Source organism: Mesorhizobium sp. DxT (genome assembly GCF_058448885.1).
Genome location: NZ_JBZFLJ010000015.1, coordinates 1 through 55,953 on the forward strand (window position 1 = coordinate 1; position 55,953 = coordinate 55,953).

Genomic DNA, 55,953 nt, shown 5'->3' on the forward strand with positions numbered 1-55,953 from the left:
TCTGGCTCTGGCTCTGGCTCTGGCTCTGGCTCTGGCTCTGGCTCTGGCTCTGGCTCTGGCTCTGGCTCTGGCTCTGGCTCTGGCTCTGGCTCTGGAATTGTCGGTGCCGGTTCCGGCACTTCAAGCGGAATTTCGGGTATGGGGCGGGATTCCGGGGCGGGCACCACATCCGGCTCAAGCGGAACCGGCGGCACCTCGGCGGGAACCGGCTCGGGCTCGCCGGGTTCGGCAGTTTCAGGTGCGGGCTCGGCGGTCGGCGCGGTCTCCTCGACCGGCCGGCGCAGAAATTCGGGAACCGGGCCTTCCACCGGGGCCTGGTCGGGCGTCGCGGCGGGCGGTGTCGGCGCCGCCTCGGCAGCTTGTGGCGGCGTCAGCGCAGCAGGCGCATCGTCCGCCGGACGCTCCTCGACTTCCTTGTTGCCGAAGGAGAAGATTTTCTTGATGAAACCGAATGCCATGTCTTCCGCGTACCCCTTACGCAGCCCGCGCCGCGAGGGGACGCGCGATCAGCCGCTCCCCATCATGCCCTGAAATAGCGGCCTCGATGACGTCGCCGGGCTTGTCCCCATCGAGCACGGCCAGCGTGAAGCCCTCCGCGCGGCCGATACCTTCGCGCTCGACAAGAATACGCTGCCGCGTTCCGACCAGTGCATCGAGGTGCCGGCGATAGGCCGCGTCACCGGCAGCACGAAGCCGCGCCGCACGGTCCTTCACCACGGTGCGGTCGACCTGCGGCATGCGTGCCGCGGGCGTGCCCTCACGCGGGCTGAAGGGGAAGACGTGCAGATGCGTGAGGCCACATTCGTCGACGATCTTCAGCGAGTTCTCGAACATCGCTTCGGTTTCCGTGGGGAAACCCGCGATCAGGTCGGCGCCGAAGACGATGTCGGGCCTGAGCCGCCGGACATCCTCGCAAAAGCGGATCGAATCGTCGCGAAGGTGGCGGCGCTTCATACGCTTCAGCACCATGTCGTCGCCGGCCTGCAACGAAAGGTGCAGATGCGGCATCAGCCGTGGCTCGGTGGCAATCGCCTCCATCAGCTCGTCATCCGCCTCGATCGAATCGATCGACGACAGCCTTAGCCGCGCGAGGTCCGGCACCTGCTTCAGGATCGCCTTGACCAGCCGGCCGAGCCTGGGGCTGCCCGGCAGATCGGCGCCGTAGCCGGTCATGTCGACGCCGGTCAGAACCACTTCGGCATAACCGTTGCCGGCGAGGCGCTTGACCTGCTCGACCGCGGCGCCCATCGGCACCGAGCGTGAGTTTCCGCGCCCGTAAGGAATGATGCAGAAGGTGCAGCGGTGGTTACAGCCATTTTGCACCTGCACGAAGGCGCGCGCGCGGCCCTCGATGGCGTCGACCATATGCGAGGCCGTCTCGGTGACCGACATGATGTCGTTCACGCGCGCCTTCTCGAAATCGTTGACCCCGAAATCGGGAAGCGCGCGATAATTGTGCGCCTTGAGCTTCTCCTCGTTGCCGAGAACGAGATCGACCTCGTCCATTGCGACGAAGCTGTCGGGATCGGTCTGGGCAGCGCAGCCTGTGACGATGATGCGTGCGCCGGGGTTGTCGCGGCGCGCCTTGCGGATCGCCTGCCTGGCCTGCCGCACCGCCTCGCCGGTGACGGCACAGGTGTTGAAGATCACGGCACCGCCATCGAGCTCGCCGAGCCCGGCGGCATTCGCTTCGCGCCGCATCACCTCGGATTCGTAGGTGTTGAGCCGGCAGCCGAAGGTGACGACGTCGATGCCCCTGGGGGTATCCTTGCCCCCGCTCATGCCGCGCCCTCGACCTCGCGTTCCCACGAACCGGTGGCCGGGTCGAGCAGACCCGAGAACTCCCACTCCGCCGGCCCGGTCATGATGACATGATCGTCGTCGCGCCATTCGATCAGGAGCTTGCCGCCGCTGGGGGCGGTGACTGTCACGGCGCGCCTGGTGCGCCCGGTGCGGGCAGCCGACACGGCCGCAGCACATGCGGCAGACCCGCATGCCTTCGTCAGGCCCGCGCCGCGCTCCCAGGTGCGGATGTTCATCGCATCCGATGCAGTCACCTGAGCAATGGTGATATTGGCGCGCTCGGGAAAGATCGGGTGATTTTCGAGCAGCGGCCCGAACCGGTCGAGGTCATAGGACCAGACGTCCTCGTCCACCCAGAAGATCGCATGCGGATTGCCCATTGAGGCCACCGAGGGCGAATGCAGCACCGGGGCGTCGATCGGGCCGATCTGCAGCTCGATCATGCGCGTATCGCGAAACTCCTCCGCCAGCGGAATATCCTGCCAGCCGAAGCGCGGCATGCCCAGATCGACCGAGATCGTGCCGTCTTCATGCTCGCGCGCGTTCAGGAGGCCGGCAACGGTTTCGAGGGTAAAGACGGACCGGCCGGTTTCAGCTGACAGCGCCTGGACGACGCAGCGCGTGCCGTTGCCGCAGGCCTGCGCCGGCGAGCCGTCCGAATTGAGGATTTCAACGAAGGCATCGGTGCCGGGCGTGCGGGGGTCGTGCACCGCCATGATCTGGTCGAAGCGCGTCGACGGGTCGGCATTGAGCGCAATGGCGGCCGCGGCCGCAACCCGGTCGGCACGGCCACGCATATCGACAACGATGATCTCGTTGCCGATGCCGTTCATCTTCGCAAAGGGTGCACGTTCGCTCATGCGCCGGTATATGGCGGAAAAGGGCGCTGATTACCAGTGCGCGGCCCCTGGCGATCACGCGATGGCGACAATCCCGAGCACGGCGAGCAGGAAGAGAACCAGCACGATACCGATGAGGATCTTCGCACCCGTCATGGCTGCGCCGGAGATCGTGTTGAGACCCAGCAGGCCGGCAACGGCCGCGACGATCAGGAGAATGAGAATCCATTTGAGCATTGCGGAACCTCCATTGAAGCGCGAATTCTGGATGCCCCAGGAACGCCGCGTCCTAATCGAAGTTCCGCTCAGCCGATTACTGGCGGCACGTCCCAGACCTCACCGGGCTGCATTGGGCGGAAACGGTCGCGTGAAATCGCCTTGTGGTCGAGCGCGGCATGCAGCAGGTCACGCGGCTCCTCGATCGGCTCGTTGGTGAGTTGGAACGTGCCCCAGTGGTGACCCGCAGCGAATGCGGCGCCGGCCAGCACCATACCTTCGACCGCCTCCGCGGGGTTCTGGTGCTGGGCTTCCATGAACCAGCGTGGCTCATAGGCGCCGATCGGCAGGATCGCCAGCCGGAAGCCGCCATGCTTTCGCGCGGCTTCGCTGTAGTTGATGCCGCCGTGGAAGCCCGTGTCGCCAACGATGTAGATACCGCCGCCTGGCGCATCGACGACAAAACCGGCCCACAGGGCCATGCGGCGGTCGCCCGTTCCGCGTGCCGACCAGTGGTGCACCGGTTCGATGTGAACCGGCATGGAACCGCAAATCGCCATGTCGCCCCAGTCGTGCGCCGCGATCCGCATATCCGGCACACTCTGACGAACGATCGTGTCGTTGCCCAGCGGTGTGATGACCAGCGGGTCGTGAGACTGCTTCAGCCGCGCGAGGGTCGCAACGTCCATGTGGTCGTAGTGATTGTGGCTGAGCAGCACGAGATCGATAGGAGGCAGGTCCTCGAAGGCGACGCCCGGCGCGTTTATACGGCGCGGCCCCGCGAACGATAGCGGCGAAACGCGGTCGGACCATACGGGGTCGGTGAGGATGTTCACGCCCCCGGTCTGGATCAGCAGCGTGGCATGACCGACCATCGTGACCACCAGCCGCTGTCCTGCCACGCGCGGCTCCGGCTTCGCTTGGGGAAACGGGCTCGGCCACTCGTCCGGCCAGCGGGCGCGTCCGCCGCCGAATTGCCAGCGCAAAAGGTCGGTGAAGCCCGCAGGCGGTTTGCCCTCGGGGTTGAAAAAGACGGTGCCGTCGAAATGATCGCTTTTCGGCCCCGCGTAATACCGACTGCCAGATCCACTCTTCGCCATCGCCGCTCCGCCTCCGGCAGCCGCGACGCCGCCGAGCCCGATCCACTTCATCAATCCGCGCCTGTTCATGACGCTCAGGATAACGCCTGCCGGCATTCCGGCAAGCGCTCGGACCTCGCGTCAGCTAGCCTGGGGTTGCCGGGAACCCTAATTTAACCATATGCGTTGGATTATACTTGGGATTGCCACTATTCTGGCGATTGAAGGGATTCAAAATGGACGTACGGAACGGGTTACCGTTTCGACGGAGGGAATCGATGGGTTTCAGAACTACCGGCGTATTGGCCACGACATTTATCGCGCTCGCATTGGCCGGTTGCCAGAGCGAACGCTTCTCGCGGCTGGATTCGAGCGGTCCTGCGCCGGCGCCATTGTCGCCCGCACCGGCCGGTACGGTGACGTCCGGCCAGCTTCCGCCACCCGGTCAGCCGGGCGTGACGGATCCCAGCCAGTTCCCCGCAGCCCCGGGCGCGCAACCGGGACAGCTTCCCTCTGACGGGACCCAGGTCGCAGCCGTCGATCCAGGTGCCAATGCGCCTGAGATCACCACGGGTAGCGTCGCAGGCGTATGGAATGCCAGCGTCTCCGGACAGAGCTGCCGCATCGCGACACCGCAAACGCGCTTCGGCCAGGGCTATCGCGCCGGACCGCTGCGGTGCCCGGCTCCACTCGACGGCGTCAAGTCGTGGAACGTATCGGGCAGCCAGCTCGCGCTCTACAACGACAACGGCGAAGTGCTTGCACGCCTCTATTCCTCGGGTGGTGAGCGTTTCGACGGCCAGACGAGCACGGGCGTACCCGTTTCGCTGTCGCGCTGAGGCGCACGAAATAGCGCATCAGCATACGGGCCCAGCCGATGTCTTCGCTCGACGACCTGCCGACATTCCGTACGTTGCGGCAGCACTACGAGCATCTTGAGCAGGCCGGCACCATCACCTCTGACCCGGCGCAGCTACGGATCGTGGATGCGCTGGACCGTTTGATCGCCGAGGTCTCGAGCCAGCGTCTGGCATCCAAATCCAGCGCACTGGGCTGGCTTTTCGCCAAACGAAAGCAGCCGCGCGAGACCGTGAAGGGTCTGTACGTCTATGGGGGCGTCGGGCGCGGCAAGACGATGCTTATGGATCTGTTCTTCGAACGGGTTCCGGTGAAGCGCAAGCGGCGCGCCCACTTCAACGATTTCATGGCCGACGTCCACGATCGCATACAGAGCCATCGCGAGGCGCTGAAACGCGGCGAGACGAAGGAGACGGATCCCATCCCGCCGGTTGCCAAGGCACTGGCCGAAGAAGCGTGGATTCTATGCTTCGACGAATTCGCGGTGACGGACATCGCCGACGCTATGGTCCTCTCACGGCTGTTTTCCAGCCTGTTTGCGGAAGGCGTCGTGCTCGTCGCGACGTCGAACGTGGCGCCGCGCGATCTTTACCGCGATGGCTTGAACCGGGCGCTCTTCGAACCGTTCATCGGTATCCTGGAAAACCACGCGGAAGTGATCGCGCTCGACGGACCGACCGACTACAGGCGCGAAAAACTCGACCGGATGCAGGTCTATATGACGCCTTGCGACGCCGAGACCGCCAGCCAGATGGACGAAGCATGGCATGCGGCGACCGCCGGCCACACGACGCAGGAGACGCGACTCGCGGTGAAAGGCCGGGAACTGGTTGTTCCACGCGCCAACGGCACGGCGGCGCGCTTTACCTTCGGCGAACTTTGCGAAAAGCCGCTGGGCGCGCGGGACTATCTGGCAATCGCCTCTCGTTTCGACACGCTGTTCATCGATTGCATTCCGGTGATGGGTCAGGAAAAGCGCAACGAGGCCAAGCGCTTCATCTTGCTGATCGACACGCTTTACGACAACCGCATGCGGCTTGTCGCAAGTGCCGAAGCGCCGCCGGAACAGCTCTATGCCGGCACCAGCGGCACGGAAGCCTTTGAGTTCGCCCGCACGGCGTCCCGCCTGACGGAAATGCAGACCCGCGACTGGCTGGAGACGGTGCGGCAGCGTGAAACGCCACGCTAGCCGTTCTTTGCCTGCTTCCAGTCTCCCGTGGTGTTCCACCATCGGTTGGGATTGCTGTTGTCGTCGAGGCCCTTGGAGCGGCTGCCGAGTATGGTCTGAATACGAATGACCGGTTCCTGGTAGCTGTGGACCTGAAAGATCGCCTCGATCACCCGGTCGATAATCGACCGGTCGGCAGGAAGCTCGAAGGACACCTCGACCACCCCGGGGCGGGCCCGAACCTCACTCTCCGGTCCGGCCGCGGCGCCGTCCAGAGGGCGATATCGCTCAATGCCGGTCCCGCTCTGATAGGCGTTGCTGTCGTAGTTGCCCATGGCAAGCGGGGTTATCGCCACCACCGCCTTCATGATGCGATCGACATCCTCGGTGGGCGCCTGAAAACTCAGGAGCACCAACTGCTCCATCCGCACAGATGTCGTTTCAAACGATCGCTCAAACATCCACTGCCTCCCTTCGATATGGCAAAGCGGCAGTTTAAACGCGGACGTGCTGACATCGCGGAGTCAGCAGATTGGCGACAATACCATTGCTTCGTGGTTTGCAGCTACTGTTCCATTTCGGTTCAAACTGGCGATCGACGCAAATCCAGTCATGCCGATTCTTACGTTTACGTAAGATAATAATGATCTAAACGATTGAAAATGTTCGCGTGGTAAGAATCGGTTGAGTTTTTTGGGCGATGCGTCTATGCCCGAGCCCGAATTCGGACGGCCTCCCGTGTCCGGATAACAATACTCGGCAACGCAGTTTCAGGCCGGCGCGGCAGCAGACCGGCGCACAAAAGGGAAACCAATCACCATGGCTCGCAACAAGATTGCCCTCATCGGCTCCGGCATGATCGGCGGCACGCTCGCCCATCTGGTCGGCCTCAAGGAACTCGGCGACGTCGTCATGTTCGACATCGCGGAAGGCATCCCGCAGGGCAAGGGCCTGGACATCGCAGAATCCTCGCCGGTCGACGGTTTCGACACGCGCTACGTAGGCGCGAACGAATATGCGGCCATCGAAGGCGCTGACGTCTGCATCGTGACGGCCGGCGTGCCGCGCAAGCCCGGCATGAGCCGCGACGATCTCCTCGGCATCAATCTCAAGGTGATGGAGCAGGTCGGCGCCGGCATCAAGAAGTACGCGCCGAACGCCTTCGTCATCTGCATAACCAACCCGCTCGACGCGATGGTCTGGGCGCTTCAGAAGTTCTCCGGCCTGCCCAAGAGCCACGTCGTCGGCATGGCCGGCGTGCTCGACTCGTCCCGCTTCCGCTACTTCCTCGCCGAAGAGTTCAACGTTTCCGTCGAGGACGTAAGCGCGATGACGCTCGGCGGCCACGGCGACGACATGGTACCGATGGTCCGTTATTCGACCGTTGCCGGCATCCCCCTGCCCGACCTCGTCAAGATGGGCTGGACCAGCAAGGAGAAGCTGGACGCCATCGTCGAGCGCACCCGCAAGGGCGGCGGCGAGATCGTCAGCCTGCTCAAGTCCGGCTCCGCCTACTACGCGCCAGCCGCATCGGCGATCGCCATGGCCGAGAGCTATCTCAAGGACAAGAAGCGCGTGCTGCCCTGCGCGGCGCACCTGTCCGGCCAGTACGGCTTGAAGGACATGTATGTCGGCGTGCCGGTGGTGATCGGCGCTGGCGGCATCGAGCGCATCATCGAGATCGACTTCAACAAGTCCGAGCAGAAGATGTTCGACAAGTCGGTCGCAGCAGTGCAGGGTCTCTGCGAGGCCTGCATCGGCATCGCACCGGCCTTGGGCAAGTAAGGGGGACGGCGGATGAACATCCACGAATACCAGGCCAAGCAGCTTCTCAAGGGTTTCGGCGCACCTGTCGCCGGCGGTGTCGCGATCCTCAAGGCAGGCGAAGCCGAAGCTGCCGCCAAATCGCTGCCGGGCCCGCTTTATGTGGTCAAGAGCCAGATCCATGCCGGCGGACGCGGCAAGGGCAAGTTCAAGGAACTCGGGCCTGACGCCAAGGGCGGCGTCCGCCTGGCGAAGTCCGTCGAGGACGTGGTCGCCAACGTCAACGAGATGCTCGGCAACACGCTGGTGACCAAGCAGACCGGCGAGGCCGGCAAGCAGGTCAACCGTCTCTACATCGAAGACGGCGCCGATATCGCCCGTGAGCTCTATTTGTCGATCCTGGTCGACCGCACCGTCGGCCGCGTCGCCTTCGTGGTTTCGACTGAGGGCGGCATGGACATCGAGGCCGTCGCCGAAGAGACGCCGGAGAAGATCGTCACCGTCGCGATCGACCCTGAAACGGGCGTGACCGATGCGGACGTTGCAAAGCTCAACGAAGCGCTCAAGCTCGAAGGAGGCGCGGCGAACGACGGCAAGACGCTGTTCCCGATCCTCTACAAGGCCTTCACCGAGAAGGACATGAGCCTGCTCGAGGTGAACCCGCTGATCGTCATGGAAAACGGCCGGCTGCGCGTCCTCGACGCCAAGGTCTCGTTCGACAACAATGCGCTGTTCCGACATCCGGATGTGGTCGAGCTGCGCGACGTGACCGAGGAAGACGACAAGGAAATCGAGGCCTCGAAATACGACCTCGCCTATGTCGCGCTCGACGGCAACATCGGCTGCATGGTCAACGGCGCCGGCCTCGCCATGGCGACGATGGACATCATCAAGCTCTACGGCGCCGAGCCCGCGAACTTCCTCGACGTCGGCGGCGGCGCTTCCAAGGAGAAGGTCACGGCCGCGTTCAAGATCATCACTGCCGATCCGAACGTGAAGGGCATTCTCGTCAACATCTTCGGCGGCATCATGAAGTGCGACGTCATCGCCGAGGGTGTGATCGCAGCCGTCAAGGAAGTCGGCCTCAAGGTTCCGCTCGTGGTGCGCCTGGAAGGCACCAATGTCGAACTGGGCAAGAAGATCATCAACGAGAGCGGTCTGAATGTGATTTCCGCCGACGATCTCGACGATGCCGCCCAGAAGATCGTGAATGCCGTGAAGGGGGCCTGAGCCTAGATGTCCATTCTTATCGACAAGAACACCAAGGTTCTCGTTCAGGGCCTCACCGGCAAGACCGGAACGTTCCACACCGAGCAGGCGCTCGCCTATCACGGCACGCAGATGGTCGGCGGCATCCACCCGAAGAAGGGCGGAGAAACCTGGACCGGCGCCAGTGGTGAAAACCTGCCGATCTTCGCCTCAGTCGCCGAGGGCCGCGACAAGACCGGCGCAACCGCCTCGGTGGTCTACGTGCCACCGGCAGGTGCTGCTGATGCGATCATCGAGGCAATCGAGGCCGAGATGCCGCTGATCGTCTGCATCACCGAGGGCATCCCGGTCATGGATATGGTCAAGGTCAAGGCGAAGCTCGACAAGTCGAAATCGCGCCTGATCGGCCCGAACTGCCCCGGCATCGTCACCCCCGACGAATGCAAGATCGGCATCATGCCGGGCAACATCTTCCGCAAGGGTTCAGTGGGCGTTGTTTCCCGCTCCGGAACGCTTACCTATGAGGCAGTGTTTCAGACGACGAACGAAGGCCTTGGCCAGACGACGGCCGTCGGCATCGGCGGCGATCCGGTGAAGGGCACCGAATTCATCGACGTGCTGGAGATGTTCCTGGCCGACGACGCGACGCAGTCGATCATCATGATCGGCGAGATCGGCGGCTCGGCCGAGGAAGAAGCAGCGCAGTTCCTGAAGGATGAAGCCAAGAAAGGCCGCCGCAAGCCGATGGCCGGCTTCATCGCGGGCCGCACCGCACCGCCCGGACGCACCATGGGCCATGCCGGCGCCGTGATTTCCGGCGGCAAGGGCGGCGCTGAAGACAAGATCGCGGCGATGGAAGAGGCGGGCATCCGTGTTTCGCCTTCGCCGGCCCGACTCGGCAAGACGCTGGTCGAAGCGATCAAGGGTTAAGGGAGAAAGGGAATAGGGCAGTAGGCGCACCAAACATGTTTGCCTTACTGCCCTACTTACCTACTCCTCTCACACAGGAGACGGAGCACGGGGCTCCGAAGGATCAAGATGGCGCGGCAGGATCAGGCCAACGACCAGTTTTCACTCACCTCGTTTCTGTATGGCGGCAATGCCGACTATATCGAAACCCTTCACGCGGCCTGGCAGGACGATCCGTCTTCGGTTGATCCGGAGTGGCGCGACTTCTTCGCCGCCCTGAAGGACGATGCCGGGGATGTGCGCAAGAGCGCGCAGGGTGCCTCCTGGACAAAGTCCAACTGGCCGATCACGGCGAATGGCGAACTCGTCTCGGCGCTGGATGGTGACTGGGGCGCTGCCGAAAAGCACTTCGAGAAGAAGGTTCGCGAAAAGGCCAGCGAGAAGGGTGCCGCACTTTCCGATGCTGACATCCTGACCGCCACGCGCGATTCCGTTCGCGCCATCATGATGATCCGCGCATACCGCATGCGCGGCCATCTTCATGCGGATCTCGATCCGCTCGGTCTCGCCGAGGCCAAGGAGGACTACAACGAGCTGTCGCCGGAGGCCTACGGTTTCACCGAGGCCGATTACGACCGCCCGATCTTCATCGACCATGTGCTGGGACTGGAATACGCCACCGTCCGGCAGATGCTGGACATCCTGAAGCGCACCTATTGCTCGACCCTTGGCGTCGAGTTCATGCACATTTCCAATCCGGCCGAGAAGGCATGGATCCAGGAGCGCATCGAGGGTCCCGACAAGGGCATCGAATTCACCTCCGAAGGCAAGAAGGCGATCCTGTCGAAGCTGATCGAGGCCGAAGGCTTCGAACAGTTCATCGACGTCAAGTACAAGGGCACCAAGCGCTTCGGCCTCGACGGCGGCGAATCGCTGATTCCGGCGCTCGAGCAGATCATCAAGCGCGGCGGCGCCATGGGGCTTAAGGAAGCCGTGCTCGGCATGGCCCATCGCGGCCGCCTCAACGTGCTGACCAACGTCATGGCCAAGCCGCATCGCGCGGTGTTCCACGAATTCAAGGGCGGTTCCTACACGCCGGATGACGTCGAGGGTTCGGGCGACGTGAAGTACCATCTCGGCGCCTCCTCCGACCGCGAGTTCGACGGCAACAAGGTGCATCTGTCGCTGACGGCCAACCCTTCGCATCTGGAGATCGTCAACCCGGTCGTCATGGGCAAGGCCCGCGCCAAGCAGGACCAGGTTTTCGGCCGCACCCGCGAAGAGGCTGTGCCGATCGAAGAGCGCGTGAAGGTGCTGCCGCTGCTGCTGCATGGCGATGCGGCTTTCGCAGGTCAGGGCGTCGTTGCCGAGTGCCTGGGCCTGTCGGGCCTGCGCGGCCACCGCGTTGCCGGCACGATCCATTTCATCATCAACAACCAGATCGGGTTCACGACCAACCCGCGCTTCTCGCGCTCGTCGCCTTATCCGTCCGACGTTGCCAAGATGATCGAGGCGCCGATCTTCCACGTCAATGGCGACGACCCGGAAGCGGTCGTCTATGCGGCCAAGGTGGCGACCGAATACCGGATGACCTTCCACAAGCCGGTGGTCATCGACATGTTCTGCTATCGCCGCTTCGGCCATAATGAGGGCGACGAGCCGGCATTCACCCAGCCGGTCATGTACAAGGCGATCCGCTCGCACCGCACGACGGTCCAGCTCTACAGCGACAAGCTCATTGCCGAGGGCCTGATCACGCAGGACGAGGTCGAGAAGATGCGCGCCGACTGGCGGGCCAACCTCGAAGCGGAATTCGAGGCCGGCCAGGCCTACAAGCCCAACAAGGCCGACTGGCTCGACGGCGCGTGGTCGGGACTGCGCACGGCCGACAATCAGGACGAGCAGCGCCGCGGCAAGACCTCCGTTCCGCTCAAGACGCTGAAGGAGATCGGCAAGAAGCTGACCGATATGCCGATGGACTTCGAGGTCCATCGCACCATCGGGCGCTTCCTCGACAGCCGGCGCAAGGCGATCGAATCGGGCGAAGGACTGGACTGGGCGACCGGCGAAGCGCTGGCTTTTGGCTCGATCCTCATGGACGGTAACCCGATCCGTCTGTCGGGGCAAGATTCCGAGCGCGGTACCTTCTCGCAGCGCCACTCGGTGCTCTACGATCAGAAGTCCGAGGACCGATACATCCCGCTCAACAATCTCGGACCGGCCCAGGCCAATTACGAGGTCATCAACTCGATGCTCTCTGAAGAAGCCGTGCTTGGCTTCGAATATGGCTACAGCCTTGCCGAACCCCGCGCTCTGACGCTGTGGGAAGCCCAGTTCGGCGACTTCGCCAACGGTGCGCAGGTCGTCTTCGACCAGTTCATCTCGTCGGGCGAGCGCAAATGGCTTCGCATGTCGGGCCTCGTCTGCCTGCTGCCGCATGGCTATGAAGGGCAGGGACCGGAGCATTCCTCCGCCCGTCTCGAGCGCTTCCTGCAGATGTGCGCGGAAGACAACATGCAGGTGGCCAACGTTACGACGCCGGCTAACTACTTCCACATCCTTCGCCGCCAGCTCAAGCGCGACTTCCGCAAACCGCTGGTGCTGATGACGCCGAAGTCGCTCCTGCGCCACAAGCGTGCAGTCTCCACACTGTCGGAAATGTCGGGCGAAAGCTCGTTCCACCGCCTGCTCTGGGACGACGCGCAGATGCTGCCGGACCAGAAGATCAAGCTGGTCAAGGACTCCAAGATCCGCCGTGTCGTTCTGTGCTCGGGCAAGGTCTATTACGACCTCTACGAGGAGCGCGAGAAGCGCGGTGTCGACGACGTCTACCTGCTGCGCGTCGAACAGCTCTACCCGTTCCCGGCCAAGGCACTGATCAACGAACTGTCGCGTTTCCGCAATGCGGAGATGGTCTGGTGCCAGGAAGAGCCCAAGAACATGGGCGCGTGGTCGTTCATCGATCCGTATCTGGAGTGGGTGCTCGCCCACATCGACGCCAAGCACCAGCGCGTGCGCTACACCGGCCGGCCGGCCGCCGCATCCCCGGCGACGGGCCTCATGTCCAAGCACCTGGCGCAGCTCGAGGCTTTCCTCGAGGATGCGCTGGGTGAATGAACCAGCACCACTGACCTAAGCGAAGCGAAATCAGGCAACGGAAAAGAACAATGGCTACCGAAATTCGCGTTCCCACCCTCGGAGAATCCGTCACCGAGGCCACAATCGGAAAGTGGTTCAAGAAGGCCGGCGAGGCCATCGCCGCCGACGAGCCGGTTGTCGAGCTGGAAACCGACAAGGTGACCATCGAGGTGCCCGCCCCCGCCGCCGGCACGCTTGCCGAAATCACGGTGAATGAAGGCGACACGGTCGAGCCCGGCGCGCTGCTCGGCATGATCGACGCCGGAGCGGGCGCTGCATCCGCCAAGAAGGAAGAGCCGAAGAAAGCCGAGGCGCCGAAAGAGGAAGCGGCCAAGCCCGAGCCCGCAGCCGACAAGGCCCCGGCAGGCAAAACCGACATGCCCGCTTCTCCGGCAGCGTCCAAGGCGCTCGCCGAGGCCGGCATTTCCGCAGACCAGGTGTCCGGCAGCGGCAAGCGCGGTCAAGTCCTCAAGGGAGATGCGCTCGACGCCATCGCCAAGGGTGTTTCGGCCCCGGCAACCGCCGCTCCTGCTGCAGCCCGCGCACCTTCCTCGGAAGACGATGGCGCCCGTGAGGAACGCGTACGCATGACCAAGCTGCGCCAGACCATCGCGCGCCGCCTGAAGGATGCCCAAAACACGGCCGCCATGCTGACCACCTTCAACGAGGTGGATATGAAGCCGGTGATGGACATGCGCGCCAAGTACAAGGAGCTGTTCGAGAAGAAGCATGGCGTGAAGCTTGGCTTCATGGGCTTCTTCACCAAGGCGGTGACGCATGCACTGAAGGAGATTCCGGCTGTGAACGCCGAGATCGACGGCACCGACATCATCTACAAGAACTACGCGCACATCGGCGTGGCGGTCGGCACTGAAAAGGGTCTGGTCGTCCCCGTCGTGCGCGACGCCGACGCGATGACCATCGCCGAGATCGAGAAGGAGATCGGCCGGCTGGGTGTTGCCGCGCGGGACGGAAAGCTGTCGGTCGCCGACATGCAGGGCGGCACCTTCACCATCTCCAACGGCGGCGTCTATGGTTCCCTGATGTCGACGCCGATCCTGAATGCGCCGCAGTCGGGCATCCTCGGCATGCACAAGATCCAGGAACGGCCGATGGTCGTCGGCGGCCAGATCGTCATCCGTCCGATGATGTATCTCGCGCTCTCCTATGACCATCGGATCGTCGACGGCAAGGAAGCCGTGACCTTCCTCGTTCGCGTCAAGGAAACGCTTGAGGATCCCGAGCGTCTGGTTCTGGACCTTTAGGCTTCGACGCTCACCATCCGCATATGGAGGAACGATGTCGGCGAAAACGATGCTCGTGACAGGCGGCTCGCGCGGCATTGGCGCTGCGATCGCCAGGCTCGGTGCGGCCGCCGGCTGGCGTGTCGCCGTCAACTACGCGTCCAATGAAGAAGCTGCCGCTCGCGTGGTGGACGACATCGTCTCCGCCGGCGGCGAAGCCTTCGCCATCCGTGGCGATGTCGGCGAAGAAGCGGACGTAATCGCCATGTTCGAGGCGGTCGATGCGCGCTTCGGGCGGCTCGACGGGCTCGTCAACAATGCCGGTGTTGTGGATCGCAAGGCGCGGCTCGACGAAATGAGCGTTGAACGCCTGACCCGGATGATGCGGATCAACGTGATCGGCACCGCACTTTGCGCGCGCGAAGCCGTGAGGCGCATGTCGACCAGCCATGGCGGCGCAGGCGGAGCGATCGTCAACATTTCGTCGATCGCCGCCGTACTGGGCGCGCCGGGTGAATACATCGACTACGCGGCCTCAAAGGGCGCGGTCGACACCCTGACCGTCGGGCTTGCCCGCGAGGTCGCGGCCAAGGGCATTCGCGTCAATGCGGTCAGGCCAGGCATCATCGACACAGAAATTCATGCGTCCGGCGGCCAGCCGGATCGGGTTGCCGCCATGCGTGGCCTCGTGCCGATGAAGCGCGAAGGCACGGCCGAGGAAGTCGCGCGCGCGGCACTGTGGCTACTGTCTGACGAGGCGTCGTATTCGACGGGCGCGATTTTGACTACCAGCGGCGGGCGCTGACCCGCCATTGCGGCAAGGAAGGAATAAGCCATGAGCTATGACGTCGTCGTTATCGGAGCCGGCCCCGGCGGCTATGTCTGCGCCATCAAGGCTGCGCAACTGGGGCTGAAGACGGCTCTGGTGGAGAAGCGCGATACCTATGGCGGCACCTGCGTCAATATCGGCTGCATTCCCTCCAAGGCCCTGCTGCATGCGACCGAAATGCTGCTCGAGGCGGAACATTCCTTCGACGCGCTCGGCATCGAGATCAGCAAGCCAAAGGTCAATCTCAAGAAGATGATCGAGCACAAGACCCAGACGGTGGACCAGAACACCAAGGGCCTCGTCTTCCTGATGAAGAAGAACAAGATCGACACGTTCCAGGGCACCGGGCAAGTGCTCGGACAGGGCAAGCTCTCCGTGACCGGCGAAGACGGCAAGTCTGAGGAGATCGAAACCAAGAACATTGTCATCGCCACCGGCTCCGATGTCGCCGGCATCCCGGGCGTGGATGTCGATTTCGATGAAAAGGTGATCGTCTCCTCCACCGGCGCGCTGGCGTTCGACAAGGTGCCGGATCATCTCGTCGTGGTCGGCGGCGGCGTCATCGGGCTCGAACTCGGTTCCGTCTGGGCGCGGCTCGGCGCGAAGGTGACTGTGGTCGAATATCTCGACACGATCCTCGGTGGCATGGACGGCGAGGTCGCCAAGCAGTTCCAGCGCCTGCTGGCCAAGCAAGGCATGGAGTTCAAGCTTGGCGCGAAGGTGACCGGGGTCGCAAAGTCCAAGAAAGGCGCATCTGTCACGTTCGAGCCGATCAAGGGCGGCGACGCGGAAACGATCGAGGCCGATGCCGTGCTGGTCGCGACGGGCAGGAAGCCGTTCACTGATGGACTTGGTTTGGAAAAGGCCGGGGTGGTGCTCGATGAGCGCGGCCGCATTCAGACCGATAATCACTTCCAGACCTCGGTGCCGGGCGTATATGCGATCGGCGACGTCATCGCGGGGCCAATGCTTGCGCACAAGGCCGAGGACGAAGGTGTGGCGGTAGCCGAAATCATCGCCGGCCAGGCGGGCCACGTGAATTACGACGTCATTCCGGGCGTCGTCTACACCAGCCCGGAAGTCGCTTCAGTCGGCAAGACCGAGGAAGAGTTGAAGAAGGCGGGCGTCGACTACAAGGCCGGCAAGTTCCCGTTCACGGCCAACGGGCGGGCCCGCGCCATGTTGCAGACCGACGGTTTCGTCAAGGTTCTCGCCGACAAGGCGACGGACAGGGTGCTGGGTGTTCATATCGTCGGCTTCGGCGCCGGGGAGATGATCCACGAAGCGGCGGTTCTAATGGAATTCGGGGGATCCTCCGAGGATCTGGCGCGCACGTGCCACGCCCACCCGACGATGTCCGAATCGGTCAAGGAGGCGGCGCTGGCGACTTTTGCCAAGCCTATCCATATGTAGACGTCTGCGCATTCGATAATGAAATGGGCCGGATCAGCTTGATCCGGCCCGTTTCATTTTACGCAAGGTTACGCGGTACGCTTACTGGTTCGGTGCAGGCTCTTCAGCCGGCGCGGCCGGAGCCTCTTCCTCGACAGGGGCTGCTGGCGCTGCTTCCTCGGCCGGCGCCGGCGCTGCCTCAGGAGCCGGGGCAGGCGCAGTCTGCTCATTCTGCTGCTCCGGAATAACGGCGGTCGTGCCGGCATCCGTCCCGGGCCCACTGCTGAAGGCGATGAGGGCGATAACGAGCAGCACGGCAATAACGCCCGCTGCAATCAGCCCGCCGCGACCGTTGCTGTTGTGTACGACGGTCTCGTTGACCACGCGCGGATCAGCTGCGGGATCGGTATAAGGCGAGCGCGGAGCGACACGCGGCCCGTCCGGATGGCCGGGATCGACGCGACGCGGATCAATATTGTTCTGGTCTGACATTGTCGTTCTCCGTGATATTCCTGACTTTATCGTGACCAATAACGCCGCGCGACGGCTGAGGGTTCCGTTTAGGCTTTTCTTCGTCAAAACCTGTGGTAGCCAAGCGGCATGGCTCAGAAGAAAGCGCATGAAGTCGATTCGTGGCTAAGGCGTCCCGATCCCAACATTCGGATCGTACTCATCTATGGTCCTGACCGCGGCCTCGTATCCGAGCGCGCCAAGGCTTTTGTGGCATCCACCGGGCTTAACGCCGACGATCCCTTCTCGTCGGTCAGGCTGGATGCAGGCGAGGTCGAAGCCGCGCCAGGCAGGTTGTCGAACGAGGCAGGCACGGTTCCCATGTTCTCCGACCAGCGCCTGATATGGATCAAGGGTGCGGGCGCGCAAAAACAACTTGCAGATGAGGTGAAGTTCCTCGCCGCGTCGCCACCGCGCGACTCGATCATTCTCATCGAGGCTGGCGATCTCAAGAAGGGCGTTGCCCTCCGCAGCGCTGTGGAAAGTGCTTCGGCCGCGATGGCGCTGCCGTGCTATGCCGATGAGGGGCGTTCGATAGACGCCGTGATTGACGAAGTCCTGGCGCGCGACGGACTGGCGATCGGCATGGAGGGCCGCCAGGCCTTGCGCGCCAATCTCGGCGGCGACCGCCTGGCGACCCGAAGCGAAATCGAAAAACTGGCGCTCTATTGCCACGGCGCGCGTGAAGTCACCGTCGATGACATCAACCTGATGACGGGCGACGTGTCAGGTTTGAGCCTCGACAACGCGATTGACGCCGTGCTGTCCGGGCATGCCGCTGTCTTCGATACGGCGTTCGCGCGCCTGATCTCCTCCGGTACGAACCCGTTTCTCGTGCTGGCCGGCGCCATGCGGCAGTTTCAGGCTCTCAGCCTGATGCGCAACGAGATGGATTCCGCAGGCAAGGCGCCCGGCGCGGTCGTAGCCTCAGCCCGCCCCCCGGTCTTCTTCACAAGGCGTAAGCTGGTGGAAACGGCGCTGCAGCGCTGGACCGCGCCCGCGCTGTCACGGGCGCTCGAGAGACTTCAGGCGGCAGTACTCCTAACGCGCCGCCGACCGGATCTTGCGACGGCAACGGCGCGGCAGGCGCTTATTGCGCTTCTGGTCGAATCGGCACGCGCCGCCCGGCGCTGACAAGTCAGCGCTGCAACCTGCGGCACAATTCGTCGAGCTGCTCGAGCGTCTTGTACGAGATTTTCAGTTCCCCGCCCTTCTGGCCATGGGAAATCGTCACCCTGAGCCCCGTCACGTCGGATAGCGCCTTTTCCAGCGCAAGCGTATCCGCATCCTTCTCGGCGGGCGTGCTAGAGCGCGTCGGGGGCTGCGGCGGCCGCGCGGGCTGCTGCGCCAGTGCCTCGGCCTGGCGCACGGAAAGCCCCTCTTCGATGATTTGCTTAGCCAGCGAAGCAGGATCCTCTGCCGTCACCAGCGTACGCGCGTGTCCGGCAGACAGCGAGCCATCGACGAGCATATCGCGAATGACGTCTGGCAATTTAAGCAACCGGAGCGTGTTTGCGACATGACTCCGGCTCTTGCCAATCACCTGACCGAGATCGGCCTGCGTATAGTGGTGCTCGTCGATAAGCTGCTGATAGCCTTGAGCTTCTTCGACCGGGTTCAGGTCGGCGCGCTGGACGTTCTCGATAATCGCAAGCTCGAGCGCGACCCGATCATCCACTTCCCGGATTATTACCGGGAGCTCGGTCAACCCCGCCCGCTGGGCCGCGCGCCAGCGGCGCTCGCCAGCTATGATCTCATAGCGACCATTGGCGCCGGTTCGCACCACCACCGGCTGCACGATTCCATGCTCACGAATCGACTGCGTAAGATCCGCAAGCTCCGCCTCGGCGAAGTTACGCCTTGGGTTGCGCGGATTTTGAGTAACAAATTCAATGGGAACGCGGCTATCCGCCCCTATCTTGGGCGTGGCCTGCGGCTGCGCCGGCTTGTCCATCTCGCCAATCAGCGCGGCGAGACCGCGGCCGAGCCGTTTTCTGGAGGGATCGTCACTCATGTTCATTCCGCATCATTTCGACATCGAATCGAGTCTTGTTTTCAAGCGGCCCGGAGCCGCCGCTCACGCCGTATCACTTCCGATGCAAGCTGCAGGTAGGCCTGACTGCCCGTGCATTTAAGATCGTAGAGGATCGCCGGCTTCCCATAGGACGGGGCTTCGGAGACACGAACGTTGCGCGGAATCACCGTGTCATAGACCTTGTCGCCCATATGCGCTCTGACGTCCTCGACAACCTGATTGGCGAGATTGTTGCGACCGTCGAACATGGTCAGCACGATACCCTGTATCGTCAGATCCGGATTGATCGAGTTACGGATCTGCTCGACCGTCTGCAGGAGCTGGCTGAGCCCCTCGAGCGCGAAGAACTCGCACTGAAGCGGAACGAGGACGGAATCGGCGGCTGCCATCGAATTGAGGGTCAACAGGTTCAGCGATGGCGGGCAGTCGATCAGCACATAAGAGAAATCGACGCCGGTTTCGCGGGAACGCCGCAGCGCGTTGCGCAGGCGCAGAACCCTGTCCGGCGCCGATGCGATCTCCATCTCGATACCGAGAAGATCGAGCGTTGAAGGAATGACGCTCAGCCCCGGCACCGCCGTGGGCATCGCCGCCTCTGCAACCGTAGCGTCACCGGCCAGCAGATCATAGGAGGATACCGCACGATCCTGCCGGTCGATTCCGAGGCCTGTGCTGGCATTGCCCTGCGGGTCCAGATCGACGATCAGCACCTTCTCGCCGATGGCGGCCAAGGCAGTGGCGAGATTGATCGCGGTGGTCGTTTTCCCGACGCCGCCCTTCTGGTTGGCGACGGTGATGATGCGAGGATGCACGGTCATGGCGGACAGTCACCGGACAGGCTTGTTGGCGATATCTGGTCGTGATCGACCCCGTTCAACCTTCGAAAGTTCGAGGATTCGGCTTGCCGGATCGATCTTGCTCCGATGTTCTATCAGATCGAATTGCCAGGCGTCACGGCTTTCGGCGATTTCTGTCGCGTAATCCCGCCCTTTGTGAAAGAGGGCAGTCGCCCCGCCTGTCAGCCAATGCGCCGACAGGTCGAGCAGCTTGGGAAGCGGAGCCAGTGCCCGTGCGGTAACGATTTCCACGCCTTCGCCAATTCCGGATGCCTGCTCGATCCTGCATATGTTCACCTTTGCCGGGGCCCCGAGGGAGCCAAGCACGGTTCGCAGGAACGCTGCTTTCTTATGGTTGCTCTCGACGAGCTCTATACTGGCCCCACTGCGCTCTCGGAGAAGAATTGCCATCACCGCGCCCGGAAACCCGCCCCCAGAGCCAAGGTCCAGCCACTTCAGCGCGCCCGGTTTCAGCGCGGCTAGTTGTGCGCTGTCTAGGATATGCCGGCTCCAAAGCGAGTCCATCGTTGAAGGGGCAGCGAGATTTATGCGCGTAGACCACTTGCGAAACTCTGCTTCAAACGACTCAAGTCGCTCCAGTGTTTCACGTGAAACTGTTCCGGCAACGTCACGAATTTCTTCGAGGCGATTACCCGTCACGCTGCGCCCCGCTCACGATGATCGTTCTGGTGTAGGGCAGAGATGATAATGGCGAGCGCGGCTGGTGTCATGCCGTCGATCCGCTGTGCTTCCGCCAGGGATCGCGGCCGGCGGTTCGCTAGCTTCTGCTTCAACTCGTTTGAGAGCCCGGGTAGCATCGTAAAATCCAAGCCGTCCGGAATGGCTCGCGCTTCCTCCCGCTTCAGTACGGCGACATCCGCCTGTTGACGGTCCAGATAGACTGCGTAACGGGCCTCGGTTTCGAGCCGCTCGCCCGACTTGCGCGCTATGGTGCCAAGCTCCGGCCAGATTGCGCTCAGTCGCTGCAAGCTCATATCGGGGTAGGATAGAAGATCGTAGGCAGTTCGACGCTGCCCGTCCTTGTTTAGATTGAGGTCAAAGCCCGACGCTTCATTCGGCGTTATCGACAACGATTTCGCTAGTTTCCGTGCCCGTTCCAGCTCATGGCGCGCCTGACCGAATCGCTTGCTGCGCTCTTCACTCGCAATGCCAAGATCGATGGCCACTGGCGTCAGCCGCTCGTCGGCGTTGTCGGCGCGGAGCGACAGCCTGAACTCCGCCCGAGACGTGAACATCCGATAGGGCTCTGTTACCCCTCGGCGAGTCAGATCGTCGACAAGGACGCCGATATAGGCATCGCCCCTTCCGAAAACGATCGGGTCGAGCCCACCCGCTGCGCGCGCAGCGTTCATTCCGGCTACGAGGCCTTGCGCCGCAGCTTCTTCATAGCCCGTCGTGCCGTTTATTTGCCCGGCCAGGTAGAGGCCCGGTGCGCGGCGGGTTTCGAGCGTGGTTTCCAGTTCGCGTGGATCGACATGGTCGTATTCGATCGCGTAACCCGGTTGCGTGATTGAAGCCCGTTCGAGACCGGGGATCGACGCAACGAGCGCCTCCTGCGCATCCCGGGGAAGAGATGTGGAGATGCCATTGGGGTAGACGGTGTTGTCGTCCAGACCCTCAGGCTCCAGGAATATCTGATGGCCGTCGCGATCGCCAAACTTGACAATCTTGTCCTCGATGGATGGGCAATAGCGCGGACCGATGCCTTCGATAGAGCCCGAATACATGGCAGAGCGAGACAGGTTAGCGCGGATGATGTCGTGTGTTTCGGCTGTCGTTCGCGTTACACCGCAGGCAATTTGCGGGTTGTCGATCGAATCCGTCAGCAATGAGAAGGGTTCGGGATCCTCGTCCGCCAGTTGCTTGTCCAGCGATTGCCAGTCAATGGTACGCCCGTCGATGCGCGGCGGCGTACCCGTTTTCAGACGGCCCAGCTTGAAACCAAGGCGGCTCATGGTAGCAGAAAGCCCCAGAGAGGCTTTCTCGCCCATGCGGCCGGCCGGAAAGCGCTCGTCACCAATATGGATGAGTCCACGGAGGAAGGTGCCGGTAGTCAGAACAACTGCTGCGCAGCTTAACCGTCGGCCGTCGGCTAAAACCACGCCTGCGACCCGATTGTTCTGGAATTGCAGATCGAAAACCTCGCCTTCGACGACTTCGAGGTTTGGTTGATTTGCAATGGCTTCCTGCATCGCCTGCCGATAGAGCTTGCGATCTGCCTGTGTTCTCGGGCCGCGGACCGCCGGTCCCTTCCGCCGGTTAAGCAAGCGAAACTGAATGCCGGCACGATCGGCGACACGGCCCATAAGCCCGTCCAGCGCGTCGATTTCCCGAACCAGATGGCCCTTTCCCAAGCCGCCAATGGCAGGATTGCAAGACATCACCCCAATTGTGTCGCGCTTCATCGTCACGAGCGCGGTTTGCGCACCTACCCGTGCCGAGGCTGAAGCTGCCTCGCAGCCGGCATGGCCGCCACCGATAACAATGACGTCGAAGTTTTCGGTCATGATCCAGTCTCTTTAGTCGATCGAACAGATGTTCCCGACCGCCGGCGAAGTCAAGCCGCAACGCGGTTTCACGTGAAACGATTTCCATGGGAGCTGTCGCTCGATGTTTCACGTGAGTCAGTGCTTGCGCCTTAACAGTCAGTGTTTCACGTGAGTCATTTGCCTATGCAAAACTCCGAGAAGATAACGCCGAGCAAATCTTCAACGTCTATCGCACCTGTGATCCGCCCCAAAGCGTCGCCCGCCAAACGCAGCTCCTCCGCGCGCAGCTCAAGCTCCTGTTGCACCTCGGTAGCGAGAGAAAGATGATGCCCGCATGACCGTAGCAGCTCCAACTGACGCAACCTCGACGGAAGGACGCCGGACACCGCCGAAACGGCACCCTTGGCATGCCGTCCGATGTCCTCAATCAAAGCAGACAGGCCGGCACCGTCGATCACCGAAACGATATGGTGGAACTCACCGGTACGGTGTGGGGTAATATCGGCCTTCGTCGCGACCGAAAGCGCTTTACCCTTAATGTCAGCCAGATCAAAGCCAGGCATTTCTGGTGAGCCGTCCGTAAGCTTGAGGACGAGGTCCGCCTCTGCGGCAGCCCGGAGAGCTCGCTCAATACCGATCCGCTCAACTGTGTCGGGAGAATCGCGCAACCCGGCAGTATCCGTGAAGATGACCTTCAGCCCATCCAGGTCGAGCGATACTTCAACAAGGTCACGCGTCGTACCCGCAATTTCAGTCACGATCGCAACGTCACGCCGGGCCAAAGCGTTGAGCAGGCTGGATTTGCCGGCATTAGGCGCACCCAACAGCACCACCCGGTACCCGTCTCTTATGATCTCGGCCGCGTGGTAGCCTTTGATATGGTTAGCAATTTCTTGCTGCATCGCCGACATATCAGTCCAGACATCTGCGGCGACAGAGCCCGGTACGTCGCCTTCATCTGCAAAGTCCAGCTCCGCCTCGATCATTGCTCGAGCATGCAACAGGCGCTTGCGCCACCCGTCGTAGATGTCACGCTGACCGCCTTCTGCATTGATCAGCGCCATTCTGCGCTGGAGCTCCGTTTCCGCGGCCACCAGATCGGCCAGGCCTTCGGCGCTGGTCAGGTCGAGCTTGCCATTCAGAAACGCGCGGCGGGTAAACTCTCCCGCTTCGGCCGCGCGCAGGCCGTCTTTCCTGCCCAGATGCTCCAGTACGGCCGCAACGACCGCCTTGCCTCCATGGACATGAAGTTCCGCGCAGTCCTCTCCAGTAAAGCTCGCCGGACCCGGGAAACTGAGCACAATGGCACGATCCAGCGGTTCGCCGTCATCGTCGACGAGCTCCCTGAGCGCGGCCTTGCGTGGCGGCGGGACGCGGCCCTTAGTTATGCTTGCAAGAACAGCGATCGTTTGGGGCCCTGACAGCCGGATCATCGCGACGCCTGAGGGGAGCCCGCCGGACGACAGGGCGAAGATCGTATCGCAGAATAAGGATTGATGGCTCACTGCCTACGCCCTACCTTCGCTGCCAGCAACGGTGTGTCATGACGAATCTATCTCAGAATCTGCTCGCTTACGAAAGCAGCCCCTATCTGCGGCAGCACAAGGATAATCCCGTACATTGGCGGCCCTGGTCGCGAGCAGCACTCGACGAAGCTGCCAGCGCCGGCAAGCCGATCCTGCTTTCAGTCGGTTACGCCGCCTGTCACTGGTGCCATGTCATGGCCCATGAGAGCTTTGAAGACGACGAAGTCGCAGCTGTCATGAACCGCCTTTTCGTGAACATCAAGGTCGATCGCGAGGAGCGGCCAGATATAGACCAGATCTATATGGCGGCCTTGACAGCCATGGGCGAACAAGGCGGTTGGCCGCTGACCATCTTCCTCACTCCCGACGGACAGCCATTCTGGGGAGGCACCTACTTTCCCAAGGAACCACGTTACGGCCGGCCAGGCTTCATACAGGTTCTGGAAGCGGTCGCGCGAACCTGGGACGACAAGCGGGACGAACTTGCACGAAGCGCAGGCGCCCTGGCAGACCATGTACGCTCCAGGCTTGCGCCGACCACCGGCACTGTCGCTATGGATGCAGGCCTTTTGCCTGCCCTCGCGGAATCGATCCAGTCGTCGATCGATCAGGTAAAAGGTGGGCCGCGCGGCGCGCCGAAGTTCCCAAATGCACCTTTCATGAACACCTTATGGACGAGCTGGCTGCAACACGGCGTACCGGCTCACCGCGATTCCGTCCTTTCCAGCCTGGAAATAATGCTTAGCGGCGGCATATACGACCACATCGGTGGCGGATTATGCCGCTACGCGGTCGATGACCGCTGGTTGGTGCCGCACTTCGAAAAGATGCTCTATGATAATGCGCAGCTTATCGAACTTGCCACCGCGGCTTACGGTGCAACAGGCAGCGCTCTGTTTCGTGTCCGAATCGAAGAGACGATTGGCTGGCTTCAATGCGAAATGATGTTGCCAGAAGGAGGCTTCGCTTCAAGCCTCGATGCCGACAGCGAAGGGGAAGAAGGCCAGTTCTATCTCTGGACTCGCGAGGAACTGAACGCGGTGCTCGGCGAAGCTGACGCGGCGCGCTTTCTTTCCATCTATGAGCTGACGGCACCAGAAGGCTGGGAAGGCGACCCGATATTGCACCGGCTGTCATCGCCCGCGCTTGGCGAAGCCGACGCAGACCCGTTTTTTATCGAGGCGAAACAGAGACTTATAGACCAACGCGGGCACCGGGTCCGTCCCGGTCGCGACGACAAGCTGCTTGTCGACTGGAACGGTCAGGCAATCGCCGCCATCGCGAACGCAGCTCGGGTATTCGGGCGCGGCGACTGGCTGGAACTCGCACAGGACGCCTTTCGTTGCGTAGCCGAATCGACCGTGGATGGCCGGCTTCCCCACTCCATCCTCGGTGCGGACCGGCTCTTTCCTTGTATGTCGACGGACTATGCGGCGATGATCAATGCAGCCATCGCGCTGTGCGAAGCGACAGGCAGCAGAGAATATGCCGCCAGGGCGCGAGATTGGCTCGGGATGCTCGATCGCTGGCACGCCGACGAGAATGGCAAGGGGCACTATCTGACCGCGAGCGACGCCGTGGATGTGCCGATGCGCATACGTGGCGACGTCGACGAGGCAGTGCCGAGCGCCACGGCCCAGACGATCCGGGCCATGCTAAGGCTCTCGATGCTGACGGGGGACGACTTGCTCTACGGTCGCACAGTGACCGCGGCCGAGGCAGCCCTGGGGCGGGTCGCCCAGCAGCGTTACGGACAGGCCGGTATCATTTGCTCAGCCGAACAAGCTCGACAGCCTCGAAAGCTGGTCATCGTCGACGACGACAGCCAAGAGCTTGTTACGGAGGCGAATCGCTTCCCGGATTTTCTGAGAACCGACACGTTTCTAGATGTCGGCGGGGAAGGCGCCAACGATCGTATCGAATTGCCTGGTGGAGCGGTGCTGGATAGCACCCGTCCAGGCGCCTGGCTCTGTATCGGCCAGAGCTGTTTGCCGCCGGTTCGCTCCGGCGCCGAGCTGGCCGACCTGCTTCGCAGGCCGGCCAGCTGACATCACGTATTCATGGAATCGAAGAAGTCGGAATTCGTCTTCGTCTGCTTCAGCTTGTCGATCAGGAACTCGATCGCATCCGTGGTTCCCATCGGGGCCAGAATGCGGCGCAGCACGAAAATCTTCTGCAGATCCTGACGCGCGACCAGCAGGTCTTCCTTGCGGGTGCCGGACTTGAGGATATCCATCGACGGGAAGATACGCTTGTCGGCGACCTTGCGGTCGAGCACGATTTCGGAGTTACCCGTACCCTTGAACTCCTCGAAGATCACCTCGTCCATACGGCTGCCGGTATCGATCAGCGCGGTCGCGATGATCGTCAGCGATCCGCCTTCCTCGATGTTGCGTGCCGCACCGAAGAAGCGCTTCGGACGCTGCAGGGCGTTGGCATCCACACCACCGGTCAGCACCTTGCCGGAAGACGGAACAACCGTGTTGTAGGCGCGGCCCAGGCGCGTGATCGAATCGAGCAGGATCACGACGTCGCGACCATGCTCCACGAGGCGCTTGGCCTTCTCGATGACCATCTCGGCCACCTGAACGTGACGGACCGCGGGCTCGTCGAAGGTCGAGGACACGACTTCGCCCTTCACCGAGCGCTGCATGTCGGTCACTTCTTCCGGGCGCTCGTCGATGAGCAGCACGATCAGATATGCTTCCGGATGGTTGGTCGCGACCGAATGGGCAATGTTCTGCAACAGCACCGTCTTACCTGTGCGCGGCGGCGCGACAATCAGGCCACGCTGGCCCTTGCCGAGCGGGGCGACCAGATCGATGACGCGGGCCGACAGATCCTTGGTCGTCGGATTTTCCGTTTCCATACGCAGCCGCTCGTTGGGATAGAGCGGTGTCAGATTGTCGAAGTGGATCTTGTGCCGGATCTTCTCAGGATCCTCGAAGTTGATGGTATTGACCTTCAGCAGCGCGAAATAGCGCTCGCCTTCCTTCGGGCTGCGGATCGGGCCTTCGACGGTGTCGCCAGTCTTCAGCGAGAAGCGCCGGATCTGCGACGGCGAGATGTAGATGTCGTCCGGACCCGGCAGATAGTTGGCATTGGCGGAGCGTAGGAAGCCGAAGCCGTCCTGCAGCACCTCGACAACACCCTCGCCGATAATCTCGATGTCCTGCGCCGCGAGCTTCTTGAGAATCGCAAACATCAACTCCTGCTTGCGCAGGACGCTGGCATTCTCGACCTCGAGCGATTCGGCGAACGCGATCAGGTCCGTGGGACCTTTGCTTTTCAGCTCTTGTAGTTTCATTTCCTGCATGATGCGGACTCTGGAATGGGCAACAGGAGGGGGTGCGGGGCGAGAGTGAGCGCGGGACGCGCCTGGAAAGACAGAAAGCACTACGCCATGCGGGGAGAGAGGATGTGACTCTTAGCGTCCCTCCTCCTAAAGCGCAATATGGGAATTCCGCTCCCGATTTAGAAGGGTTTCACCACCACGAGGATCACAATTACGATCATCAGTACAGTCGGGATCTCGTTTACGATGCGCCAATGGCGGGTTGGCTTCTCGTTGCGATCTTCAGCGAAGCGCCGCACCGAGGCCGAAAGGTACCCGTGCACGCCGGAAAGCAGAAGCACGGCGGCGATCTTTGCATGCAGCCAGCCGCCTACGAATCCGAAGCCTCGCCAGGCCAGCCAGAGCCCAAGCACCCAGGTTGCCACCATCGCCGGATTGATGATCGCACGCAGAAGCCGGCGCTCCATAACCTTGAATGTCTCGGACTTGTCTGAGCCCCGCTCGGCCTCGGCGTGATAAACGAACAGCCTTGGAAGATAGAGCATCCCCGCCATCCACGAAATGACAGCGATCACGTGGGCGGCCTTGACCCACGGATAAAGCGCGACGGGATCGAGCCAGAACAGCAGCGCCACCAGCACAGCCACTATCGCCAGAGCGCCTGCGGCCCGCACGGCCGGGCCAGCCTCGGATTTGATTTGCGGTTCGGTCATTATCGCGCCTCCCGCACCATCCGGACCATCGCTTCGACATGCGCAATGGGTGCTTCGGGCGTTATCCCGTGCCCGAGATTGAAGACCAGGGGGCCGTCACCAAGCCTGCGCAGGATGGCAGCAACACCATCTTCCAGCGCCTTGCCGCCAGCAACCAGCCGCAATGGATCGAGATTGCCCTGCACGGCGCCTTCCGCCTGCAGCGACAACGCCTGGCTCCAGGGAACGCTCCAGTCGAGACCGAGGGCATCAACGCCCGTCTTCGAGCGATATGACCCGTAGAGCGTACCTGCACCTTTCGGAAAGCCGATGATGGGCGTTTTCGGATGTACCGCTCGAACACGCTTCACCATTCGGGCTACCGGTTCGATGCAATAGGCTTCGAAGCAGGCTTCATCGAGCACGCCCGACCAGGAATCGAATATCTGGACAGCATCAGCTCCCGCATCAATCTGGCGAATGAGATAGTCTGCCGACCGGTCTGCAAGTGTCTCCAGGAGCCTGCGCAGGCTTTCCGGGTGCCTGTACCCGAAAAGCCGTCCTGGAGCCTGGTCCGGCGTCCCGTGGCCGGCAATCATGTAGGTCGCGACAGTCCATGGCGCACCGCAGAAGCCCAGCAGCGTCGTTGCCGCAGGAAGCTCGCTCCGCAGTCTGCGCACGGTCTCGTAGACCGGCGCAAGGTGATCATGAAAGCCAGCACCCTCAAGGCGCTCGATTTCATCGGGCTCGATCGGTGTCATCAAGGGACCGCGACCTTCTTCGAAGCGCAGGTCTCGGCCAAGCGCATGCGGGACAACCAGGATGTCAGAGAACAGGATCGAAGCATCGAAGCCGAAGTGGCGGATCGGTTGAAGGGTTACCTCCACAGCAAGATCGGGGTTGTAGCAGAGATCGAGGAAGCTTCCGGCTCGAGCCCGCGTTTCGCGATACTCCGGCAGATATCGGCCAGCCTGTCGCATCATCCAGATGGGAGGAGGGAAGACCGTTTCTCCCCGCAGCACGTCCATGACGATCCGTTTTTCGGTCATGCTGGTCCTCTCCGGATTGGCGCCTGAAATAAAGAAAGAATCTTTTAAGAGAATCTTTTGATTCTATGACTCTGTTGGAATCGGCAATTACGGCTTGTCCACCTGCAGCCGTGAAAACTCAACGCGCAAAGCGACGCAGCGGATTTTCATACAGGCCTGTGAATTACCCGGATAGTTCCAGATCGCCTTTTGGAATCAATCTGTTGCAACGCTGCCGGATTGGCATGACCAGTCATGCGTGCTGAACAACCGGCTGATTTCCCCAATCTAACGCACATCACCGTTTCGATCTCCAGCGTAGGGTGAATTGTGGATGAATGGGGGTCTGATACAGTCCGGCTCCGCCCGGCGGGTAAACTCTGCCCGGTATCCACAATTGCCAACAGGGGCCGGTCCGGGCTGTGAATAAACCGCAGAGCTTCTTCCACCTTCACCTCATCTCGGATGCGACCGGCGAGACGCTGCTCGCGGCCGGCCGTGCCGCTGCCGCGCAATACAAGGATGCGCGCGCGATCGAGCATATCTATCCGCTGATCCGGACGGAAAAACAGCTTCTCAAAGTGCTCGGTGAGATCGACGAAACGCCGGGCATTGTCCTCTACACGGTTGTCGATCAGGAACTCGGGCGTCTCATAGACAATCGATGCGCTGCGATGGGCCTGCCCTGCGTCTCGGTGCTGGAGCCGGTGCTTGCGGTGTTCCAGTCCTATCTGGGGGCACCTGCGGGGCGCCGCGTCGGCGCGCAGCATGTTCTGGATGCACAATATTTCCGCCGCATCGATGCGCTCAACTACACTATGGAGCACGATGACGGGCAGCTCATCAACGATGTCGAGGATGCGGACGTCATCTTGATGGGCATCTCGCGAACATCGAAAACGCCGACCAGCATCTATCTCGCCAATCGCGGTATCAAGACTGCCAATATCCCGATCGTGCTGGGCGTACCCGTTCCAGAAAGTGTCATCTATGCCAAGCGCCCGCTTGTAGTGGGGCTGATAGCAACCGCCGAACGCATCTCCCATGTCCGCCAGAACCGAATATTGGGCAGTTCGGTCGGCTACGACTCGCAGAGCTATGTCGACCGTACCGTCATTGCACAGGAGCTTGCCTATGCCCGGCAGCTCTGTGCGCGACACGGCTGGCCGACCATCGATGTCAGCCGTCGCTCGATCGAGGAAACCGCGGCGGCCATCGTTGCACTGCGTGGCAAGACACGTTAACTCCCGCCGGACAGGAGATCGCATCATGTCGGACGCCATCGTACTCGCCTCGGGCAGCCCGTTTCGCAGGAAGATGCTTGAAGATGCAGGCCTCTCGATCGAGGTCGAGAAGCCGCAGATCGACGAGCGCGCAGTTGAAGCCGCGGTCGCCAACTCGGGCGTGGGTCCGGAAGACCTGGCCTTGATACTTGCCGAGGCCAAGGCCCTCGAAGTTTCCCAGGATCGCCCCGGTGCGCTGGTCATCGGCACCGACCAGACCCTGTCGCTTGGCGATGAAGTGCTGCACAAGCCGCGCGACATGGAGGAAGCCCGCCGCCGTCTGCTGGCGCTTTCGGGAAGGACGCATCAGTTGAACAGCGCCGTCGTCCTGATGCGGGACGGAGAGGTGTTATGGCGCCATGTCGGCGTCGCGCGGCTGACCATGCGCGAACTTGATCCGGGCTTCATAGGCCGGCATCTGTCGCATGTCGGCGAAAAGGCGCTTTCGAGCGTCGGCGCGTACCAGATCGAAGGCGAAGGCATCCAGCTCTTCGAGACGATCGAGGGCGACCACTTTACCATCGTCGGAATTCCGCTGTTGCCGCTGCTCGCAAAGCTTCGCGAAATGCAGGCCATCGATGGCTGAGACGACAAAGGCCTTCGTCATCGGCCATCCCATCGCGCATTCGCGATCCCCGCTCATTCATGGCTACTGGCTCGAACGTCACGGGATTTCCGGCACATACGAACGCATCGACATCGCTCCCGACGATCTGGAACGCTTCATACGAAACCTGCCGGAGAGCGGGTTTGTTGGCGGCAACGTCACGATCCCGCACAAGGAAGAGACGTGTCGGCTGGTCGATCGGCTCGACGAGGCGGCCCGCGCGATCGGCGCGGTCAACACGCTTTGGCTTGACGGCGGCGCGATCTGCGGGGGCAATACGGATGCTACAGGCTTTGCCGCCGATCTCGATGTGCACGCTTCATCCTGGCGCTCGGCCAAGTCGGCGCTGGTGCTGGGCGCGGGCGGAGCATCGCGAGCAATCCTTCACGCGCTAACGACGGCAGGCATTGCCGACATCCGGCTGGTCAATCGCACCTTTGCGCGCGCCGAGGAACTCTCCGAGCGTTTCGGAACGGGCATCCAGGCACATCACTGGCAGGATGCGAATGATCTGGCGTCAACGAGCGACCTCGTGGTCAACACGACCTCCGTCGGCCTCAACGGGCAGGGCGAGATGCCGCTGGACGTTGCGCAACTACCGGCGAACGCGACGGTCGTCGACATCGTCTATACGCCGCTGCAGACACCACTGCTTGCGGCGGCTGCAAAGCGCGGACTGAAGACCGTTGACGGTCTTGGCATGCTGCTGCATCAGGCCGTTCCGGGGTTCGAACGCTGGTTCAGCGTCCGTCCGCAGGTGACCGACCGGCTTCGGGGGATCATCGTGGCAGATATAGAGGGAGCTCGTTCATGATCGTGCTCGGCCTTACCGGATCGATCGGCATGGGCAAATCGACGACGGCGCGCATGTTCCGCGACGCAGGCGTCCCAGTGCACGATTCCGATGAGACGGTGCATCGCCTCTATGCCGGCGAGGCGGCGGGGCTGATCGAGAAGCGCTTTCCGGGCGTCGTTCACGACGGTGTGGTCGACCGGGAAAAGCTTGCGAAGGCGGTGCTTGGCCAGCCAGATGCACTGAAGGATCTGGAGCGGATCGTGCATCCTCTGGTGCGCGCTGATGCCGATGCGTTCCTCGCACGCCACCGGCAGGAAGGCGCGAGACTGGCGCTGCTCGACATTCCGTTGCTGTTCGAGACCGGCGGAGAGGATCGCGTCGATCGAATTGTCGTCGTGACCGCCCCTGCCGAAGTGCAGCGGGAACGGGTGCTGGCCAGGCCAGGCATGACGGAAGAGAAATTCGAGGCAATCCTGTCCCGGCAGGTGCCGGATGCGGAAAAGCGCCGGCGCGCGGATTATATCATCGATACAGGGCAGGGCATGGACGCGGCGCGCCGCCGTGTCGCCGAGATTGTCGATGAATTGACTGGGGGCAAGCCCAGAGAAGCCGCCGGCTGAGGCTTGCCCTGCCCGCTGGCGACACGCATCCTGAGCACAAAGGAGCGAATCGATGCGCGAGATCATATTCGATACGGAAACGACTGGGCTCGATTCCCGCGAGGACCGCATCATCGAGTTCGGCGGTATCGAGCTGGTCAACAAGTTCCCGACCGGACGCACCTTCCACCAGTACATCAATGCGCAGGGACGCGCGGTCAATCCCGAGGCGCTTGCCGTTCATGGCATCAGCGATGCCGATCTGGTGGACAAGCCGTCCTTCCCGCAAATCGCCGAGGATCTCGTTTCTTTTCTCGACGGGGCGATGCTCGTCGCGCACAACGCCAATTTCGACATCGGCTTTCTGAATGCCGAGTTTGCTCGGCTTGGGATGCCGGCCGTCGATCCGGGCAGGGTGATCGACACGCTGGCGCTCGCGCGGCGGAAGCATCCGATGGGGCCGAATTCACTCGACGCCCTGTGTCGGCGCTACGGCATCGACAACAGCCACCGCGAAAAGCACGGCGCGTTGCTCGACTCCGAGCTTCTGGCCGAAGTCTATATCGAGCTCATGGGTGGCAAGCAGGCTGCGTTCAGCCTCGATGTGCAGGTTCAGACGACCACGGTGATTGTTGAGCAGACGGTCGGAGCGACGGTCCGTGTTCGAGAACGGCCGCTCGCGTCGCGGCTCAGCGACCAGGACCGCCAGGCCCATCAGGCCCTCGTCGCCACGCTGGGTTCATCGGCCATCTGGCTGGAGGTTGAGCCCGGCTATCGCGACGAGGCCGCGGCGAGCTAGCCAGCGATTCACGTGAAACCATCGGCAGTTAAGGACGCTGCCAAAAGAAAAAGGCCCGGATCGATCCGGGCCTTTTTGAGGGGGATTCGCTGATCAGGATCAGGCCGTGCCGCTCGGCTGCACCTTGGCCTTGGCCTGCTCCTCGGCCATGCGCTGCTGGAACATCTGCGCGAAATCGATCGGATCGATCATCAGCGGCGGGAAACCGCCATTGCGCGTGCAGTCAGCAATGATCTGACGGGCAAACGGGAAGAGAAGCCGCGGGCACTCGATGAAGAGGAGCGGCAGCATGTGTTCCTGCGGGAAGCCGACCACCCGGAAGACACCGCCGTAGACCAGCTCCACGTTGAAGAGCACGTCCTTCTCGACGCCCGCCCGCGCGTTCAGCGTCAACGTCACGTCGTATTCGGTTTCCGAGATCGGATTCGCATTGACGTTGACATTGATGTTGATGCCGGGCGCCTTGTCGCGACCGCGCAGCGAGGCGGGTGCGCCGGGGCTCTCGAAGGAGAGGTCCTTGATGTACTGGGCAAGTACGTTCAGCGACGGCTGCGCGCCATTGCCTGCCTTGGCGGCACCGGCGGGCGGCGGGGTCGTGGTTTCTTCTGGTTTCTTGGCCATCAGCCGGAATCCTCTCTATTTCAGCCGTTCCCGGCCGGGAATGAAAACGCGGCGTTGGCTACCATGGCAGGTCCGGCGTGACAAGCTTGCGAGCCGTTGCCCGCCTGGCCTCAGCGATCGTCCGTGATCGAGGGCCGCGGGGGCTGAGGCTTGTCGTCCCGGGCGAAGTCGTCTTCATCCAGGTCGATGGTTCGCCCACGTCCCGGCCGGCGAAAGCCGCCTGGACCCGCAGCGGCGGTGACGATGGTGATGCGGCTTCTGATAAGCCGCCACCCCAGATCGCGTATCGGTGGAATGAAAAGGAGAAAGCCTAGGGCGTCGGTGACGAAGCCGGGAAGAAAGAGAAGCACCCCCGCCAGCAACACCATGACGCCGTGCACAAGGTCCCGGCCCGGAGACCCGCCTGCATCCATGGTTTCACGTATGCGTGTCAGGATGCCGAAACCCTGGACCCGCAACAGGATCGAGCCCAGGATCGTGGTGGCGATGACAAGACCGACCGTGGCAAGTGCACCGATCTCGCTGCCGACCATGACGAATACGGCGATCTCGGCCAGTGGCAATGCAAGCAGCAGCAAGGGGATGAAAGGGAAGGCCAAAATGCGATCTTTCCGATGAGGTGCGTTTAAGGTCGATCAGTTTAGATAGTGTGCCGCCGCTTTGATTTGAATGATGGCGGGATGCGTTCTATATGCAAGGGGACAACCGGCAAAGCGAGGCCTTTGCTGGATAAGAGGTTTGGCGGACGCTATGGAATTTTTCGACTTCGGCACGATTTTCTTTCTGGTCGCGGCAATTGTGATCTTTTTCCAGTTGCGCAACGTGCTGGGCCGCCGCACCGGTAACGAACGCCAGCCATTCGATCCCTATACGTCCGCACGGACCAGCGAGAAGTCCGATTCTACCGCCTCGGAGAACGTAGTTTCGCTGCCGCGTCGCAAGGGCGGGTCCGAGGCGGACGACGCCTATGCCGCCATAGACGCATTCGCCAAGCCCGGTACGGACCTCAACAAGAGCCTGCGTGCGATCCGCGACGCCGACCCGTCATTCGAGCCGAAGACGTTCGTGGACGGCGCGAAAATGGCCTATGAGATGATCGTCATGGCCTATGCAGACGGCGATCGCCGTACGCTGAAGAACCTTCTTTCGCGGGAAGTTTTCGATGGGTTCGTCGCCGCGATAGCCGATCGCGAAAGCCGGTCGGAGAAAATCCAGTCCTCCTTCGTTGGCATCGACAAGGCCGATATCGTCAATGCCGAGATGAAGGGCAGCGAGGCCCATGTGACATTGAGAATCGTAAGCGAGCTGATTTCGGCGACCCGCAACAGTGCCGGTGAAGTGATCGATGGCGATCCGGAGACGGTCGCCGAGGTCAAGGATGTATGGACCTTTGCTCGCGACACGCGCTCGCGCGATCCGAACTGGAAACTGGTCGCGACAGAAGCCGACGACTGACCGTTCCGGCCAGAACCGCGCGACGGGACTGCGCCGTGACGCTCTCGCCACTCCTCAAATCCACGAGTTTCGACGATCTGCCGGGCTGGCGCGCAGATCGACATGGCGAAGCTTTTGCGGCTTTCCGATTGAGCGCGCGCCGAGCGCTCCAGAAACCGTATAAGTCAGGCTCGCTCGGTATCGACGCGGGTGCTTTCGAGGAAGCCTTTCACGCCGCCGACAGAGCCGAAACTCTTGATGACGAAGCAGCCAGGGGTTTCTTCGAACGCTGGTTCCTCCCTTGCAGGGTAATTCCCGAAGGAGACGGTTCCGGCTTCGTCACCGGCTTTTATGAACCTGAGGTCGCGGCCTCGCCGGTGCGCACGGACGAGTTCACTGTGCCATTGCTCGGCGTTCCGGACGATCTCGTAAAGATCCATGACGCGAATCGCCCGGACGGGCTGGATCCGTATCTGGCATTCGGCCGATCGACATCAGCCGGAATAGTGGAATATTTCGACAGGCCAGAAATCGAGAAGGGCGCGCTTGGCGAGAGGGCTTCGGCGCTCGCCTGGCTAGCCGATCCCGTTGACGCGTTCTTCGTGCATGTACAGGGCGCCGCGCGGCTGACGATGCCCGATGGCTCGGTAAAGCGCGTCACCTATGCCGCCAAGTCCGGCCAGCGCTTTACCGGACCGGGCGGATTGTTGGTGGCGATGGGTGAGATACCGGCCGCCGAAATATCCATGCAGGCGATCAGGGCGTGGTTTCGGCGCAACCCGCATCGCGTGGACGAAATCCTGCGTCAGAACCGCTCCTACATTTTCTTCCGGTTCGCCGAGGTCGAAGATGCGGGGATGGGGCCGATCGCTGCCGCCAAGGTGCCGTTGACCGCCGGTCGTTCCATGGCCGTCGACCGGCTGCTGCACACATTTGCAACGCCGTTTTTCGTCGATGCGCCGACGCTTCGAGCATTCGACGACGTTCCGTTTCGCAGATTGATGATCGCGCAGGATACCGGCTCGGCAATCCTCGGTCCCGCGCGCGGCGATCTGTTTGCCGGATCCGGCTATGCGGCTGGCGAGATTGCCGGCGTGGTTCGCCATCCTGCGGATTTCTGCGCGCTGGTCCCGCGCGCGCTACTGGGGGCGGTTTCAACATGACCGCGTCATCGGACAAGAAGCTTTCGATGGAAGACCGCATACTGTGGGGCAGGGTCGCGCGCTCGGCGACGCCGTTACCCGGGAAGGCGATCGAAGAAGAGGCACCCCCTGCCGAAGACTTCGCCACCCTGCTCGACGCACCGCTTAAGGCCGGCTCTACGCGCCGCGAGGCGCAGGCGCCCGAACCGAACCGTCCGGCCACCCATGCAAGACAGCACAGGATAGACGCGCCGGTTCGCGAAAAGCTGGCGAAGGGTCGTCTGCCGATCGAAGGCAAGGTAGACCTTCACGGGCTGACGCAAAGCCAGGCGCATATGCTGCTGCTTTCGTTCCTGCATCGCGCTTATGCCGACGGACGCCGCCACGTTCTGGTCGTGACCGGCAAAGGCTCGTCGCTTGGTTCCGATGGCGTCCTGCGCAGGGCGGTGCCGGCCTGGTTTGCGACGCCGCCGTTCCGTGCGCTGGTGAGCGCGCACGAAGATGCGGCGCGGCGCCACGGCGGTTCGGGCGCGCTTTACGTGAGACTGCGGCGTTCAGGAGGCGCGGGATGACGCCGTTCGGGACGAAAATGCGTGATTTGCGCGCGAAAAAGGGAGTCACCCAGAAGGAGATGGCGACTGCGCTCGGCATCAGCCCCGCCTATCTGTCGGCTCTGGAGCATGGCAGGCGCGGCGCGCCGAGCTGGCCGCTGGTGCAGAAGATCGTCGGCTATTTCAACGTCATCTGGGACGAAGCCGAGGAATTGCAGCGGGTCGCGGAAAGCTCTCACCCCCGGGTGGTTGTCGACACGACCGGACTGTCAGCCTCGGCGACGCTGCTGGCCAATCGCCTTGCATCCCAGATCGCTGGCCTCGACGAGGACGATATAAGGGGCCTGCTTCGCCAGTTGTCCGAGATTCAGGAACGCGGCAAGCGCCGCTGATCCTCAGAAGAGCTTTTTCAGCTCGTCCAGCTTGTCGTTCACAAGCCAGCCATAATAATTCTCTTCCGGCAGCCGCGCCGCCTGGCCAGCACTTCGGCGCTTGCGGTTCTCCGCCTTGAGCGCTTGCGCGCGCTGCTCGGGATTGCCGATGTTGTAGAGGGTCGCCGTGATGCCCGGGTTCTTGGAGATGTCGTAGCCGGCGATATCGCGGTACGCCTCGATGGACTTCTTCAGCGTCGCGGCGACGTAGGCGAGCGTCAGGTCCGGGTCCATGATCGTACGGTAGACCTGCTGCGGATCCTCATGGTCCAGCTTCGGCAGGCCTGACACCCTGGCCACAAGATCGCTCATCTGAAGCGCGGTCAACGGGTTGAGCTGGCCGATCCCGAAGGTCTGGCCAGCATAGAATGGCTGGAAGAAGACCGCGCTGAAACGATCATTGGGAAAGCTGGCTCCGTCAACCGTCTTGCCGCGGAATTCGTTGTTCCATATCGCTTCCCGGCAGGACCAGAGATCGTAACTGTCCGACAGCTTCGCGCATGCTGAAAATTGCGGGCGCTCGATGAAATCGCTGACGCTTTCGCCGTTATGCGAAAAGTTGAAGCTCGTCTTGAGGTAGGAGACGGCCTTCACATAGTAGGTCTGCAGTCGGTCATAGGCGTCGACGTTGTAGGTGTGTTCGCCCACAATCGCGCCCGCCATGTGAAGCGGGTCGATCTTGTACTGCGCGGCCACCTTCTTGATCTTGTCGCGCAGGACGCTGTCGTTCTCGAGCAGCGCATAGACTTTCTTGTATTTCGCCTCGTAGGTCGATTTGGCAGCGCGGGTCCGGCTGGCCGAAGCTGCCGGCACCTGCGGCTGCTCCTCGAAGCGGTTTCCGGGCGGTACCAGCGTTGCCGCAGCAGCCGGAGCGCTTGTCGCGACCAGGCACAGGCATACGAGGAGCCGCACTGCAGGGTTCATTTCCGACCTTGTGAAGATGGAGGAAGACAGGCCGGCGAAAATAGTTGCTGCGGCGGAAGGAGTCGAGAGCCCTGCGTTCAATCTCTCGTCAGGGCTCCCGAATAGCGAAATTCAGCCTACAGGATGAACCGTGACAGGTCCGTGTTCTTGGCGAGGTCGCCGACATTCGTGTCAACATAGCCGGCATCGATCGTTACCTCCGACCCGGACTTGTCGGGTGCGTTGAAGGAGATGTCGTCAAGTACCCGCTCCATCACCGTCTGCAGCCGGCGTGCACCGATGTTCTCGACGCTTGCGTTCAGATCGACGGCTATGCCTGCCAGCCGATCGATCGCATCGTCGGTGAAGTTGAGGGCTACGCCCTCGGTCTCCATCAGCGCTACATATTGCTTGATGAGGCTCGCCTCGGTTTCCGTCAGGATGCGGCGGAAGTCGTCTTTCTCCAGCGCGCGCAGTTCGACGCGGATCGGCAGTCGGCCCTGCAATTCGGGCAGCAGGTCCGACGGCTTGGCGACGTGGAATGCGCCGGATGCGATGAACAGGATATGGTCGGTCTTCACCGGTCCGTATTTGGTCGCAACCGTGGTGCCTTCGACCAGCGGCAGCAGGTCGCGCTGAACGCCTTCCCTGGAGGGTCCGCCGGAAATATCACTGCGCGCGGCCACCTTGTCGATCTCGTCGAGGAAGACGATGCCGTCGTTCTCCGTCGATTCGAGCGCTCGGCGCACCACCTCGTCCTGGTCGAGCAGCTTGTCGGACTCGTCATTGATCAACAGGTCGTAGGATTCCTTGACGGTCGTCTTGCGCATCTTGGTGCGCTGGCCGCCCATGGCCTTCTGCAGCATGTCGTTGATGTTGAGCACGCCGATATTTGCGCCGGGCATTCCCGGAATCTCGAAACCGGGCATGCCGCCATTGCCGGTGTCGGCAACCTCGACCTCGATTTCCTTGTCGTCGAGCTCGTTGTCGCGCAGCTTGCGGCGGAAGGAATCGCGCGTGGCCGGGCTTGCGTTCTTGCCCACCAGCGCCTCCAGCACGCGCTCCTCGGCGTTGAGATGCGCCCTTGCCTTGACGTCTTCGCGCATCTTCTCGCGCGTCAGGCCGATAGCCGCTTCGACGAGATCGCGGATGATCTGCTCGACGTCGCGGCCTACATAGCCGACCTCGGTGAATTTGGTCGCCTCGACCTTGATGAACGGCGCGCCGGCGAGCTTCGCCAGTCGGCGGGAGATTTCTGTCTTGCCGACACCCGTCGGCCCGATCATCAGGATGTTCTTGGGCATCACCTCTTCGCGCAACTGACCTTCGAGCTGCTGGCGCCGCCAGCGGTTGCGTAGCGCAATGGCCACGGCGCGCTTGGCGTCCTTCTGGCCGATGATGTAGCGATCGAGTTCGGAAACGATCTCGCGGGGAGAGAAAGTGGTCATCTACTTGTACGCTTGAACCTTGATGGGAGGGAGCTTGTTGAGCAGGGATGTGGGGAGAGTCGGGCGCACGATCAAGTTTCGGATGTGCTGCCAGCCGGCGCCAAAGATGATGATCAGTGTTCCAACGACAAGCAGAATCAGCGCGAAGGGCGGGATTCCGGTGGTGTTGGCGGTGGAATTGATCAGGTAGTAGATCCCGAGCGAGCCGAAATAGGCAAGCGTCGGCACCAGCAGCGAACGTCGGTCGATGGCCAGCGCCACATAGACGAAACCGAGGATGAGCACGCCCAGCATGATGGATGCGTTTCCGTCAGGCTCGATATTGCCCAGAACCACGTCCTGGCCGGTGGCCATGATGAATAGCGGATGCACGAGCATCGGCGCCGATACGACATGCAGCCAGAAAGCGCAGTCGGACCAGACCGTTCGCCGTTCGCGATCGTGCAGATCGAGCATGACGGCTGCACCAAAGACGACGAGGCCGCAGACCAGCGGCATATAGAGTGCCGCGCGCAGCAGTTCCGGCATATCCTCGATTTGCGGAGCAGCGACTGTGCCAGCCGCAACGCCGTCGTAAAGCAGCAAGGCGGTCTGCAGGAACGCCAGCAGCGTCGCGGCGATAGCGATCACGCCGGCGAGAACCGGAACGCGAAAGCGCCAGAAATAGAGGATCGCCGCGATTATCGTTCCGCCGAATACGATATAGCCGGCCGGGGCTACCATCTGCCGCAACGCCAGAAGCTGCCAGAACGAATCCGGCTGCCGGATCGGATAGCTGGCGTTGGCGAGCAGCGATAGTCCGACAACCGCAGCCACGGTGAAGGCGAGGCTCAACACCGTCGAAGACAGCTTCATGCGGCGCTGGCGTGTAACGAATTCCGCGACAATCCATGAAAACGCGGCCAGAAGCCCGGCAATCCAGAGCGGTTGTCCCGGGATCGCAGTACTCAGGACGAAATAGAGCCCGGCCGTGAGAAGAACGATGCCGACCGTAACGAAAAGGTCGTTGCCGCCGCCAATCAGGCGCAGGTTCTCTTCGGTGCCTTCGTCGGTCTCCGCCGAGCCGCGTTCGATGGCAAGGAGCCGGTCGCGCTGATCGGCAGTGATCACGCCGTTTGCGACAGCGCTTTCGAGCGTTTCAGTGCTGATCAATGATGGCTGTCCTCGCGATCGGGTGTTCCGCCATTATGGAGGCGCGCAGCAGGTCCGTCACGCATGTCTGCACTCAGGCTGCGAAATCCGGCACATACTCCATGAGGAGTGTATCGCCGGTGCGTCCCTCGAGATGCGGGATGGTGCGGAACCCGGCCTTTTCATAGGCGCGGATTGCACGATGGTTGGTGGGTTCAGGATCGATGATGATCGTTCTGTGGCCCTCGCCGATCAGCCTCGCGACAAACGCCCTTACCGCCGCCGACCCATAACCACTCGAAAGCAGAGCCGGATCGCCGATGGAAACATCCACGCCGACTGCGTCGGAGGGCAGCTCCGTCAGCCACGGGTTGTCCTTGATCCATTCCTCGTTCTGGTGATGGCCGATGAACCAGTACTGGATGTAGCCGATAGGCGTCCCGTCGAGCATGAAGAGAAACGGCCGCGTGGTGTCGCGCCCTTCGACCATGTCGCGGATGAAGCCAAGCTCCTCCTCCGGGTCGCCCCACCATTCGCGCATGTGCGGCTGGTTGAGCCAGCCGCGCAGCGTCTCGTAGTCTTCGCGCTCCACGGGACGGAACGCGATCTCGGGTTGGCTATTCTGCATCTAGCGTTTCGATCACGACGTTGCCGTTGGTGTAAACGCAGATGTCGGCCGCGATCTCCATTGCCTTGCGGGCGATCTCTTCCGCGTTCTTGTCGGTATCGATAAGCGCGCGCGCGGCCGCCAGCGCATAGTTGCCGCCCGAGCCGATGGCCATCACGCCGTACTCCGGCTCCAGGACATCGCCGGTGCCGGTCAGCGCAAGCGTCACGTTCTTGTCGGCCACCAGCATCATCGCCTCCAGCCGGCGCAGGTAGCGATCGGTGCGCCAGTCCTTTGCGAGCTCCACGCAGGCGCGGGTGAGCTGGTCGGGATATTGTTCGAGCTTGGCTTCGAGCCTCTCGAGCAGGGTGAATGCGTCGGCGGTTGCACCGGCAAAACCGGCAATGACGTTGCCCTTGCCGAGGCGACGCACCTTGCGCGCGTTACCCTTCATGACCGTCTGGCCGAGGCTTACCTGGCCGTCGCCGGCGATCACAACCTTGTCGTTCTTGCGCACGGTGACGATCGTCGTCGCGTGCATGGTCGGTTCATTCGACATATCAACTCCGATACTGCCTTCAGCCGGCCTTCGGGTTAGTGCAGCGCCGGCCGCGTGAAGGCTTATGTATGCGCGCGGGCCGCGAATGCAAATCGCCGCCGCTGGCAATCGGCGGGGCATGCTGATAAGAGGCTTTCGCCCAGAAGCAGGAAAGGTCGCCCAGCATGGCCAGCCCCGAGCGCAAAGCGAGCGTCGCGCGCAAGACCAAGGAAACCGAGATCGCCGTTTCGGTCGATCTCGACGGCAAGGGCGCGTCGGAAATCTCGACCGGCGTCGGCTTCTTCGACCATATGCTCGACCAGCTTGCCCGCCACTCGCTGATAGACATGAAGATCGAGGCGAAGGGCGACCTGCATATCGATGACCACCACACGGTCGAGGATACCGGCATCGCGATCGGCCAGGCTTTGGCGCGCGCCCTCGGCGAGCGTCGCGGCATCACCCGCTACGCATCGATAGACCTTGCCATGGACGAAACCTTGACCAAGGCTGCCGTCGATGTTTCCGGCCGGCCGTTTCTGGTTTGGAACGTCGCTTTCAGCGCGCCGAAGATCGGCACCTTCGACACCGAGCTGGTGCGCGAGTTCTTCCAGGCGCTTGCGCAAAACGCCGGCATCACGCTGCATGTGATGAACCATTATGGCGCTAACAATCACCATATCGCGGAGACCTGCTTCAAGGCGGTGGCTCGCGCGCTGCGCGCCGCGATAGAACCGGACCCGCGCCAGGAGGGAGCGATCCCTTCCACCAAGGGCACCCTGAACGGATGAGCGTTCGCCATGGCTAGTTTCGTCGTAATGGAGCCGCCCGGCCGCGCCGCCGAGGAGAGGGCGGTCATCGTGCGGGACGGGTTTCATATCCTGGCCTTCCTGCTGCCTGCGATCTGGCTGCTCGTTCACCGGCTGTGGCTGGAGACGCTGGCCGTTGTGCTCGCGGGCTTTGTGATCGGGCTGCTGGGTGCCTGGTGGGGCAGCGGCACGGCGTCGCTCGCATCGCTTATGCTTGCGCTTTTCGTCGGCCTCGAAGGATCGGCCCTGAGGCTGGCAGCCCTGCGCCGGCGCGGCTGGCGCGAATGGGGCGTGGTCGAGGCTGGTGACGCGCGCGATGCGGAGATCCGCTATCTCGCAGATATTGGCCCCGGCCACGTCGCGCGAGACGCTGTCTCCGACGCTCTTCCGCCGGCTCCGGTCATGACTGGTCAGCGCGCGACCCCGACCCGTTCCGGCCCTGCGCTCGGCATGCTCGGCTATCCGGGGCGAAACTAATATGCGCGTTGCGATCATCGACTACGGATCCGGTAATCTGCGCTCGGCGACCAAGGCTTTCGAGCGAGCCGCGCGCGAGGCGGGCATCGCCGCCGAGATCGACCTGACGGCGGACTCCGAGCGGGTGAGAAGTGCCGACCGCATCGTGCTGCCGGGTGTCGGCGCCTATGCCGATTGCCGGGCAGGGCTCGATGCCGTGCCCGGCATGGTGGCGACCATCGAAGAGGTCGTGACGGAGCGCGGCCGGCCGTTCCTCGGCATCTGTGTCGGCATGCAGTTGATGTCATCGCGCGGGCTGGAAAAGACCATCACCAACGGCTTTGGCTGGATTGCCGGCGACGTGAAGGAGATCGAGCCTTCCGATGCTTCGCTGAAAATCCCGCAGATCGGCTGGAACACGATTCACGTGAAACATGACCATCCGCTTCTGGCAGGCATCCGCACCGGTGAGGACGGGCTGCATGCCTATTTCGTCCACTCCTACCATCTCGACGCGGCACGTTCGGAGGATGTCGTCGCGGTGACCGACTATGGCGGTCCCGTCACGGCCTTGGTCGCGCGCGAGAACATGGCCGGAACCCAGTTCCACCCCGAAAAGAGCCAGGCGCTCGGCCTGGCCCTGATCGCCAATTTCCTGCGCTGGAAACCGTGAGGAGGACGCCGTGAGCAAGAAGGGTTACTGGATGGGCATGGTCGACGTGACCGATCCCGATGGCTATCCGCAATACGTCGCGGCAAACGCTGCCGCCTTCGAGAAATACGGCGCGAAATTTCTGGTTCGCGGCGGACAGTGCGAAGTCTTCGAAGGCCCGGCGGCATCGCGGCTGGTGGTCATCGAGTTCAAGAACTACCAGACTGCGCTCGACTGCTACCATTCGCCGGAATATCAAGCGGCATTGAAGCTGCGCCAGCAATTCTCGAACGCTCACTTTGCCATCGTCGAAGGCGCATGATCCGTTGATACTTTTTCCTGCCATCGATCTGAAGCAAGGCCAGTGCGTCCGTCTCAAGTTGGGCGAGATGGATAGCGCAACGGTCTACAACACCGATCCCGCCGCTCAGGCGCGCGCCTTCGAGGAGCAGGGTTTCGAGTGGCTGCATGTGGTCGATCTCGACGGCGCCTTCGCCGGCGAAAGCCGCAATGGCGAGGCGGTCGAGGCGATCCTGAAGGCGACGAAGAACCCGGTGCAGCTTGGCGGGGGTATCCGTTCGATGGTCCATATCGATGCCTGGCTGGCAAAGGGGCTGGCGCGGGTGATCCTCGGCACGGTCGCGGTGCGTGATCCCGATCTGGTCAAGGAAGCCTGCAAGGCCTTTCCGGGCAAGGTTGCGGTCGGCATCGATGCGCGGGGCGGCAAGGTTGCCGTCGAGGGCTGGGCCGAAGCCTCCTCGCTGGGCGCGATCGAGCTCGCGAAGAAGTTCGAGGGAGCGGGCGTTGCCGCCATCATCTACACGGACATCGACCGCGACGGGGTGCTGGCTGGCATCAACTGGGACGCCACGATCGACCTCGCCGAAGCCGTCTCCATTCCCGTCATCGCATCAGGTGGGCTCGCGTCCATCGCCGATATCGTGCGCATGACCATGCCCGACGCGCGCCGGCTCGAAGGCGCCATCTCCGGCCGAGCCCTCTATGATGGCCGCATCGACCCGGATGCAGCGCTGGCGATCCTGCGTGAATCGCGGGAGCGAGCGGCATGACTCTTAAGGCCCGTGTCATCCCCTACCTCAACGTCAAGGACGGCCCGCGTCGCCCGCAGCCGCGTAGCGGCGAGGACGCGCAAACGAAAATGGAGGCCGTCCTTTGACCCTTAAGGCGCGCGTCATTCCCTGTCTGGACGTCAAGGACGGCCGCGTCGTCAAGGGCGTCAGCTTTGTCGACCTGATCGATGCCGGCGACCCGGTGGAATCGGCCAGGGCCTATGACGCAGCCGGCGCCGATGAGCTGTGCTTCCTCGACATCACCGCATCGTCGGACAATCGCGAAACCATCTTCGACGTGATCGCCCGCACAGCCGATCACTGCTTCATGCCGCTCACCGTCGGCGGCGGCGTGCGCGCGGTGGCCGACATCCGCAAGCTGCTGCTGGCGGGGGCCGACAAGGTGTCGATCAACACCGCGGCGGTGAAGAACCCCGACTTCGTCGCCGAAGCGGCCGACAAGTTCGGCAACCAGTGCATCGTCGTCGCCATCGACGCCAAGAAGGTCTCACAGGCCGACGAGGCGGATCGCTGGGAAATCTTCACCCATGGCGGGCGACAGGCCACCGGCATTGACGCGGTCAAGTTCGCCCGTAAGGTCGTCGATCTCGGTGCGGGCGAGATCCTGCTGACCTCCATGGATCGCGACGGCACCAAGGCGGGCTATGATCTGGCCCTGACCCGCGCAGTCGCCGATGCGGTGCGCGCGCCGGTCATCGCGTCTGGCGGCGTCGGCACGCTGGACCATCTGGTCGAGGGCATCCGCGACGGCCACGCGACCGCCGTTCTGGCGGCCTCGATCTTCCATTTCGGCACCTTCACCATTGCGCAGGCCAAGGCGCACATGGCAAAAGCAGGCCTGCCGATGCGGCTCGACGCGGCCTGAATGTCGGGAGGAAAGACACCCTTGTCAGGGTTCTCGCTGAAAGATCTGGAGACGATCGTGGCCGAGCGTGGCAGCTCGGGCGCAGACGATTCCTGGACGGCCCGGCTCTTTGCCAAGGGCATCGACAAGGCCGCCCAGAAGATGGGCGAGGAGGCGGTAGAAACCGTCATTGCCGCCGTCAAGGGCGAGCGCGACGCGGTGATCTCCGAAAGCGCCGATCTGCTCTATCATTGGCTGGTGGTGCTCTCGCTGTCCGGCGTGAGCCTCGATGAAGTGCTGGCCGAGCTCGAGGCGCGCACGAACCGCTCGGGCGTTGCCGAGAAGGCCGCGCGCAATTCTGGCTGAGGGAGCCGGGGCAGGGACGAATGCCGATGGACCAACTGACGCCCGGCGAGAAATACTCACCGTATCGCATCTTCTCCGCCGAACGCTGGGCAGAGTTTCGCGCCGACACGCCGCTGACGCTGGCGGAAGACGAGGTGCGCCGGTTGCGTTCGCTGAACGACCCGGTCGATCTCGACGAGATCAGGCGCATTTACCTGACCTTGTCGCGGCTGCTTTCCGCCCATGTCGAGGCAAGCCAGCTCCTCTTCCGGCAGCGCCGCGTGTTCTTCAATTCCGACAACGCGGTCAAGACGCCGTTCATCATCGGCATCGCCGGGTCCGTGGCCGTGGGCAAATCGACCACGGCGCGCGTGCTGAAGGAGTTGCTGCAGCGCTGGCCGTCGAGCCCCAAGGTCGACCTGGTGACGACCGACGGTTTTCTGCTGCCCAACGAGGTGCTGCGGCGCGAAAACCTGATGGAGCGCAAGGGCTTCCCGGAAAGCTACGACGTCGGCGCGCTGCTGCGGTTCCTGTCGGCCATCAAGTCCGGCCAGCCGGACGTGCAGGCGCCGCTCTATTCGCACATGACCTATGACGTGCTACCCGGCGCCTATGTGACTATCGACCGGCCCGACATCCTGATCTTCGAGGGTATCAACGTCTTACAGACACGCGACCTGCCGCAGGACGGGAAGTTCGTGCCGTTCGTTTCCGATTTCTTCGATTTCTCGATCTACATCGATGCGGACGAGAACATGGTGCACCACTGGTATATCGACCGTTTCATGCGATTGCGCGAAACGGCCTTCAAGAACCCCGAATCCTTCTTCCATCGCTATTCGCAGCTTTCGGAAGAGGCCGCGCGCGCCATCGCCGAGGGGTTGTGGGCCAACATCAACCTCAAGAACCTCAGGGAAAACATCCTGCCGACGCGGCCGCGCGCCGACCTCGTCCTACGCAAGGGCGCCAACCATCTGATTGAGGAAGTTGCGCTAAGAAAACTTTAACCCAAGCGCACACTCCAGTAGCGCGGGCAGTCAGTCTCCATTTGCATTTAATCTTTCTGGCTTACGTGTCGAAGCTCGCGACAGGGGGAGCTGATGCATCCTATAGCCGATAAGATTGCAGCGAGGATGATTCTGGGAACTGTCGTGGCTGCATATCTGCTGACGTTGCCCGCGCTGGCTGCAACCGATCTGGGAATCAGCTTTTCATCGATTCACGGCGGTTTCGGGGTCATCGCCTTTCTGATCCCGTTCATGATCTATGTACGCTGGCGCAGGATGGCAGTTTTGCCGGCCACCTTCGATTGCGTTGCCGCAGTCTTGGCGTTGGCTCTGCCCATCCTCGTATGGACCTACGCGGCGATGCGGGTGAACATGCCTCTCGCGGACGGTGCCTTGGCCGCGATGGATGAAAGTCTTGGATTTGACTGGCGCGCTTTCGTTGCGTTTGTGGATGCACGCCCCAGCCTCTCAGAAGCGCTTGGTCGTGCCTACGCTTCTTTTCCGTTCCAGTTGTTGGTGCTGCCCGGGTTGTTGGCGCTGGCTGGCAAATCATGTCGTGCCTATGCAATGGTTTTTGCCTATGCGCTTGTCGGCCTGATCTCCAGCGTCATCGGCATTTGGTTTCCCGCGGTCGGGGCCTATGTGCTCTACGGCATAGGTCAAGGCGACCTGATCAGCATCAACGCCAAGTTCGGCTACTTCTTTCTTGAGCAGTTTCATGCGGTGCGGGCCCCTGGCACATTCACCATAGTCGCAAGTGAAAGTGCCGGAATACTAACGTTCCCGTCCGTTCACGCAGCCGTCGCCGCGATCTGCGCGTGGGCTGCATGGGATGTAAAGCTTCTTCGATATCCGATGCTGGTTCTCAACGTTGCGATGGCTGTCTCTGCCGTGTCTCACGGCAGCCACTATCTTATCGATGTAATTGCCGGATTGGGCACAGCGGGACTGTGCATCGGTATCGCGACGCTCGTCTTCTACAGGCAGACAGAATCGCAAAGCGTGGTGGCGAGAGCTGTTCGCCGCGCTTTTGCCGCGCTCAGGGCGCGGGCTTCGTCACACGCCGCAGCGTCAGGTTGATGCGGCCGCCATTCTTCAGGAGCGTCGAGGTCGCCGGATAGATCCGGTCGACGCCGTGGAAGGCGAGGCGTCCCTCCCCGCCCAGCACCACCAGATCGCCACTGGCGAGTTTGAAGGATAACGTGCGCCCCCCGCGTGTCGTTTCTCCCACCCGGAACCGGCAGGTGTCGCCCAGCGAGACCGAAAGAACCGGTGCGTCAAAAGCCTGCTCGTCGCTATCCTGATGCAGGCCCATCTTCGCACCCGTCTCGTAGAAGTTAACGAGACATGCCTCCGGTGGCGCGTCGTATTGGGCCACTTGCCGCCACAGCTCCATCAGCGGCTCGGGGATTGGCGGCCATGGTTCGCCCGTCACCGGATGGGTCGGCTGATAGCGGTAGCCATGCTCCTTGTCGGTCACCCAGCCGAGTGAGCCGCAATTTGTCATGCGAACGCTCATCGGCTTTCCGGTGCGCGGCATGGTGGGCACATAGAGTGGCGCTGCCTGCACCACCGCGCGGATATCCTCCAGCAGCGCCTCCTGGGCCGTGCGGTCGAGAAAGTCAGGTATGTGCCTGACACCTTGCGGTAGAGCCTGAGCCATCAGATCACCGTAAAAACAAATCCGGCGGCATGATAGCCGCCGGATAGGAATATTTTCAAGAGATGATACTGGCTGTCAGCCTTCCAGCGGCGGGATCCGTAGCACCTGTCCAGGATAGATCTTGTCCGGGTCGCTGAGCATCGGCTTGTTGGCCTCGAAGATGAGCGTGTGCTTGGTGCCCTTGCCCTTGCCGTAGTGGCGCTCGGCGATCTTCCAGAGGTTGTCGCCCTTCACCACGGTGTAGAGCGTTGGCTCCTTCTCGGCCTTGTCGGGCGCGTCCTCGACGACCAGTTCGGTTTCGACCGCCTCGACGCCGGCGGTGTTGCCGATCGCGATGACGGCCTTTTCCAGCGTCGCCTGGTCGGCAACGGAGCCCTTCAGAACGGCCTTTCCGCCGACAACTTCAACCTGCACCTTGTCGGTGCCGAGTCCGTGTGAGTCGAGTTCCTTTTTGAGTTCCTCAACCTTGGGTTCCTCGTCGTCGCCGAAGCCGAGCTTTTTTCCGATGGATTTCGCAAAACTGAACAGGCCCATGCCGCAGTCTCCTTGTGATCTGCAAAGAAATAATCGCCCCTTGGGCGACATTGGCCCAGCGAAACCGAAAAGAAAAGCAAGGATTTCGCTTCGGCGACCTCCGCCGAGGGTCAGTCGGGAGCAACCTTGCCGCGCATTTTCTTGATGCCGGAGCGGCCGGCCTTTTCCTTCAGCCGTCGCTCGACCGCGCCTTTTGATGGTTTGGTCTTTTTACGCGGTTTGGGCGGCGGCTCCGCGGCCTTTGCCAGCAGTGCGGCAAGCCGCGCCCGCGCATCCGCCCGGTTCTGCTCCTGTGTGCGGAAGCGTCCAGCCTCGATGACGATGACGCCATCCTTGGTCGCGCGCTGCCCGGCGAGCTTGAGCGCGCGTTCGCGCACCCTTTCCGGCAGGCCGGGCGCATTGGCTGCGTCAAACCGAAGCTGCACGGCGGTGGCGACCTTGTTGACGTTCTGGCCGCCGGGCCCGGAGGAACGGATGAACTGCTCCTCGAGCTCGTCTGCGCCGATCTCGACGCCCGGCGCGATATGCAATCCCCTGTCCGCGTTCATGGCCGCTGTTCCGTGTCCGAACCCGCAATACGGGCGAACACTACATAGAACGGCGCTGCCGGCGCGGAAACCCCGGTCAGAATTCTTCCCAACCAGCCTCGTCCGCAGGCGTGATGGCCTGCGCCACGGCAGCACCGGAGCCGCCCCGGAACGCAACGGCGAGGCGCTGACCGACGGCGCGGATTCCGGCCGTCGGGCTCCTGGGCGCGGATGTGGGCTCGCGCAAGCTAGTGGCGGGTGCTTCGCGCCCCAGTTTGAACTGCGCCAGCAAAGCGTTGAGCGCCGAGGCTTCGCTAGCGAGTTTGTGGCTTGCTGCCGTCGACTGCTCGACCATCGCGGCGTTCTGCTGCGTGCCCTGGTCGATTCGATTGACGGCAATGTTGATCTCGTTGAGGCCGGTTGCCTGTTCGCGGGACGCCTCGACGATCGCCACGACATTGGTGCTGATCTCCTGCACCTCCGAGACGATGGTGCGCAGTGCCTCGCCCGCCTCGCCCACCAGATCGACACCGGAGCGGACATGTTCGCCAGACGTGGTGATGAGCGTATTGATTTCCTTGGCTGCATTGGCGGCCCGCTGGGCGAGGTCGCGCACTTCCTGTGCAACCACCGCAAAGCCGCGGCCGGCCTCGCCGGCACGTGCCGCCTCGATCCCGGCATTGAGCGCGAGCAGGCTGATCTGGAAGGCGATCTCGTCGATGACGCCGTTGATGGTGCTGATCTGCGTCGACGAGGCCTCGATGCGATCCATCGCCGCGACCGCGTCCTGCACGATGGCGCCGGAACGCTCTGCCCCGGTCCGCGTGCGGGCAACCAGCGCGCCTGCTTCCTCGGCGCGTCGGCTGGAATCGCGGACCGTCGTGACGAGCTGCTCCAGCGCAGCCGCAGTCTGCTCGACGGATGCCGCCTGTTGTTCGGTACGCTTCGAAAGATCGTCGGACGCGTTCCGGATTTCGTCCGAGCCGGCATGGATCGCCTTGGCGTTTTCGCCAACCGTCTGCAACGCGGCCTGCAATCTTGCGACCGAGTTGTTGAAGTCGGCCCGCAGCCTTTCCATCGATGCCGTGAACGGTTCATCGATCCGCTGGGCAACGTCGCCGTCTGCCAGCCGGCTCAGGCCATCTGCAAGCACGTCCACCGCATGCTGCAGCGCGCGCGCCTGGCGTTCCTTCTCATCGCGCTCGAGTTCACCGCGCTCGCGCGCTTCGCGCTGGCGTGCTTCCGCGGCGTCGCGTTCCTCGTTGACCTTGCGGATCGTGTTTTCGCGGAAGAGCTGGAAAGCGTCGGCGATCTCGCCGATTTCGTCGCGGCGGCCGAGCCCCGGTATCTCCACGTCCAGTTCGCCGGAGGCGAGTGCGCGCATCGAACGCGCCGTGCGGGAGATGGGAAGAGCGACGGAACGCCAGACGAGGAAGCCACAGACGACGACAGCGAACAGCACACCCCCGACCGCCACCATGACCATGCGTTCGATCGAGGTCGTTGCGTTGATGCGCGCAGCACTCACGTCACCGCGCACGTTCTCGATCTCCGCGCGGATGCGGTCGAAGACCGGCTCGATCGCCGAAAAGCTCTCCGACACCTCGGCATCAAGCTCCTGGCTGCGCGCCGAAGCGTCGGCAAAATCCTTGAAGGTCGCCTCATAGGCATCCAGCGTCGCCATAACCGCCATATGGCCACTCGAGGAGCCGAAAACACCGCCGGGGCGGGAGCGCAGGGTCTCGATTGCCTCGGCCACGCGGGCGCGGTTCTGCTCGCTTGGCGTGACCACGAAATCCTTTTCGCGGTTGAAGATTTGCGCCACATCGACCTTCAGCGCGGGATAGGGAATGCGCGCGAGCTGCTCGGAGAGAAAGCCGGTTGCCGCGCGGAGCTCGCTTTGCAGGCCCTTTTCGGCACTCACGCCGAGCCGTCGGGTCACCTCCGCGGCTTCGCCAAACGCCTGGAGATAGCGCTGGTAACCCTGTGTCAGAACGCCTTCGCCGGGCAAGTCGCGCTGCTGGTTGCGAGCGATGATCGCCTCGATCGTTTCGAGCGACCTGGCGACCTCTTCACTGCGCGCCGCATGCATCTCGACGTATTTCTCGTCACGGCTCAGGAAGAAATCCTTTTCGTTCCGACGCAGTTCGAGGAGACCGATCTGAAGCTCGCTGGTCACCGCTGCGGCCTGGTTCGCCTGAGAAGCCGTCGCATCGATCTGACTGATGAGACTGCGCTCGTAGACAAGAAGCCCGGCAACGGCCAGCACACCGACTACGCCCACCAGGGCAATCAGCGCGATGCGATGGGAAATGCGAAACGCGAACAGGTTCATGGTCGAGCCTTCGGAGCGGCATCCGGCGACCGAAGCGGTCCCGGGCATGGAAATCTGATGAGATAAGGTCTGGAATGCCGGCGCCGGCGGAGGTTCGACATCATGTCTGGCCGGGCGATGCGTGCCCGGACCCTCGCCGCCAGAAGACGCGCAATAGATTAAATCTCGGTGAACCGCCGAGATGTCGCCAGATTGGCCTTTCCCGCTACGGGGCTAGTCTTTCCAGACGATGACGTCCTCGACCGGCTTGCGCTTGATGTCCGGCACCTTGGCCTCGTCGGCGGGATAGCCGGCCACGAGCAGGATCAGTGCCTTTTCGTGCTCCGGCCTGCCGCAGATCTCGTTCAGAAAGCCCATCGGCGACGGTGTGTGGGTCAGCGTCGCAAGACCGGCATTGTGCAGGCTGGCGATCAGCAGGCCGGTAGCGATGCCGACCGATTCCGGCACATAATAGTGCTTGGCACGTTTGCCATCCGGACCCAGCCCGTAGCGTTGCGCGAAGATGGCAATCAGCCAGGGCGCGGTGTCGAGGAACGGCTTGTCTGCATCGGTGCCAAGCGGGGCGAGCGCATCCAGCCATTCGGTCGATGCGCGGCCGCTATAGAAGTCGCGCTCCTCCTTTTCGGCCGCCACCCTGATCTGGCTTTTGAGTCCGGGTTCGTTGATGCACACGAACGTCCACGGCTGCTGATTTGCGCCCGATGGGGCTGTGGCAGCCGTCATCACGCAATCCTCGATCAGTTTCTTGGGCACGGGCCGCGAGGAGAAATCGCGCACCGTGCGTCGCCTGTCCATCAACGCGCGAAAATCGGCTGCGCGGGTCGACATTTCTTCCGGCGAGTAGCCGGCGAAGACCAAGGGCTTGTGCATAGCGAGCATCGACGGTTTCCTCCCATTTTCCGCATGCAATCATGACCGCAACGCAAAGAAAAGGCCCGGCTTTGAGCCGGGCCTTCATGAAAGTTGCAGCGGACGGTCCCTATTCAGCCGCTTCTTGCAGCCGGGGCGCGGCGCTCAGCGTGCTTGCGTCGACATGGGCTTCGAACTTGCCAAAGTTGTCGATGAACATCCCCACCAGGCGCTTGGCCTGACGGTCGTAGGCCTCCTTGTCCGCCCAGGTCGACCGCGGATCGAGGATCGACGCATCGACACCCGGCACCGAAACCGGCACCTCGAAGCCGAAATTGGCGTCGGTGCGGAATTCCGCCTCGTTCAGCGAGCCGTCAAGCGCGGCCGAAAGCAGCGCTCTGGTCGCCTTGATCGGCATGCGGCTGCCGACACCGTAGGCGCCGCCTGTCCAGCCGGTGTTGACGAGCCAACAGTCGACGCGGTGGCGCGCAATGAGATCGCGCAGCAGGTTGCCATATTCGGAAGGATGACGCGGCATGAACGGTGCGCCGAAGCAGGTGGAGAAGGTCGCCTCGGGCTCGGTCACGCCCTTTTCGGTCCCGGCGACCTTGGCCGTGTAGCCTGAAAGAAAGTGGTACATCGCCTGAGCCGGCGTCAGCCTGGCAATGGGCGGCATCACGCCGAATGCATCGGCGGTCAGCATGATGATGTTCTTCGGATGACCAGCCCGCCCCGTGGCGCTGGCATTGGGGATGAAGTCGAGCGGGTAGGCGCAGCGCGTGTTCTCGGTGAGCAAGCCGTCGTCGAAGTCCGGCACGCGATTGTCGTCCAGCACGACGTTTTCAAGTACGGTGCCAAAGCGCCGCGTCGTCGCGAAAATCTCAGGCTCTGCCTCGGCCGAAAGCTTGATGGTCTTGGCGTAGCAGCCGCCTTCGAAATTGAAGATGCCATCTTCGCCCCAGCCATGCTCGTCGTCGCCGATGAGCGTGCGTCGTGGATCGGCCGAAAGCGTGGTCTTGCCGGTGCCGGACAGGCCGAAGAACACTGCCGCGTCGCCTTGCGGCCCTTCATTGGCCGAGCAGTGCATGGGCATCACGCCGCGCGCCGGCAGCAGGTAGTTCAACGCTGTGAAGACCGACTTCTTCATCTCGCCGGCGTAAGACGTGCCGCCGATCAGCACCACCATGCGTGCGAAGTCGATCGCGATGACCGTATCGGTCCTGCAGCCATGTCGGGCAGGATCGGCCCTGAACGACGGCAGGTCGATGATCGTCATCTTGGGCGCGAAGCTGGGAAGGGTCTCGCGCCCGGGGCGGATCAGCAAATTGCGAATGAAATGCGAATGCCAGGCATATTCAGTGACGACACGTGTCGGCAGGCTGTTCGTCTCGTCCGCGCCGCCGACGAGATCCTGGACGTAGAGATCGAGCTTCGCTGCATGAGCGAGGAAATCTTCGTGCAGGAGCGCAAACTGCTCCGGCGACATTGGCTTGTTGTTGTCCCACCAGACCTGCGCGTCGGTGTTCGCATCCCGCACGACGAACTTGTCTTTCGGGGAACGCCCCGTGTGCTGTCCCGTTGTGGCGACAAGTGCACCGTGGGCCGTCAGCCTCGCTTCGCCGCGACGAACCGCGTGCTCGACCAGCTCGGCGGGACCAAGATTGTAGTGAACGGTGCCCGAGGTCTTCAAACCGCAGGTGTCGATCCCATTGTCGGGATTGCGCAGGCCGATTTCTGTCATCTCTACCACCAAGGACCGGAGCCGAACCGAGATACTTTCCCCTCCCGCCGCTGCCGCAAAAAACGCGCCCGATCTGGAGGTGAAAGGTTCAGAAACAGAAAAACTCATTGATTTCAAATCATTAATCGATTTAAAGATTTTCAGTTCTGTTTAAATCGGTTGTAACTGTTTAAATCTTCCAGCGGCCGATACATATTGGCCGAAGACTGACAGGCCGGCGAAGCGGAAGGGCCGCTTGCCTTTATCGCGCCGGACGTGCATGCGGGGAAAAGGCATGCCACAATTTGTACCCAATTTGTCCGTCTACAGCCCCTTCTCGATGCAGGAAGGGACACCCGCTCATGAGGGAGCCACTTGAAATGGCAACGATCGCGCTTGTCGATGACGACCGGAACATCCTGACGTCAGTTTCGATCGCGTTGGAGTCCGAAGGCTATCGGGTCGAGACCTATACGGATGGCGCCTCGGCGCTGGAAGGCCTTTCCGCAAGGCCCCCCAATCTCGCTATCTTCGATATCAAGATGCCCCGCATGGACGGCATGGAGCTGCTGCGCCGTCTGCGCCAGAAGAGCGATATGCCGGTGATCTTCCTCACCTCCAAGGACGACGAGATCGACGAGCTCTTCGGTCTCAAGATGGGTGCCGACGACTTTATCCGCAAACCGTTCTCGCAAAGGCTGCTGGTCGAGCGTGTCCGTGCCGTTCTGCGCCGCGCCAATGCGCGTGAGGCAGGCGCCAAGACCACCGGGCAGCAGGCGCGCTCGCTGGAGCGCGGCCAGCTTGTCATGGACCAGGAGCGTCACACCTGCACGTGGCGGGGCGAACCGGTTACGCTGACGGTCACTGAATTCCTTATCCTGCATTCGCTGGCGCAGCGCCCCGGCGTGGTCAAGAGCCGCGATGCGCTTATGGATTCTGCTTACGACGAGCAGGTCTATGTCGACGACCGCACCATCGACAGCCACATCAAGCGGCTGCGCAAGAAGTTCAAGGCCGTCGACGACGATTTCGACATGATCGAGACGCTTTATGGGGTAGGCTACCGCTTCCGCGAGGCATGATGCTCGCGGGGTAGGCTACTGCAGGGCTGAATGGCGGCAGACATCGAAAGAGGCGTCACCGGGGCAAAGTCCGAGGTGAAGCGCGGGTCCAGGCCCTTGAGCCGGCACGTTCTGGTGCCGGTCAGGCGGGTGCTGGGCCATTATGTCTTCTCCAGCCTGACGCGCCGTATCCTCGTTCTGAACCTGGCCGCGCTCGGGGTCATGGTCGTCGGCATTCTGTACATCAACCAGTTCCGCGACGGGCTCGTTCAGGCGCGGATCGAAAGCCT

General features: G+C 62.4%; 58 protein-coding genes and 1 pseudogene (1 of these 59 only partly in view). 31 read left to right on the plus strand and 28 right to left on the minus strand.

The genetic code is table 11. The annotated features are described in order from the left end of the window. The 5 genes and pseudogenes from ACVJNE_RS22230 to ACVJNE_RS22250 form a co-directional block, all read right to left on the minus strand. Positions 1-458 (minus strand): annotated as a pseudogene (locus ACVJNE_RS22230) (signal recognition particle-docking protein FtsY); the annotation flags it as partial. Positions 459-474: 16 nt separating this feature from the next. Next, positions 475-1,782 (minus strand): tRNA (N(6)-L-threonylcarbamoyladenosine(37)-C(2))-methylthiotransferase MtaB, encoded by a 1,308-nt coding sequence (gene mtaB, locus ACVJNE_RS22235; protein WP_499568948.1) that lies wholly within the window; start codon positions 1,780-1,782, stop codon positions 475-477. Next, complete coding sequence (gene dapF, locus ACVJNE_RS22240; protein ID WP_499568949.1) at positions 1,779-2,663, minus strand: diaminopimelate epimerase; 885 nt, start codon at positions 2,661-2,663, stop codon at positions 1,779-1,781. Before dapF ends, mtaB begins: the two co-directional genes overlap by 4 nt. 54 nt (positions 2,664-2,717) lie before the next feature. Next, positions 2,718-2,879, minus strand: a complete 162-nt coding sequence (locus tag ACVJNE_RS22245; RefSeq protein WP_173188724.1) for a DUF1328 domain-containing protein — start codon at positions 2,877-2,879, stop codon at positions 2,718-2,720. A 68-nt stretch (positions 2,880-2,947) separates the two neighbouring features. Next, entirely contained in the window at positions 2,948-4,054 is a 1,107-nt protein-coding gene (locus tag ACVJNE_RS22250) for an MBL fold metallo-hydrolase (RefSeq protein WP_499568950.1), read from the minus strand. 161 nt (positions 4,055-4,215) lie between these two features. Here ACVJNE_RS22250 and ACVJNE_RS22255 point away from each other — a divergent pair, with 161 nt between their 5' ends. Both ACVJNE_RS22255 and zapE read left to right on the plus strand, forming a co-directional pair. Next, positions 4,216-4,776 (plus strand): AprI/Inh family metalloprotease inhibitor, encoded by a 561-nt coding sequence (locus tag ACVJNE_RS22255; RefSeq protein WP_173188722.1) that lies wholly within the window; start codon positions 4,216-4,218, stop codon positions 4,774-4,776. Between the two features lie 38 nt (positions 4,777-4,814). Continuing rightward, positions 4,815-5,984 (plus strand): cell division protein ZapE, encoded by a 1,170-nt coding sequence (gene zapE, locus ACVJNE_RS22260; RefSeq protein WP_499568951.1) that lies wholly within the window; start codon positions 4,815-4,817, stop codon positions 5,982-5,984. Here zapE and ACVJNE_RS22265 read toward each other — a convergent pair. Next, positions 5,981-6,424: a YqfO family protein gene (locus ACVJNE_RS22265; RefSeq protein ID WP_499568952.1), complete on the minus strand. Its 444-nt coding sequence runs from the start codon at positions 6,422-6,424 to the stop codon at positions 5,981-5,983. The genes zapE and ACVJNE_RS22265 overlap by 4 nt on opposite strands. Positions 6,425-6,782: 358 nt before the next feature. Between ACVJNE_RS22265 and mdh the strand changes: the two genes are divergently transcribed. The 7 genes from mdh to lpdA all read left to right on the plus strand — a co-directional run bounded on the left by mdh (position 6,783) and on the right by lpdA (position 16,469). Beyond that, entirely contained in the window at positions 6,783-7,748 is a 966-nt protein-coding gene (mdh, locus tag ACVJNE_RS22270; RefSeq protein WP_421927892.1) for a malate dehydrogenase, read from the plus strand. 12 nt (positions 7,749-7,760) lie between these two features. Beyond that, on the plus strand, positions 7,761-8,957 hold the full coding sequence (sucC, locus tag ACVJNE_RS22275) for an ADP-forming succinate--CoA ligase subunit beta (protein WP_499568953.1): 1,197 nt from the start codon (positions 7,761-7,763) through the stop codon (positions 8,955-8,957). Positions 8,958-8,963: 6 nt separating this feature from the next. Further along, positions 8,964-9,866 (plus strand): succinate--CoA ligase subunit alpha, encoded by a 903-nt coding sequence (sucD, locus tag ACVJNE_RS22280; protein ID WP_499568954.1) that lies wholly within the window; start codon positions 8,964-8,966, stop codon positions 9,864-9,866. Positions 9,867-9,974: 108 nt separating this feature from the next. Then, positions 9,975-12,962, plus strand: coding sequence for a 2-oxoglutarate dehydrogenase E1 component (locus ACVJNE_RS22285; RefSeq protein ID WP_499568955.1), 2,988 nt, complete (start codon positions 9,975-9,977; stop codon positions 12,960-12,962). 50 nt (positions 12,963-13,012) lie between these two features. Next, entirely contained in the window at positions 13,013-14,248 is a 1,236-nt protein-coding gene (gene odhB, locus ACVJNE_RS22290) for a 2-oxoglutarate dehydrogenase complex dihydrolipoyllysine-residue succinyltransferase (RefSeq protein ID WP_499568956.1), read from the plus strand. A gap of 34 nt (positions 14,249-14,282) precedes the next feature. Beyond that, positions 14,283-15,032 carry an SDR family oxidoreductase gene (locus ACVJNE_RS22295; RefSeq protein WP_499568957.1) on the plus strand — a complete coding sequence of 250 codons (750 nt, stop codon included), beginning with the start codon at positions 14,283-14,285 and terminating at the stop codon, positions 15,030-15,032. 30 nt (positions 15,033-15,062) lie between these two features. Then, the gene (gene lpdA / locus ACVJNE_RS22300; RefSeq protein WP_499568958.1) at positions 15,063-16,469 is read left to right on the plus strand and encodes a dihydrolipoyl dehydrogenase; all 1,407 of its coding nucleotides are present in this window, start codon (positions 15,063-15,065) and stop codon (positions 16,467-16,469) included. A gap of 81 nt (positions 16,470-16,550) precedes the next feature. Here the strand turns inward: lpdA and ACVJNE_RS22305 are convergent, their stop codons facing one another. Next, on the minus strand, positions 16,551-16,940 hold the full coding sequence (locus ACVJNE_RS22305; RefSeq protein WP_194248448.1) for a hypothetical protein: 390 nt from the start codon (positions 16,938-16,940) through the stop codon (positions 16,551-16,553). Positions 16,941-17,048: 108 nt separating this feature from the next. On the opposite strand from ACVJNE_RS22305, the gene holA reads away from it, so the two are divergent. Then, the gene (gene holA / locus ACVJNE_RS22310) at positions 17,049-18,092 is read left to right on the plus strand and encodes a DNA polymerase III subunit delta (RefSeq protein ID WP_499568959.1); all 1,044 of its coding nucleotides are present in this window, start codon (positions 17,049-17,051) and stop codon (positions 18,090-18,092) included. Positions 18,093-18,096: 4 nt separating this feature from the next. Here the strand turns inward: holA and ACVJNE_RS22315 are convergent, their stop codons facing one another. The 5 genes from ACVJNE_RS22315 to mnmE all read right to left on the minus strand — a co-directional run bounded on the left by ACVJNE_RS22315 (position 18,097) and on the right by mnmE (position 23,844). Then, complete coding sequence (locus ACVJNE_RS22315) at positions 18,097-18,972, minus strand: ParB/RepB/Spo0J family partition protein (RefSeq protein ID WP_444726742.1); 876 nt, start codon at positions 18,970-18,972, stop codon at positions 18,097-18,099. A gap of 41 nt (positions 18,973-19,013) precedes the next feature. After that, positions 19,014-19,811, minus strand: coding sequence for a ParA family protein (locus ACVJNE_RS22320; RefSeq protein WP_173188703.1), 798 nt, complete (start codon positions 19,809-19,811; stop codon positions 19,014-19,016). 9 nt (positions 19,812-19,820) lie between these two features. Next, positions 19,821-20,489, minus strand: coding sequence for a 16S rRNA (guanine(527)-N(7))-methyltransferase RsmG (gene rsmG / locus ACVJNE_RS22325; RefSeq protein WP_499568960.1), 669 nt, complete (start codon positions 20,487-20,489; stop codon positions 19,821-19,823). Next, positions 20,486-22,357 carry a tRNA uridine-5-carboxymethylaminomethyl(34) synthesis enzyme MnmG gene (mnmG, locus tag ACVJNE_RS22330; protein ID WP_499568961.1) on the minus strand — a complete coding sequence of 624 codons (1,872 nt, stop codon included), beginning with the start codon at positions 22,355-22,357 and terminating at the stop codon, positions 20,486-20,488. Before mnmG ends, rsmG begins: the two co-directional genes overlap by 4 nt. Before the next feature lie 155 nt (positions 22,358-22,512). Continuing rightward, positions 22,513-23,844 (minus strand): tRNA uridine-5-carboxymethylaminomethyl(34) synthesis GTPase MnmE, encoded by a 1,332-nt coding sequence (gene mnmE, locus ACVJNE_RS22335; protein WP_499568962.1) that lies wholly within the window; start codon positions 23,842-23,844, stop codon positions 22,513-22,515. A gap of 38 nt (positions 23,845-23,882) precedes the next feature. Between mnmE and ACVJNE_RS22340 the strand changes: the two genes are divergently transcribed. Beyond that, positions 23,883-25,913, plus strand: a complete 2,031-nt coding sequence (locus ACVJNE_RS22340; protein ID WP_499568963.1) for a thioredoxin domain-containing protein — start codon at positions 23,883-23,885, stop codon at positions 25,911-25,913. Between the two features lie 2 nt (positions 25,914-25,915). Here ACVJNE_RS22340 and rho read toward each other — a convergent pair whose 3' ends face one another. From rho to hemE, 3 genes are all read right to left on the minus strand, one after another. Continuing rightward, the gene (rho, locus tag ACVJNE_RS22345; protein WP_173188697.1) at positions 25,916-27,181 is read right to left on the minus strand and encodes a transcription termination factor Rho; all 1,266 of its coding nucleotides are present in this window, start codon (positions 27,179-27,181) and stop codon (positions 25,916-25,918) included. A gap of 158 nt (positions 27,182-27,339) precedes the next feature. Then, positions 27,340-27,873: a protoporphyrinogen oxidase HemJ gene (gene hemJ, locus ACVJNE_RS22350; protein ID WP_499568964.1), complete on the minus strand. Its 534-nt coding sequence runs from the start codon at positions 27,871-27,873 to the stop codon at positions 27,340-27,342. Next, positions 27,873-28,901, minus strand: coding sequence for a uroporphyrinogen decarboxylase (hemE, locus tag ACVJNE_RS22355; protein ID WP_499568965.1), 1,029 nt, complete (start codon positions 28,899-28,901; stop codon positions 27,873-27,875). The genes hemJ and hemE overlap by 1 nt, the downstream gene beginning before the upstream one ends. Before the next feature lie 401 nt (positions 28,902-29,302). Here hemE and ACVJNE_RS22360 point away from each other — a divergent pair, with 401 nt between their 5' ends. The 5 genes from ACVJNE_RS22360 to dnaQ are packed head-to-tail and all read left to right on the plus strand — an operon-like array spanning position 29,303 to position 32,964. After that, positions 29,303-30,124, plus strand: coding sequence for a pyruvate, water dikinase regulatory protein (locus tag ACVJNE_RS22360; protein WP_499568966.1), 822 nt, complete (start codon positions 29,303-29,305; stop codon positions 30,122-30,124). A 25-nt stretch (positions 30,125-30,149) separates the two neighbouring features. Further along, positions 30,150-30,749 carry a Maf-like protein gene (locus tag ACVJNE_RS22365; RefSeq protein ID WP_499568967.1) on the plus strand — a complete coding sequence of 200 codons (600 nt, stop codon included), beginning with the start codon at positions 30,150-30,152 and terminating at the stop codon, positions 30,747-30,749. Next, the gene (locus ACVJNE_RS22370) at positions 30,742-31,584 is read left to right on the plus strand and encodes a shikimate dehydrogenase (protein WP_499568968.1); all 843 of its coding nucleotides are present in this window, start codon (positions 30,742-30,744) and stop codon (positions 31,582-31,584) included. The genes ACVJNE_RS22365 and ACVJNE_RS22370 overlap by 8 nt, the downstream gene beginning before the upstream one ends. Next, entirely contained in the window at positions 31,581-32,186 is a 606-nt protein-coding gene (gene coaE, locus ACVJNE_RS22375) for a dephospho-CoA kinase (RefSeq protein WP_499568969.1), read from the plus strand. Before ACVJNE_RS22370 ends, coaE begins: the two co-directional genes overlap by 4 nt. 52 nt (positions 32,187-32,238) lie before the next feature. Next, complete coding sequence (gene dnaQ, locus ACVJNE_RS22380) at positions 32,239-32,964, plus strand: DNA polymerase III subunit epsilon (RefSeq protein ID WP_499568970.1); 726 nt, start codon at positions 32,239-32,241, stop codon at positions 32,962-32,964. Positions 32,965-33,063: 99 nt separating this feature from the next. Here dnaQ and secB read toward each other — a convergent pair whose 3' ends face one another. Further along, positions 33,064-33,585: a protein-export chaperone SecB gene (gene secB / locus ACVJNE_RS22385; RefSeq protein WP_173188683.1), complete on the minus strand. Its 522-nt coding sequence runs from the start codon at positions 33,583-33,585 to the stop codon at positions 33,064-33,066. Between the two features lie 110 nt (positions 33,586-33,695). After that, positions 33,696-34,184, minus strand: a complete 489-nt coding sequence (locus ACVJNE_RS22390) for an FxsA family protein (RefSeq protein WP_444726754.1) — start codon at positions 34,182-34,184, stop codon at positions 33,696-33,698. 151 nt (positions 34,185-34,335) lie between these two features. On the opposite strand from ACVJNE_RS22390, the gene ACVJNE_RS22395 reads away from it, so the two are divergent. From ACVJNE_RS22395 to ACVJNE_RS22410, 4 genes are read left to right on the plus strand one after another with little or no spacing between them, the layout of a single operon-like run. Next, positions 34,336-35,040: a Tim44/TimA family putative adaptor protein gene (locus tag ACVJNE_RS22395; protein ID WP_444726755.1), complete on the plus strand. Its 705-nt coding sequence runs from the start codon at positions 34,336-34,338 to the stop codon at positions 35,038-35,040. Positions 35,041-35,075: 35 nt separating this feature from the next. Then, positions 35,076-36,182: a murein transglycosylase A gene (gene mltA / locus ACVJNE_RS22400; RefSeq protein WP_499568971.1), complete on the plus strand. Its 1,107-nt coding sequence runs from the start codon at positions 35,076-35,078 to the stop codon at positions 36,180-36,182. Next, complete coding sequence (locus tag ACVJNE_RS22405; RefSeq protein ID WP_499568972.1) at positions 36,179-36,733, plus strand: Smr/MutS family protein; 555 nt, start codon at positions 36,179-36,181, stop codon at positions 36,731-36,733. The genes mltA and ACVJNE_RS22405 overlap by 4 nt, the downstream gene beginning before the upstream one ends. Next, positions 36,730-37,104 (plus strand): helix-turn-helix domain-containing protein, encoded by a 375-nt coding sequence (locus ACVJNE_RS22410; protein ID WP_499568973.1) that lies wholly within the window; start codon positions 36,730-36,732, stop codon positions 37,102-37,104. The genes ACVJNE_RS22405 and ACVJNE_RS22410 overlap by 4 nt, the downstream gene beginning before the upstream one ends. A gap of 3 nt (positions 37,105-37,107) precedes the next feature. Here the strand turns inward: ACVJNE_RS22410 and ACVJNE_RS22415 are convergent, their stop codons facing one another. From ACVJNE_RS22415 to hslV, 5 genes are all read right to left on the minus strand, one after another. Continuing rightward, on the minus strand, positions 37,108-38,067 hold the full coding sequence (locus tag ACVJNE_RS22415; RefSeq protein ID WP_499568974.1) for a DUF1402 family protein: 960 nt from the start codon (positions 38,065-38,067) through the stop codon (positions 37,108-37,110). 116 nt (positions 38,068-38,183) lie between these two features. After that, on the minus strand, positions 38,184-39,494 hold the full coding sequence (hslU, locus tag ACVJNE_RS22420; RefSeq protein ID WP_499568975.1) for an ATP-dependent protease ATPase subunit HslU: 1,311 nt from the start codon (positions 39,492-39,494) through the stop codon (positions 38,184-38,186). Then, on the minus strand, positions 39,495-40,646 hold the full coding sequence (locus ACVJNE_RS22425; protein WP_499568976.1) for a hypothetical protein: 1,152 nt from the start codon (positions 40,644-40,646) through the stop codon (positions 39,495-39,497). It abuts the gene before it with no gap. Between the two features lie 73 nt (positions 40,647-40,719). Next, positions 40,720-41,253 carry a GNAT family N-acetyltransferase gene (locus tag ACVJNE_RS22430; RefSeq protein ID WP_499568977.1) on the minus strand — a complete coding sequence of 178 codons (534 nt, stop codon included), beginning with the start codon at positions 41,251-41,253 and terminating at the stop codon, positions 40,720-40,722. Further along, entirely contained in the window at positions 41,243-41,791 is a 549-nt protein-coding gene (hslV, locus tag ACVJNE_RS22435) for an ATP-dependent protease subunit HslV (RefSeq protein WP_499568978.1), read from the minus strand. The genes ACVJNE_RS22430 and hslV overlap by 11 nt, the downstream gene beginning before the upstream one ends. Before the next feature lie 164 nt (positions 41,792-41,955). Between hslV and hisB the strand changes: the two genes are divergently transcribed. The 9 genes from hisB (at position 41,956) to ACVJNE_RS22480 (ending at position 48,054) form a co-directional block, all read left to right on the plus strand. Further along, the gene (gene hisB / locus ACVJNE_RS22440; RefSeq protein WP_173188662.1) at positions 41,956-42,561 is read left to right on the plus strand and encodes an imidazoleglycerol-phosphate dehydratase HisB; all 606 of its coding nucleotides are present in this window, start codon (positions 41,956-41,958) and stop codon (positions 42,559-42,561) included. A 9-nt stretch (positions 42,562-42,570) separates the two neighbouring features. Then, positions 42,571-43,056 carry a DUF2628 domain-containing protein gene (locus ACVJNE_RS22445; RefSeq protein ID WP_499568979.1) on the plus strand — a complete coding sequence of 162 codons (486 nt, stop codon included), beginning with the start codon at positions 42,571-42,573 and terminating at the stop codon, positions 43,054-43,056. 1 nt (position 43,057) lies between these two features. Next, a complete protein-coding gene (gene hisH / locus ACVJNE_RS22450) occupies positions 43,058-43,708 on the plus strand; it encodes an imidazole glycerol phosphate synthase subunit HisH (protein ID WP_499568980.1) in 651 nt (216 codons plus the stop codon). 10 nt (positions 43,709-43,718) lie between these two features. Then, the gene (locus ACVJNE_RS22455; RefSeq protein ID WP_499568981.1) at positions 43,719-44,009 is read left to right on the plus strand and encodes a DUF1330 domain-containing protein; all 291 of its coding nucleotides are present in this window, start codon (positions 43,719-43,721) and stop codon (positions 44,007-44,009) included. A gap of 4 nt (positions 44,010-44,013) precedes the next feature. Beyond that, a complete protein-coding gene (gene hisA / locus ACVJNE_RS22460; RefSeq protein ID WP_499568982.1) occupies positions 44,014-44,757 on the plus strand; it encodes a 1-(5-phosphoribosyl)-5-[(5-phosphoribosylamino)methylideneamino]imidazole-4-carboxamide isomerase in 744 nt (247 codons plus the stop codon). Between the two features lie 103 nt (positions 44,758-44,860). Further along, a complete protein-coding gene (gene hisF, locus ACVJNE_RS22465) occupies positions 44,861-45,643 on the plus strand; it encodes an imidazole glycerol phosphate synthase subunit HisF (protein ID WP_499568983.1) in 783 nt (260 codons plus the stop codon). A gap of 21 nt (positions 45,644-45,664) precedes the next feature. Continuing rightward, positions 45,665-45,988: a phosphoribosyl-ATP diphosphatase gene (locus ACVJNE_RS22470; RefSeq protein ID WP_499568984.1), complete on the plus strand. Its 324-nt coding sequence runs from the start codon at positions 45,665-45,667 to the stop codon at positions 45,986-45,988. A 26-nt stretch (positions 45,989-46,014) separates the two neighbouring features. Next, complete coding sequence (gene coaA, locus ACVJNE_RS22475; protein WP_173188647.1) at positions 46,015-46,974, plus strand: type I pantothenate kinase; 960 nt, start codon at positions 46,015-46,017, stop codon at positions 46,972-46,974. 144 nt (positions 46,975-47,118) lie between these two features. Beyond that, the gene (locus ACVJNE_RS22480; protein WP_499568985.1) at positions 47,119-48,054 is read left to right on the plus strand and encodes a phosphatase PAP2 family protein; all 936 of its coding nucleotides are present in this window, start codon (positions 47,119-47,121) and stop codon (positions 48,052-48,054) included. Here ACVJNE_RS22480 and ACVJNE_RS22485 read toward each other — a convergent pair. From ACVJNE_RS22485 to ACVJNE_RS22510, 6 genes are all read right to left on the minus strand, one after another. Further along, positions 48,014-48,637 (minus strand): alpha-ketoglutarate-dependent dioxygenase AlkB family protein, encoded by a 624-nt coding sequence (locus ACVJNE_RS22485; protein WP_499568986.1) that lies wholly within the window; start codon positions 48,635-48,637, stop codon positions 48,014-48,016. The two genes, ACVJNE_RS22480 and ACVJNE_RS22485, sit on opposite strands and share 41 nt — an antisense overlap. A 75-nt stretch (positions 48,638-48,712) precedes the next feature. Beyond that, positions 48,713-49,171, minus strand: coding sequence for a peptidoglycan-binding protein LysM (lysM, locus tag ACVJNE_RS22490; protein ID WP_173188641.1), 459 nt, complete (start codon positions 49,169-49,171; stop codon positions 48,713-48,715). Positions 49,172-49,281: 110 nt separating this feature from the next. Continuing rightward, positions 49,282-49,719 carry an alternative ribosome rescue aminoacyl-tRNA hydrolase ArfB gene (arfB, locus tag ACVJNE_RS22495; RefSeq protein WP_499568987.1) on the minus strand — a complete coding sequence of 146 codons (438 nt, stop codon included), beginning with the start codon at positions 49,717-49,719 and terminating at the stop codon, positions 49,282-49,284. Positions 49,720-49,795: 76 nt separating this feature from the next. Continuing rightward, positions 49,796-52,081, minus strand: a complete 2,286-nt coding sequence (locus ACVJNE_RS22500; protein WP_499568988.1) for a methyl-accepting chemotaxis protein — start codon at positions 52,079-52,081, stop codon at positions 49,796-49,798. A gap of 165 nt (positions 52,082-52,246) precedes the next feature. Further along, positions 52,247-52,912, minus strand: coding sequence for a nitroreductase family protein (locus tag ACVJNE_RS22505; RefSeq protein ID WP_499568989.1), 666 nt, complete (start codon positions 52,910-52,912; stop codon positions 52,247-52,249). A gap of 100 nt (positions 52,913-53,012) precedes the next feature. Beyond that, the gene (locus ACVJNE_RS22510; RefSeq protein ID WP_499568990.1) at positions 53,013-54,623 is read right to left on the minus strand and encodes a phosphoenolpyruvate carboxykinase; all 1,611 of its coding nucleotides are present in this window, start codon (positions 54,621-54,623) and stop codon (positions 53,013-53,015) included. A 359-nt stretch (positions 54,624-54,982) separates the two neighbouring features. Between ACVJNE_RS22510 and ACVJNE_RS22515 the strand changes: the two genes are divergently transcribed. Both ACVJNE_RS22515 and ACVJNE_RS22520 read left to right on the plus strand, forming a co-directional pair. Then, on the plus strand, positions 54,983-55,684 hold the full coding sequence (locus ACVJNE_RS22515; RefSeq protein ID WP_499569021.1) for a response regulator transcription factor: 702 nt from the start codon (positions 54,983-54,985) through the stop codon (positions 55,682-55,684). A gap of 30 nt (positions 55,685-55,714) precedes the next feature. Beyond that, on the plus strand, positions 55,715-55,953 hold the 5' portion of the coding sequence (locus tag ACVJNE_RS22520; RefSeq protein ID WP_499568991.1) for a sensor histidine kinase. Its footprint extends 1,543 nt past the window's final position; 239 of the gene's 1,782 nt are visible here — the first part of the coding sequence; it begins with the start codon at positions 55,715-55,717; the stop codon falls past the right edge of the window.

Coding starts and splice junctions, on each gene's coding strand:
- mtaB (WP_499568948.1), bottom strand. CDS start 1,782: ATGAGCGGGGGCAAGGATACCCCCAGGGGCATCGACGTCGTCACCTTC.
- dapF (WP_499568949.1), bottom strand. CDS start 2,663: ATGAGCGAACGTGCACCCTTTGCGAAGATGAACGGCATCGGCAACGAG.
- ACVJNE_RS22245 (WP_173188724.1), bottom strand. CDS start 2,879: ATGCTCAAATGGATTCTCATTCTCCTGATCGTCGCGGCCGTTGCCGGC.
- ACVJNE_RS22250 (WP_499568950.1), bottom strand. CDS start 4,054: ATGCCGGCAGGCGTTATCCTGAGCGTCATGAACAGGCGCGGATTGATG.
- ACVJNE_RS22255 (WP_173188722.1), top strand. CDS start 4,216: ATGGGTTTCAGAACTACCGGCGTATTGGCCACGACATTTATCGCGCTC.
- zapE (WP_499568951.1), top strand. CDS start 4,815: ATGTCTTCGCTCGACGACCTGCCGACATTCCGTACGTTGCGGCAGCAC.
- ACVJNE_RS22265 (WP_499568952.1), bottom strand. CDS start 6,424: ATGTTTGAGCGATCGTTTGAAACGACATCTGTGCGGATGGAGCAGTTG.
- mdh (WP_421927892.1), top strand. CDS start 6,783: ATGGCTCGCAACAAGATTGCCCTCATCGGCTCCGGCATGATCGGCGGC.
- sucC (WP_499568953.1), top strand. CDS start 7,761: ATGAACATCCACGAATACCAGGCCAAGCAGCTTCTCAAGGGTTTCGGC.
- sucD (WP_499568954.1), top strand. CDS start 8,964: ATGTCCATTCTTATCGACAAGAACACCAAGGTTCTCGTTCAGGGCCTC.
- ACVJNE_RS22285 (WP_499568955.1), top strand. CDS start 9,975: ATGGCGCGGCAGGATCAGGCCAACGACCAGTTTTCACTCACCTCGTTT.
- odhB (WP_499568956.1), top strand. CDS start 13,013: ATGGCTACCGAAATTCGCGTTCCCACCCTCGGAGAATCCGTCACCGAG.
- ACVJNE_RS22295 (WP_499568957.1), top strand. CDS start 14,283: ATGTCGGCGAAAACGATGCTCGTGACAGGCGGCTCGCGCGGCATTGGC.
- lpdA (WP_499568958.1), top strand. CDS start 15,063: ATGAGCTATGACGTCGTCGTTATCGGAGCCGGCCCCGGCGGCTATGTC.
- ACVJNE_RS22305 (WP_194248448.1), bottom strand. CDS start 16,940: ATGTCAGACCAGAACAATATTGATCCGCGTCGCGTCGATCCCGGCCAT.
- holA (WP_499568959.1), top strand. CDS start 17,049: ATGGCTCAGAAGAAAGCGCATGAAGTCGATTCGTGGCTAAGGCGTCCC.
- ACVJNE_RS22315 (WP_444726742.1), bottom strand. CDS start 18,972: ATGAGTGACGATCCCTCCAGAAAACGGCTCGGCCGCGGTCTCGCCGCG.
- ACVJNE_RS22320 (WP_173188703.1), bottom strand. CDS start 19,811: ATGACCGTGCATCCTCGCATCATCACCGTCGCCAACCAGAAGGGCGGC.
- mnmG (WP_499568961.1), bottom strand. CDS start 22,357: ATGACCGAAAACTTCGACGTCATTGTTATCGGTGGCGGCCATGCCGGC.
- ACVJNE_RS22340 (WP_499568963.1), top strand. CDS start 23,883: ATGACGAATCTATCTCAGAATCTGCTCGCTTACGAAAGCAGCCCCTAT.
- rho (WP_173188697.1), bottom strand. CDS start 27,181: ATGCAGGAAATGAAACTACAAGAGCTGAAAAGCAAAGGTCCCACGGAC.
- hemJ (WP_499568964.1), bottom strand. CDS start 27,873: ATGACCGAACCGCAAATCAAATCCGAGGCTGGCCCGGCCGTGCGGGCC.
- hemE (WP_499568965.1), bottom strand. CDS start 28,901: ATGACCGAAAAACGGATCGTCATGGACGTGCTGCGGGGAGAAACGGTC.
- ACVJNE_RS22365 (WP_499568967.1), top strand. CDS start 30,150: ATGTCGGACGCCATCGTACTCGCCTCGGGCAGCCCGTTTCGCAGGAAG.
- ACVJNE_RS22370 (WP_499568968.1), top strand. CDS start 30,742: ATGGCTGAGACGACAAAGGCCTTCGTCATCGGCCATCCCATCGCGCAT.
- coaE (WP_499568969.1), top strand. CDS start 31,581: ATGATCGTGCTCGGCCTTACCGGATCGATCGGCATGGGCAAATCGACG.
- dnaQ (WP_499568970.1), top strand. CDS start 32,239: ATGCGCGAGATCATATTCGATACGGAAACGACTGGGCTCGATTCCCGC.
- secB (WP_173188683.1), bottom strand. CDS start 33,585: ATGGCCAAGAAACCAGAAGAAACCACGACCCCGCCGCCCGCCGGTGCC.
- ACVJNE_RS22395 (WP_444726755.1), top strand. CDS start 34,336: ATGGAATTTTTCGACTTCGGCACGATTTTCTTTCTGGTCGCGGCAATT.
- ACVJNE_RS22405 (WP_499568972.1), top strand. CDS start 36,179: ATGACCGCGTCATCGGACAAGAAGCTTTCGATGGAAGACCGCATACTG.
- ACVJNE_RS22410 (WP_499568973.1), top strand. CDS start 36,730: ATGACGCCGTTCGGGACGAAAATGCGTGATTTGCGCGCGAAAAAGGGA.
- ACVJNE_RS22415 (WP_499568974.1), bottom strand. CDS start 38,067: ATGAACCCTGCAGTGCGGCTCCTCGTATGCCTGTGCCTGGTCGCGACA.
- hslU (WP_499568975.1), bottom strand. CDS start 39,494: ATGACCACTTTCTCTCCCCGCGAGATCGTTTCCGAACTCGATCGCTAC.
- ACVJNE_RS22430 (WP_499568977.1), bottom strand. CDS start 41,253: ATGCAGAATAGCCAACCCGAGATCGCGTTCCGTCCCGTGGAGCGCGAA.
- hslV (WP_499568978.1), bottom strand. CDS start 41,791: ATGTCGAATGAACCGACCATGCACGCGACGACGATCGTCACCGTGCGC.
- hisB (WP_173188662.1), top strand. CDS start 41,956: ATGGCCAGCCCCGAGCGCAAAGCGAGCGTCGCGCGCAAGACCAAGGAA.
- ACVJNE_RS22445 (WP_499568979.1), top strand. CDS start 42,571: ATGGCTAGTTTCGTCGTAATGGAGCCGCCCGGCCGCGCCGCCGAGGAG.
- hisH (WP_499568980.1), top strand. CDS start 43,058: ATGCGCGTTGCGATCATCGACTACGGATCCGGTAATCTGCGCTCGGCG.
- coaA (WP_173188647.1), top strand. CDS start 46,015: ATGGACCAACTGACGCCCGGCGAGAAATACTCACCGTATCGCATCTTC.
- ACVJNE_RS22485 (WP_499568986.1), bottom strand. CDS start 48,637: ATGGCTCAGGCTCTACCGCAAGGTGTCAGGCACATACCTGACTTTCTC.
- lysM (WP_173188641.1), bottom strand. CDS start 49,171: ATGGGCCTGTTCAGTTTTGCGAAATCCATCGGAAAAAAGCTCGGCTTC.
- arfB (WP_499568987.1), bottom strand. CDS start 49,719: ATGAACGCGGACAGGGGATTGCATATCGCGCCGGGCGTCGAGATCGGC.
- ACVJNE_RS22500 (WP_499568988.1), bottom strand. CDS start 52,081: ATGCCCGGGACCGCTTCGGTCGCCGGATGCCGCTCCGAAGGCTCGACC.
- ACVJNE_RS22505 (WP_499568989.1), bottom strand. CDS start 52,912: ATGCTCGCTATGCACAAGCCCTTGGTCTTCGCCGGCTACTCGCCGGAA.
- ACVJNE_RS22510 (WP_499568990.1), bottom strand. CDS start 54,623: ATGACAGAAATCGGCCTGCGCAATCCCGACAATGGGATCGACACCTGC.
- ACVJNE_RS22515 (WP_499569021.1), top strand. CDS start 54,983: ATGGCAACGATCGCGCTTGTCGATGACGACCGGAACATCCTGACGTCA.